55 protein-coding genes (1 of these 55 running past the window's edge) are annotated in these 55,982 nt (G+C 72.0%); 34 read left to right on the top strand and 21 right to left on the bottom strand.

The window, feature by feature from the left end; translation table 11 throughout:
- A protein-coding gene (locus tag FKN01_RS24460; protein ID WP_143624127.1) for a VOC family protein crosses the window boundary here: on the bottom strand, window positions 1-386 show its 5' portion. It extends 22 nt beyond the left edge of the window; only the first 386 of its 408 coding nucleotides appear in the window; the start codon lies at window positions 384-386; its stop codon lies beyond the left edge, outside the window.
- A gap of 270 nt (window positions 387-656) precedes the next feature.
- On the opposite strand from FKN01_RS24460, the gene FKN01_RS24455 reads away from it, so the two are divergent.
- From FKN01_RS24455 to FKN01_RS24445, 3 genes are all read left to right on the top strand, one after another.
- The gene (locus FKN01_RS24455) at window positions 657-2,255 is read left to right on the top strand and encodes an ABC-F family ATP-binding cassette domain-containing protein (protein ID WP_143624125.1); all 1,599 of its coding nucleotides are present in this window, start codon (window positions 657-659) and stop codon (window positions 2,253-2,255) included.
- A 318-nt stretch (window positions 2,256-2,573) separates the two neighbouring features.
- Complete coding sequence (locus FKN01_RS24450) at window positions 2,574-2,795, top strand: helix-turn-helix domain-containing protein (protein WP_018518904.1); 222 nt, start codon at window positions 2,574-2,576, stop codon at window positions 2,793-2,795.
- A 152-nt stretch (window positions 2,796-2,947) separates the two neighbouring features.
- A complete protein-coding gene (locus tag FKN01_RS24445) occupies window positions 2,948-3,739 on the top strand; it encodes an enoyl-CoA hydratase/isomerase family protein (RefSeq protein ID WP_143624122.1) in 792 nt (263 codons plus the stop codon).
- A 32-nt stretch (window positions 3,740-3,771) separates the two neighbouring features.
- Here the strand turns inward: FKN01_RS24445 and FKN01_RS24440 are convergent, their stop codons facing one another.
- Window positions 3,772-4,482: a hypothetical protein gene (locus tag FKN01_RS24440; RefSeq protein WP_143624121.1), complete on the bottom strand. Its 711-nt coding sequence runs from the start codon at window positions 4,480-4,482 to the stop codon at window positions 3,772-3,774.
- A 93-nt stretch (window positions 4,483-4,575) separates the two neighbouring features.
- Here FKN01_RS24440 and FKN01_RS24435 point away from each other — a divergent pair, with 93 nt between their 5' ends.
- From FKN01_RS24435 to amaP, 5 genes are read left to right on the top strand one after another with little or no spacing between them, the layout of a single operon-like run.
- A complete protein-coding gene (locus tag FKN01_RS24435; RefSeq protein ID WP_143624119.1) occupies window positions 4,576-5,055 on the top strand; it encodes an Asp23/Gls24 family envelope stress response protein in 480 nt (159 codons plus the stop codon).
- 33 nt (window positions 5,056-5,088) lie between these two features.
- Entirely contained in the window at window positions 5,089-5,280 is a 192-nt protein-coding gene (locus FKN01_RS24430; protein WP_143624117.1) for a hypothetical protein, read from the top strand.
- Complete coding sequence (locus tag FKN01_RS24425) at window positions 5,277-5,639, top strand: Asp23/Gls24 family envelope stress response protein (RefSeq protein WP_143624115.1); 363 nt, start codon at window positions 5,277-5,279, stop codon at window positions 5,637-5,639. The genes FKN01_RS24430 and FKN01_RS24425 overlap by 4 nt, the downstream gene beginning before the upstream one ends.
- Window positions 5,636-6,322, top strand: a complete 687-nt coding sequence (locus tag FKN01_RS24420) for a DUF6286 domain-containing protein (RefSeq protein WP_143624113.1) — start codon at window positions 5,636-5,638, stop codon at window positions 6,320-6,322. The genes FKN01_RS24425 and FKN01_RS24420 overlap by 4 nt, the downstream gene beginning before the upstream one ends.
- Entirely contained in the window at window positions 6,319-6,906 is a 588-nt protein-coding gene (gene amaP, locus FKN01_RS24415; protein ID WP_143624111.1) for an alkaline shock response membrane anchor protein AmaP, read from the top strand. Before FKN01_RS24420 ends, amaP begins: the two co-directional genes overlap by 4 nt.
- 46 nt (window positions 6,907-6,952) lie before the next feature.
- On the opposite strand, the gene FKN01_RS24410 is transcribed toward amaP, so the two are convergent.
- From FKN01_RS24410 to FKN01_RS24390, 5 genes are all read right to left on the bottom strand, one after another.
- Window positions 6,953-7,708, bottom strand: a complete 756-nt coding sequence (locus FKN01_RS24410) for an SDR family oxidoreductase (RefSeq protein WP_143624109.1) — start codon at window positions 7,706-7,708, stop codon at window positions 6,953-6,955.
- Window positions 7,709-7,712: 4 nt separating this feature from the next.
- The gene (locus tag FKN01_RS24405) at window positions 7,713-9,539 is read right to left on the bottom strand and encodes a glycoside hydrolase family 15 protein (protein ID WP_143624107.1); all 1,827 of its coding nucleotides are present in this window, start codon (window positions 9,537-9,539) and stop codon (window positions 7,713-7,715) included.
- Between the two features lie 61 nt (window positions 9,540-9,600).
- Window positions 9,601-10,413: an SURF1 family protein gene (locus FKN01_RS24400; RefSeq protein WP_143624105.1), complete on the bottom strand. Its 813-nt coding sequence runs from the start codon at window positions 10,411-10,413 to the stop codon at window positions 9,601-9,603.
- A gap of 71 nt (window positions 10,414-10,484) precedes the next feature.
- On the bottom strand, window positions 10,485-10,718 hold the full coding sequence (locus FKN01_RS24395) for a hypothetical protein (RefSeq protein WP_026171732.1): 234 nt from the start codon (window positions 10,716-10,718) through the stop codon (window positions 10,485-10,487).
- A gap of 63 nt (window positions 10,719-10,781) precedes the next feature.
- Window positions 10,782-11,789 (bottom strand): DEDDh family exonuclease, encoded by a 1,008-nt coding sequence (locus FKN01_RS24390; RefSeq protein WP_143624103.1) that lies wholly within the window; start codon window positions 11,787-11,789, stop codon window positions 10,782-10,784.
- A gap of 144 nt (window positions 11,790-11,933) precedes the next feature.
- Here FKN01_RS24390 and FKN01_RS24385 point away from each other — a divergent pair, with 144 nt between their 5' ends.
- From FKN01_RS24385 to FKN01_RS24370, 4 genes are read left to right on the top strand one after another with little or no spacing between them, the layout of a single operon-like run.
- Window positions 11,934-17,138, top strand: coding sequence for a caspase family protein (locus FKN01_RS24385; RefSeq protein ID WP_185992967.1), 5,205 nt, complete (start codon window positions 11,934-11,936; stop codon window positions 17,136-17,138).
- A complete protein-coding gene (locus tag FKN01_RS24380; RefSeq protein ID WP_143624099.1) occupies window positions 17,122-17,448 on the top strand; it encodes a hypothetical protein in 327 nt (108 codons plus the stop codon). Before FKN01_RS24385 ends, FKN01_RS24380 begins: the two co-directional genes overlap by 17 nt.
- Window positions 17,445-18,059: a hypothetical protein gene (locus FKN01_RS24375; RefSeq protein ID WP_143624097.1), complete on the top strand. Its 615-nt coding sequence runs from the start codon at window positions 17,445-17,447 to the stop codon at window positions 18,057-18,059. Before FKN01_RS24380 ends, FKN01_RS24375 begins: the two co-directional genes overlap by 4 nt.
- Before the next feature lie 33 nt (window positions 18,060-18,092).
- Window positions 18,093-18,806 (top strand): VIT family protein, encoded by a 714-nt coding sequence (locus FKN01_RS24370; RefSeq protein ID WP_143624095.1) that lies wholly within the window; start codon window positions 18,093-18,095, stop codon window positions 18,804-18,806.
- 4 nt (window positions 18,807-18,810) lie between these two features.
- Here the strand turns inward: FKN01_RS24370 and FKN01_RS24365 are convergent, their stop codons facing one another.
- A complete protein-coding gene (locus tag FKN01_RS24365; RefSeq protein ID WP_260697002.1) occupies window positions 18,811-21,930 on the bottom strand; it encodes an NACHT domain-containing NTPase in 3,120 nt (1,039 codons plus the stop codon).
- 146 nt (window positions 21,931-22,076) lie between these two features.
- On the opposite strand from FKN01_RS24365, the gene FKN01_RS24360 reads away from it, so the two are divergent.
- Genes FKN01_RS24360 through FKN01_RS24350 form a run of 3 tightly spaced genes read left to right on the top strand, consistent with a single transcriptional unit; the run spans window position 22,077 to window position 24,691 of the window.
- Entirely contained in the window at window positions 22,077-22,970 is an 894-nt protein-coding gene (locus FKN01_RS24360) for a sterol desaturase family protein (protein ID WP_143624093.1), read from the top strand.
- Window positions 22,967-23,626 carry a lysoplasmalogenase gene (locus tag FKN01_RS24355; protein WP_143624091.1) on the top strand — a complete coding sequence of 220 codons (660 nt, stop codon included), beginning with the start codon at window positions 22,967-22,969 and terminating at the stop codon, window positions 23,624-23,626. The genes FKN01_RS24360 and FKN01_RS24355 overlap by 4 nt, the downstream gene beginning before the upstream one ends.
- Before the next feature lie 21 nt (window positions 23,627-23,647).
- A complete protein-coding gene (locus FKN01_RS24350; RefSeq protein WP_143624090.1) occupies window positions 23,648-24,691 on the top strand; it encodes a zinc-dependent alcohol dehydrogenase family protein in 1,044 nt (347 codons plus the stop codon).
- A gap of 45 nt (window positions 24,692-24,736) precedes the next feature.
- Here the strand turns inward: FKN01_RS24350 and FKN01_RS24345 are convergent, their stop codons facing one another.
- The gene (locus tag FKN01_RS24345; protein ID WP_143624088.1) at window positions 24,737-26,275 is read right to left on the bottom strand and encodes a S8 family serine peptidase; all 1,539 of its coding nucleotides are present in this window, start codon (window positions 26,273-26,275) and stop codon (window positions 24,737-24,739) included.
- A 284-nt stretch (window positions 26,276-26,559) separates the two neighbouring features.
- Between FKN01_RS24345 and FKN01_RS24340 the strand changes: the two genes are divergently transcribed.
- From FKN01_RS24340 to moaA, 3 genes are all read left to right on the top strand, one after another.
- Window positions 26,560-26,925: a DUF485 domain-containing protein gene (locus tag FKN01_RS24340; RefSeq protein WP_143624086.1), complete on the top strand. Its 366-nt coding sequence runs from the start codon at window positions 26,560-26,562 to the stop codon at window positions 26,923-26,925.
- The gene (locus tag FKN01_RS24335; protein ID WP_143624084.1) at window positions 26,922-28,553 is read left to right on the top strand and encodes a cation acetate symporter; all 1,632 of its coding nucleotides are present in this window, start codon (window positions 26,922-26,924) and stop codon (window positions 28,551-28,553) included. The genes FKN01_RS24340 and FKN01_RS24335 overlap by 4 nt, the downstream gene beginning before the upstream one ends.
- A gap of 149 nt (window positions 28,554-28,702) precedes the next feature.
- Window positions 28,703-29,692, top strand: coding sequence for a GTP 3',8-cyclase MoaA (moaA, locus tag FKN01_RS24330; RefSeq protein ID WP_143624082.1), 990 nt, complete (start codon window positions 28,703-28,705; stop codon window positions 29,690-29,692).
- A gap of 10 nt (window positions 29,693-29,702) precedes the next feature.
- Here moaA and FKN01_RS24325 read toward each other — a convergent pair whose 3' ends face one another.
- Both FKN01_RS24325 and FKN01_RS24320 read right to left on the bottom strand, forming a co-directional pair.
- Window positions 29,703-29,945: a hypothetical protein gene (locus FKN01_RS24325; RefSeq protein ID WP_143624080.1), complete on the bottom strand. Its 243-nt coding sequence runs from the start codon at window positions 29,943-29,945 to the stop codon at window positions 29,703-29,705.
- Window positions 29,946-30,151: 206 nt separating this feature from the next.
- Entirely contained in the window at window positions 30,152-30,520 is a 369-nt protein-coding gene (locus FKN01_RS24320; protein ID WP_143624078.1) for a DUF3099 domain-containing protein, read from the bottom strand.
- Between the two features lie 199 nt (window positions 30,521-30,719).
- On the opposite strand from FKN01_RS24320, the gene FKN01_RS24315 reads away from it, so the two are divergent.
- Entirely contained in the window at window positions 30,720-30,995 is a 276-nt protein-coding gene (locus FKN01_RS24315; RefSeq protein WP_093709444.1) for a GlsB/YeaQ/YmgE family stress response membrane protein, read from the top strand.
- 75 nt (window positions 30,996-31,070) lie between these two features.
- Here the strand turns inward: FKN01_RS24315 and tyrS are convergent, their stop codons facing one another.
- The 3 genes from tyrS to FKN01_RS24300 are packed head-to-tail and all read right to left on the bottom strand — an operon-like array spanning window position 31,071 to window position 35,304.
- Window positions 31,071-32,339 carry a tyrosine--tRNA ligase gene (gene tyrS, locus FKN01_RS24310; RefSeq protein ID WP_143624076.1) on the bottom strand — a complete coding sequence of 423 codons (1,269 nt, stop codon included), beginning with the start codon at window positions 32,337-32,339 and terminating at the stop codon, window positions 31,071-31,073.
- 50 nt (window positions 32,340-32,389) lie between these two features.
- Window positions 32,390-33,784: a metallopeptidase TldD-related protein gene (locus FKN01_RS24305; protein WP_143624074.1), complete on the bottom strand. Its 1,395-nt coding sequence runs from the start codon at window positions 33,782-33,784 to the stop codon at window positions 32,390-32,392.
- On the bottom strand, window positions 33,781-35,304 hold the full coding sequence (locus tag FKN01_RS24300; protein ID WP_143624072.1) for a TldD/PmbA family protein: 1,524 nt from the start codon (window positions 35,302-35,304) through the stop codon (window positions 33,781-33,783). Before FKN01_RS24300 ends, FKN01_RS24305 begins: the two co-directional genes overlap by 4 nt.
- A gap of 222 nt (window positions 35,305-35,526) precedes the next feature.
- On the opposite strand from FKN01_RS24300, the gene fabG reads away from it, so the two are divergent.
- From fabG to FKN01_RS24285, 3 genes are all read left to right on the top strand, one after another.
- Window positions 35,527-36,246 carry a 3-oxoacyl-[acyl-carrier-protein] reductase gene (gene fabG / locus FKN01_RS24295; protein ID WP_018104724.1) on the top strand — a complete coding sequence of 240 codons (720 nt, stop codon included), beginning with the start codon at window positions 35,527-35,529 and terminating at the stop codon, window positions 36,244-36,246.
- A gap of 5 nt (window positions 36,247-36,251) precedes the next feature.
- Window positions 36,252-37,019 carry an enoyl-ACP reductase FabI gene (gene fabI, locus FKN01_RS24290; RefSeq protein ID WP_143624070.1) on the top strand — a complete coding sequence of 256 codons (768 nt, stop codon included), beginning with the start codon at window positions 36,252-36,254 and terminating at the stop codon, window positions 37,017-37,019.
- Window positions 37,020-37,198: 179 nt separating this feature from the next.
- Window positions 37,199-37,570 (top strand): hypothetical protein, encoded by a 372-nt coding sequence (locus FKN01_RS24285; RefSeq protein ID WP_143624068.1) that lies wholly within the window; start codon window positions 37,199-37,201, stop codon window positions 37,568-37,570.
- Here the strand turns inward: FKN01_RS24285 and FKN01_RS24280 are convergent.
- On the bottom strand, window positions 37,567-38,241 hold the full coding sequence (locus FKN01_RS24280) for a FadR/GntR family transcriptional regulator (RefSeq protein WP_143624066.1): 675 nt from the start codon (window positions 38,239-38,241) through the stop codon (window positions 37,567-37,569). The genes FKN01_RS24285 and FKN01_RS24280 overlap by 4 nt on opposite strands.
- A 100-nt stretch (window positions 38,242-38,341) precedes the next feature.
- Here FKN01_RS24280 and FKN01_RS24275 point away from each other — a divergent pair, with 100 nt between their 5' ends.
- From FKN01_RS24275 to FKN01_RS24265, 4 genes are all read left to right on the top strand, one after another.
- Window positions 38,342-39,631 (top strand): CynX/NimT family MFS transporter, encoded by a 1,290-nt coding sequence (locus FKN01_RS24275; RefSeq protein WP_143624064.1) that lies wholly within the window; start codon window positions 38,342-38,344, stop codon window positions 39,629-39,631.
- Between the two features lie 26 nt (window positions 39,632-39,657).
- A complete protein-coding gene (locus tag FKN01_RS33380; protein ID WP_260697003.1) occupies window positions 39,658-39,768 on the top strand; it encodes an SGM_5486 family transporter-associated protein in 111 nt (36 codons plus the stop codon).
- A gap of 145 nt (window positions 39,769-39,913) precedes the next feature.
- On the top strand, window positions 39,914-40,117 hold the full coding sequence (locus FKN01_RS24270) for a hypothetical protein (RefSeq protein ID WP_143624062.1): 204 nt from the start codon (window positions 39,914-39,916) through the stop codon (window positions 40,115-40,117).
- A 70-nt stretch (window positions 40,118-40,187) separates the two neighbouring features.
- Window positions 40,188-40,706, top strand: coding sequence for a histidine phosphatase family protein (locus tag FKN01_RS24265; protein WP_143624060.1), 519 nt, complete (start codon window positions 40,188-40,190; stop codon window positions 40,704-40,706).
- Between the two features lie 92 nt (window positions 40,707-40,798).
- On the opposite strand, the gene serB is transcribed toward FKN01_RS24265, so the two are convergent.
- Entirely contained in the window at window positions 40,799-42,055 is a 1,257-nt protein-coding gene (gene serB / locus FKN01_RS24260; protein ID WP_143624058.1) for a phosphoserine phosphatase SerB, read from the bottom strand.
- A gap of 229 nt (window positions 42,056-42,284) precedes the next feature.
- Here serB and FKN01_RS24255 point away from each other — a divergent pair, with 229 nt between their 5' ends.
- Window positions 42,285-44,843, top strand: a complete 2,559-nt coding sequence (locus FKN01_RS24255; protein ID WP_143624056.1) for an FHA domain-containing protein — start codon at window positions 42,285-42,287, stop codon at window positions 44,841-44,843.
- 85 nt (window positions 44,844-44,928) lie between these two features.
- Here the strand turns inward: FKN01_RS24255 and FKN01_RS24250 are convergent, their stop codons facing one another.
- The gene (locus FKN01_RS24250) at window positions 44,929-45,672 is read right to left on the bottom strand and encodes a transglycosylase SLT domain-containing protein (RefSeq protein WP_143624054.1); all 744 of its coding nucleotides are present in this window, start codon (window positions 45,670-45,672) and stop codon (window positions 44,929-44,931) included.
- A 439-nt stretch (window positions 45,673-46,111) separates the two neighbouring features.
- Here FKN01_RS24250 and FKN01_RS24245 point away from each other — a divergent pair, with 439 nt between their 5' ends.
- Window positions 46,112-47,257: a GAF domain-containing sensor histidine kinase gene (locus FKN01_RS24245; RefSeq protein WP_143624052.1), complete on the top strand. Its 1,146-nt coding sequence runs from the start codon at window positions 46,112-46,114 to the stop codon at window positions 47,255-47,257.
- The gene (locus tag FKN01_RS24240; RefSeq protein ID WP_143624050.1) at window positions 47,250-47,894 is read left to right on the top strand and encodes a response regulator transcription factor; all 645 of its coding nucleotides are present in this window, start codon (window positions 47,250-47,252) and stop codon (window positions 47,892-47,894) included. Before FKN01_RS24245 ends, FKN01_RS24240 begins: the two co-directional genes overlap by 8 nt.
- A 911-nt stretch (window positions 47,895-48,805) precedes the next feature.
- Here FKN01_RS24240 and FKN01_RS24235 read toward each other — a convergent pair.
- Window positions 48,806-49,585, bottom strand: coding sequence for a hypothetical protein (locus FKN01_RS24235; protein ID WP_143624048.1), 780 nt, complete (start codon window positions 49,583-49,585; stop codon window positions 48,806-48,808).
- Window positions 49,586-49,739: 154 nt separating this feature from the next.
- Here FKN01_RS24235 and FKN01_RS24230 point away from each other — a divergent pair, with 154 nt between their 5' ends.
- The 4 genes from FKN01_RS24230 to FKN01_RS24215 all read left to right on the top strand — a co-directional run bounded on the left by FKN01_RS24230 (window position 49,740) and on the right by FKN01_RS24215 (window position 52,860).
- The gene (locus FKN01_RS24230; protein ID WP_143624046.1) at window positions 49,740-50,537 is read left to right on the top strand and encodes an ABC transporter ATP-binding protein; all 798 of its coding nucleotides are present in this window, start codon (window positions 49,740-49,742) and stop codon (window positions 50,535-50,537) included.
- A gap of 57 nt (window positions 50,538-50,594) precedes the next feature.
- Entirely contained in the window at window positions 50,595-51,026 is a 432-nt protein-coding gene (locus FKN01_RS24225) for an NfeD family protein (RefSeq protein ID WP_143624044.1), read from the top strand.
- A 74-nt stretch (window positions 51,027-51,100) separates the two neighbouring features.
- Entirely contained in the window at window positions 51,101-52,030 is a 930-nt protein-coding gene (locus FKN01_RS24220) for an SPFH domain-containing protein (RefSeq protein WP_143624042.1), read from the top strand.
- A gap of 62 nt (window positions 52,031-52,092) precedes the next feature.
- The gene (locus FKN01_RS24215) at window positions 52,093-52,860 is read left to right on the top strand and encodes a sulfite exporter TauE/SafE family protein (RefSeq protein WP_143624040.1); all 768 of its coding nucleotides are present in this window, start codon (window positions 52,093-52,095) and stop codon (window positions 52,858-52,860) included.
- 62 nt (window positions 52,861-52,922) lie between these two features.
- Here FKN01_RS24215 and FKN01_RS24210 read toward each other — a convergent pair whose 3' ends face one another.
- The 3 genes from FKN01_RS24210 to FKN01_RS24200 form a co-directional block, all read right to left on the bottom strand.
- Window positions 52,923-53,429 carry an HNH endonuclease gene (locus FKN01_RS24210; protein ID WP_143624038.1) on the bottom strand — a complete coding sequence of 169 codons (507 nt, stop codon included), beginning with the start codon at window positions 53,427-53,429 and terminating at the stop codon, window positions 52,923-52,925.
- A 149-nt stretch (window positions 53,430-53,578) separates the two neighbouring features.
- Window positions 53,579-54,118 (bottom strand): YbhB/YbcL family Raf kinase inhibitor-like protein, encoded by a 540-nt coding sequence (locus tag FKN01_RS24205; RefSeq protein WP_143624036.1) that lies wholly within the window; start codon window positions 54,116-54,118, stop codon window positions 53,579-53,581.
- A 43-nt stretch (window positions 54,119-54,161) separates the two neighbouring features.
- On the bottom strand, window positions 54,162-54,944 hold the full coding sequence (locus FKN01_RS24200; protein ID WP_143624034.1) for a sporulation protein: 783 nt from the start codon (window positions 54,942-54,944) through the stop codon (window positions 54,162-54,164).
- Window positions 54,945-55,016: 72 nt separating this feature from the next.
- On the opposite strand from FKN01_RS24200, the gene FKN01_RS24195 reads away from it, so the two are divergent.
- Window positions 55,017-55,658, top strand: coding sequence for a DNA-3-methyladenine glycosylase (locus FKN01_RS24195; protein WP_143624032.1), 642 nt, complete (start codon window positions 55,017-55,019; stop codon window positions 55,656-55,658).
- Window positions 55,659-55,982 lie beyond the last annotated feature (324 nt).

Below are 55,982 nucleotides of genomic sequence, written 5' to 3'. Positions count from 1 at the left end.
TAGGTGCCGAAGCTCCACACGTTGCCCTCCCCGTCCCGCGCCATGTAGTCCCGCGACCCGTAGTCCTGATCCGTGGGCGGCATCAGGATCTCCACCCCGGACTCGACCGCCCGCGCGTAATGCGCGTCCACGTCCCCCACCACCACGTACACCCCGGCGGGCCCCGCCCCCGCCATGGCCCGCGCGAACGCCCCCTCCCGCCCCCGCGACCCCAGCATCACCCTGCCGTTCCCGTACGACAGCTCCGCGTGCACCACCGACCCGTCGTCCCCCTCGTACACCGCCTCCGCGACGAAGCCCAGCCCCTCCGTCAGCGTCCTGATCGCGCCCTTCGCGTCGTCGTAGAGAAGCGTCGGACACACCGTCGCCACGCCTGTCCCGGCCATCGCGCTCAGCCCCTTCCGGTCAGCGGATGTGATCCACGTCTCAGTCTCGCACCGCCCACTGACAACGGCCGCCGACGGCCGGCGGCGTCTCGGCGGAACGTGTCGCACGGCCGTGGGCGCCCCGTCGCGGAGCGGGCGGAGAAGTCGTTGGACAGCGCCAGTAGACTGGTTTCCATGGCAGTTCTCCTTGTGCGTGTGCGTGAGTAGCGGCGCCGATCCGTCACCACCCGTCGTTCCTCCGCCCTTCCTTCCGCCCTGGAGTACCTCCCCGTGATCACCGCCTCCGGCATCGAGCTGCGCGCCGGCGCCCGTCTGCTCATCGAATCCGCCAGCTTCCGCATCGCCAAGGGCGACCGCATTGGCCTCGTCGGCCGCAACGGAGCGGGCAAGACCACGCTCACCAAGTGCCTCGCGGGCGAGGGGACCCCCGCCGCCGGCACCATCACCCGCTCCGGTGAGGTGGGCTACCTCCCGCAGGACCCCCGCACCGGCGACCTCGACGTCCTGGCCAGGGACCGCGTCCTGTCCGCCCGCGGCCTGGACGAGATCCTGCGCAAGATGCGGGAGAACGAGGACCGGATGGCGAACGGCAAGGGCGCCACCCGCGAGAAGGCGATGAAGAAGTACGAGCGCCTGGAGACGGAGTTCCTCACCAAGGGCGGTTACGCCGCCGAGGCCGAGGCCGCCACCATCGCCGCCGCGCTCAGCCTGCCCGACCGGGTCCTCGGCCAGCCGCTGCACACCCTCTCCGGCGGTCAGCGCCGCCGCGTCGAGCTGGCCCGCATCCTCTTCTCGGACGCCGACACACTGCTCCTCGACGAGCCGACCAACCACCTCGACGCGGACTCGATCGTCTGGCTGCGCGACTACCTCAAGACCTATCGCGGCGGCTTCGTCGTGATCTCCCACGACGTCGAGCTGGTCGAGACGGTCGTCAACAAGGTCTTCTACCTCGACGCGAACCGTTCGCAGATCGACGTCTACAACATGGGCTGGAAGCTCTACCAGCAGCAGCGCGAGGCCGACGAGAAGCGCCGCAAGCGCGAGCGCCAGAACGCCGAGAAGAAGGCCGCCGCGCTCAACGCGCAGGCGGACAAGATGCGCGCCAAGGCGACCAAGACCGTCGCCGCGCAGAACATGGCCAAGCGCGCCGACCGGCTGCTGTCCGGCCTCGAAGAGGTCCGGGTCGCCGACAAGGTCGCCAAGCTGCGCTTCCCGGACCCGTCGCCGTGCGGCAAGACGCCCCTGATGGCGGAGGGCCTCTCCAAGTCCTACGGCTCGCTGGAGATCTTCACCGACGTCGACCTGGCCATCGACAAGGGCTCCCGGGTCGTCATCCTCGGCCTCAACGGCGCCGGCAAGACCACGCTGCTGCGGCTGCTCGGGGGCGCCGAGCAGCCCGACACCGGCCGCGTCGTGCAGGGCCACGGCCTCAAGCTGGGCTACTACGCCCAAGAGCACGAGACCCTGGACCCGGACCGCACGGTCCTGGAGAACATGCGCTCCGCCGCCCCCGACCTGGACCTCGTCGCCGTCCGCAAGACGCTCGGCTCGTTCCTGTTCTCCGGGGACGACGTGGACAAGCCGGCCGGGGTGCTCTCCGGCGGCGAGAAGACCCGGCTGGCGCTGGCGACACTGGTCGTCTCCTCCGCCAACGTTCTCCTGCTCGACGAGCCCACCAACAACCTGGACCCGGCCAGCCGCGAGGAGATCCTCGGCGCGCTGCGCACGTACAAGGGCGCGGTCGTCCTCGTCACGCACGACGAGGGGGCGGTCGAGGCCCTTCAGCCGGAGCGGATCATCCTGCTCCCGGACGGGATCGAGGACCTGTGGGGCGCGGACTACCGGGACCTGGTCGCCCTGGCCTGATCCCCGGACCGGATCATTCGGCCTACTCGAGATCCGTCATTTGTGTGAGTACGTCTCATACCTCGGCGCGGCGCCCGGCAGATAGCTGCCGGGCGCACCCATTTACGCCCCCCGGACCTGGGCGGCTCTGACCTGGACGTTCATTCCGGAGTGCTCGTACGGCGCCTCGCGCGACCCGTGGGAATGAGGCATTCCGGTCGCACCGGCGCACTCCCGGGGCGCGAATCCGGTCGCAGAGACCTTGCCGAATGGGTGGCCAGGAAGCGCCCGAGGGGTGATCATGAGAGTCCAGAGCGCACTTCCCATGAGGAGGCACGGGTGGCCGAGACTCTGAAGAAGGGCAGCCGGGTGACCGGCGCCGCGCGCGACAAGCTCGCGGCAGACCTGAAGAAGAAGTACGACTCCGGTGCGAGCATCCGGGCGCTGGCCGAGGAAACGGGCCGCTCCTACGGATTCGTCCACCGGATGCTCAGCGAATCCGGAGTGACGCTCCGCGGACGCGGCGGCGCCACACGAGGCAAGAAGGCCGCGACGGCCTGACGGCCGGCAGCGGCTCGGGGCCGTCCAGGGACGGCCCCGGGAGCTCCCCCCGGTTCCGGGTGCGCCCACCCGGTCGGCCGCAGGGCCGATCCAGTGGTTACTGTTCAGTCACTTAGCTGCATGTGCTGACAGCACCCGAACCGGAGGCCCGTATGACCTCGCTCGACTCCGTGCTCGACCAGGACGGCGTACGACTCACCGTCGACGACGCGGTTGCCACGGTGACCCTCACCAACCCGGCGAAGCGCAACGCCCAGTCTCCCGCTCTGTGGCGGGCGTTGACCGAGGCCGGACGGGCCCTGCCCGGCAGTGTGCGGGTCGTCGTGCTGCGCGCCGAAGGCGTGTCGTTCTCCGCCGGACTCGACCGCCAGGCGTTCACCCCCGAGGGATTCGACGGCGAGCCGTCGTTCCTCGACATGGGGCGCGGCCCGGAGGCCGAGCTCGACGCGCTGATCGCCGAATACCAGGAGGCGTTCACCTGGTGGCGCCGCAACGACATCGTGTCGATAGCGGCAGTGCAGGGTCACGCCATCGGTGCGGGCTTCCAGCTCGCTCTCGCCTGTGACCTGCGCATCGTCGCCGAGGACGTCCAGTTCGCCATGCGTGAGACCAGCCTCGGCCTGGTGCCCGACCTCACCGGCACGCACCCCTTGGTGCACCTCGTCGGGTACGCCCGCGCGCTGGAGATCTGCGCCACCGGCCGCTACGTCCACGCCGAGGAGGCGGAGCGCACCGGCCTGGCCAACCTCGTCGTGCCCGCCGCCGAGCTCGAAGGCGCCGCGCGCGACCTGGCCGGCGCCCTGCTGGCCGCCCCGCGCGACGCCCTCATCGAGACCAAGGCCCTGCTGGCCGGCGCCGTCTCGCGTACGTACGAGGAGCAGCGCGCCGCCGAACGGGCCGCACAGGGCCGCCGCCTGCGCGATCTGGCGGGCGCCCTCGGCTGACGCGCGCACGGGCGGGCCGGCCCCGCACGGGGTCAGCCCGCCGTGCCCTCCTGAGACACCGCCGTGACCAGCACCGCGACCGGAGGGCGGCCCCCGGCCGCCTCCGTCACCGCCGCCCGCACGGCACGGGCCACGTCCAGCGCGCGGTGACCGCTCTCCGTCGCCACCTCCACGCGCACGTGGTCCTCGCCCGTCCGCACCGCCGGGCCCAGCACCCCGGTCAGCGCCGCCACCCCCGCGACCGAGGCGGCGGCCCGCCCCGCGGCGCTCTCCGCGTCCACCGGGCGCACCTCCACCGGCTCCGGCTCCACCCGTTCGGGCGAGCCGTCGAGCAGGCCCGTCACCCGCAGGTCCACCTCGGAGACCACCAGGCCGAGCCGGCGCGCGGCGGCCGACAGAAGGGCCGCGCGCAACGCGTCGGCGGCTGCGGGCAGGGGCCGGTCGGCCGTCGCGGTCATCGTCGCCTCGATTCGTAGGGGGCCCGGCGGCAGCGCGCTCGGGGGCGGGGGCACCTGTGCGGCGGGGGCCGAGTCCGGGTCTGCCACGGCGATCCGCAGCTCGCCGAGGACCGCCCCGGGGTCCGGGCCCGCCACCGCCCGGCGCAGCACCGCGACCGCGGCCCGCTCCGCGATCCAGGCACCGTCCGCCGGGCCGCCCAGAGGGAGCAGCCGGCCCAGCGAGAGCCGTTGCCGTACCGCAGCCGTCCACGCGTGGGCCCTGTGCGGGCCGTCAGCCGTCGTCATGACCACCAGACTGCCGTATCCACGGCGCGAGCCGGGGCAAGCGCCCTTAATGTGGGCAAAGTAGTCAAATCTGCCCCGAAGGGAAGAGTGGCGATGACCGAGACCCCACAGCGGAACCGGCCCGAGAACTCCGACAGCAATGCCTCGGGCGGCAGCAGCCTGACCAAGCGCGGCGGAGGCGACCCCGGCACCCGCGGCCGTACGACGATCGCGGACGGAGTCGTCGAGAAGATCGCCGGCATGGCGGCGCGCGACGTCGTCGGGGTGCACGCGATGGGCAGCGGCCTGTCCCGCACGTTCGGCGCGGTCCGCGACCGGGTCCCCGGCGGCTCGAAGTCCGTCACCCGGGGCGTCAAGGCCGAGGTCGGCGAGACCCAGACCGCGCTGGACCTGGAGATCGTCGTGGATTACGGCGTGTCGATCGCGGACGTCGCCCGTGATGTACGGGAGAACGTCGTAGCGGCCGTCGAGCGCATGACGGGCCTGGAAGTGGTCGAGGTCAACATCGCCGTCAGCGACGTCAAGCTGCCCGACGAGGACGACGATGACGAAGCAGAGTCCCGCGTCCAGTAGTCCCGGCGTCACCGAGCGGTTGAGGAGCACACGATGAGCATGGCTGTGGCCGGTCTGCTGGCCGGCATGGCGCTCGGCTTCGCCGGGTACTTCGGCGGGTTCGGAGCCTTTGTGCTGGTGGCCGCCCTCGGAGCGGTCGGCTTCGTCGCCGGCCGCTTCTTCGACGGCGACCTGGAACCCGGCGACTTCTTCCGCAGTCGCGAGCGCGGCGACCGACGGCGGTGACGGCGGTGTCGGGGGCGAGCGGACCGGTCCCGGCCGGCGGACGGGGAGAGACGCGGATCGCCGACCGGGTGGTCGCGAAGATCGCCGCGCAGGCGGCCAAGGAGGCGGTGGGCGCGACCCCGAAGGAGGCGGAGTCGCCGCGCGCCACGGTCACCGTGCACCGCGAGACCGCACGCGTACGGGTGAGCCTGGAGCTGGGATATCCCGCTGACATCGGCCACCGGTGCGGTGCCGTGCGTCGGCGGGTGGCCGAGCGGGTAAAGGCGTTGGCGGGGATGGAGGTGCCCGAAGTGGCCGTTCAGGTCGAACGCCTGCATCCCACCGGAGCGAGCCTGGCGGCACAGGGGAGGATTCGATGACCGAGCCCCACGACCCGGACGACGGCACGCGGCGGCCGCCCGAGGCCGGGCCGGCGGAACACGGCAGTGTCCTCGCGCTCGACCAGTCGGCCTCCGCCGCCGCCTACGACCCCGCGCCCGGCAAGGAACGGCCCGAAGGCCGCGCGGGACGCTTCTGGTCCGCCCGCCGCATCCCCGCGGGCATCGTCGCCGCAGTGGTCCTCGGCGCGAGCGGCCTGCTCCTCTACGACGTGGCGGCGGTCCGCGCCGGACACTCCGCGATGCAGTGGCGCCGCACCCTGGCGGACGAGCTCGCGACACGGAAACTCGACGACGTCTGGGTGCTCACCGGCGCGTCGATCGCGGCCGCCCTCGGGCTCTGGCTGCTGCTCCTCGCGCTCACCCCCGGACTGCGCGACCTGCTGCCGATGCGCCGCGGACACACCGACGTACGCGCCGCGCTCGACCGGACGGCGGCGGCCATGGTGCTGCGCGACCGGGCCGTCGAAGTGGCCGGCGTCCAGTCGGTCCGGGTCCGCATGGGCCGCAGCAAGGTGAAAGTGCGGGCCCTCTCGCACTTCCGGGAACTCGATGACGTACGGGCCGACCTGGACACCGTGCTCTCCACAGGCATCCGGGAACTGGGACTCGCCAGGCAGCCGAGCCTGTCGGTCCACGTCCGCCGGCCGGCGAAGAAGGGGTGAGCGGCGTGCTCAGGACCGTCAACCGGGTACTGCTGGGCCTGGCCGGACTGGTGCTGCTCTGCGTGGGCGGCGGGGTGCTCGCCGCGGCGACGGGTCTCTCCGTGCCGTCCTGGTGGCCGTGGTACGGCAAGAACGACGTCCTGCTCAGCGAGGCGGACCGGGACCGCTGGCGCTCCGAGGGCTGGTGGTGGCCGACGGTGATCGCGGTCCTCGCCGTCCTCGTGGTCCTCGCCCTGTGGTGGCTGCTGGCCCAGTTCCGCCGCTCCCGCCTGAACGAGGTGCTGGTGGACAGCGGCGACGGCGAGGGCGCCCTGCTGCGCGGCCGGGCCCTGGAGGGGGTGCTCGCCGGGGAGGCCGGCGCCCTGGACGGCGTCGCCCGCGCCCAGGTCACCCTGACCGGCAAGCGCTCCACCCCGGCCGCCCGGGTCCGGCTGCTGATGGAGCCGCACGCCGCGCCGGACGAGGCGCTGGGGCGGCTGAGCGGCGAGGCGCTGGCCCACGCCCGGGACTCCGCCGGGCTGGCCCGGCTGCCCGCCGAGGTCCGGCTCAAGGCCGTCAAGCACCGGGCGGCGCGGGTGAGCTGAAGGGATGCGGGGGCGGCGGCGCCGCCCCCGCATCACCGCGTACGGCTCAGAAACCGTGCCGGTGGCCGCCGTCGACCGGCACCATGATGCCCGTCAGGTACGAGGCGGCGGGCGACAGCAGGAACGCGGCGGTCCGGCCGAACTCCTCCGGGGTGCCGTAGCGGCGCAGCGGGATGTTCGCCTCGTTGGCGGTACGCGCCTTCTCCGCGTCGCCCGACAGCGCGTCCAGCTCCCGCACCCGGTCCGTGTCGATCCGGGCCGGCAGCAGGCCCACGACCCGGATGCCGCGCGGGCCGAGCTCGTCGGCCATCGACTTGGCGACGCCGGCCAGGCCGGGGCGCAGCCCGTTGGAGATGGTGAGCCCGGCGATCGGCTCATGGACGGAGCCGGAGAGCACGAAGCCGATGACCCCGCCCTCGCCGAGCGCCGCGGCGGACGCCCTGGCCAGCCGTACCGCGCCCAGGAACACCGACTCGAAGGCCGTCTGCCACTGCTCGTCCGTGTTGTCCGCGATCCCGCCCGGCGGCGGGCCGCCGACGCTGATGAGGATGCCGTCGAGCCGGCCCAGGCCCTCCCGGGCGGCCTCCACCAGCCGTTCGGCCGCCGCCGGGTCGGCGTTGTCGGCGCCGAGACCGACCGCGTCCGGGCCCAGGTCGGCGGCGGCCTGCTGGGCGCGCTTCTCGTCCCGTCCGGTGACGATCACCTTCGCGCCGTCCGCCACCAGGGCCCGGGCGGTGGCGTAGCCCAGCCCGCGCGTCGCTCCGGTGACGATGTACACACGGTCCTTCAGTCCAAGATCCATGGCCCTATCCTGCCGTGCCGCCCGGGTCCGTGTCCTCGGCGGCCCGCGCCTCCACGGGCTGCGCCCCGGCCAGCGCCACCGCCGTACCGACCAGGCCGATGTGGCTGAACGCCTGCGGGAAGTTCCCGAGCTGGCGCCCCGCCGCCGTGTCGTACTCCTCGGCCAGCAGGCCCACGTCGTTGCGCAGGGCGAGCAGCCGTTCGAAGAGCTCGGTGGCCTCCTCGGTGCGCCCGGTCAGCCGCAACGCGTCCGCCAGCCAGAACGAGCAGGCCAGGAACGCGCCCTCGCCGCCCGGCAGCCCGTCGATCGATCCGCCGTCCGTGCTGTAGCGGCGCACCAGGCCGCCGCTGCCCAGCTCTTCGCGCACCGCGTCCACGGTGCCGATCACCCTCGGGTCGTCCGGCGGCAGGAAGCCGGTCCGGGCGATCAGGAGCGTCGCGGCGTCCAGCTCCCGGGAGCCGTAGGACTGGGTGAAGGTGTTGCGCACCGGGTCGTAGCCCTTCTCGCACACCTCCCGGTGCACGGCGTCCCGCATCGCCCGCCAGCGGTCCGCGTCCCCGGCCAGCGAGGGGTCGTCCTCCAGGCTGCGCACCGCCCGGTCGGCCGCGACCCAGGCCATCACCTTGGAGTGCACGAAGTGGCGCCGCTGTCCGCGGATCTCCCACAGGCCCTCGTCCGGTTCGCGCCAGGTGGACTCCAGGAACCCGAGCAGGCTGAGCTGGAGGCTCCAGGCGTGCGGCTTGTCGTCGAGCCCGGCGTCCCGGGCCAGCCGGAGCGAGTCGATGACCTCCCCGTACACGTCCAGCTGGCGCTGGCGCACCGCCGCGTTGCCGATCCGGACCGGGGCGGAGTTCTCGTAACCGCGCAGCCACGGCAGCTCGGACTCGGGGAGTCTGCGCTCGCCGGCCAGGCCGTACATGATCTGGAGGTCGGCCGGGTCCCCGGCGACCGCGCGCAGCAGCCAGTTCCGCCAGGCGCCGGCCTCCTCCAGATAGCCGGCCGAGATCAGCGCGCCCAGGGTGAGCGTGGAGTCCCGCAGCCAGCAGAAGCGGTAGTCCCAGTTCCGTACGCCGCCGATCTCCTCCGGGAGCGAGGTGGTCGGGGCCGCCACGATGCCGCCGGTCGGGCCGAAGGTGAGCGCCTTGAGGGTGATCAGCGAGCGGATCACGGCGTCCCGGTACGGTCCCCGGTACTTGCAGCGGGCGGACCATTCGGCCCAGTCGGTCAGGGTGTTCTCCAGCGCCGCGTGGGGGTCCACGCGCTCGGGCCGGGGCGAGTGGGAAGGGTGCCAGGTCAGGACGAAGGCCACCTTCTCGCCCTCGGACACGGTGAAGGACGAACAGGTGGAGAACTGCTGGCCCCACGTCTTGACCGGCGGTTCGCTGCGCAGCCAGGCGGAGTCCGGCCCGGCGACGGCGACCCGGTGGCCGTCCGAGCGGCGCATCCAGGGCACGATGGACCCGAAGTCGAAGCGCAGCCGGATCACGGACGACATCTCGACGGTGCCGCTGACCCCCTCGACGATCCGCATCACGTCCGGCTCCTTGTCGCGCTGCGGCATGAAGTCGATCACCTTGACGGTGCCGGTGCGCGTCTCCCAGTACGTCTCCAGGACGAGCGAGTCGCCCGCGTAGCCGCGCCGGGTGCAGGTGTCCGCGCCCTTGGGCGCCATCCGCCAGTGGCCGTTGTCCTCGTCGCCGAGCAGGGCTGCGAAGCAGGCGCCCGAGTCGAAGCGGGGCAGGCACAACCAGTCGATGGAACCGTTTCTGCCGACCAGGGCCGCGGTCTGGAGATCGCCGATGAGGGCGTAGTCCTCGATGCGTGGGGTCACGTTCAGGCGTCTTCCCGAACCCGGCCTCCGTTAAGCGGACCGTGTGCCGGGAGAGGCGGAGTCACCCCTGGGCGGGCTCGGGCTCCGGTTCCGGCGTCGCGTCCTCGTCGGCGGCGGCGGCCTTGGCGGCGGCGACCCGGTCGCGCTTCTCGCGCCGGGCCAGGACCACGAAGCCCACCGGGACCCCGGCGGCGAACAGCCACCACTGCACGGCGTACGCCATGTGCGGGCCGATGGAGCTGTCGTCGGGGGCCTCGATCGGCTCGGGCGAGCCGTTCCGCGGCGCCGGGGAGGTCAGCTCGATGTAGCCGCCGAGCACCGGCCGGTCGAGCAGCCGGGCCTGCTGGGCGCTGTTGATCAGCATCACCTGACGGTCCGGAAGGTCCGAGATGTCCTTGATGCCGCTCGCGCCGGTCGTCTCGTCGGCCTTGAGCCGCCCGGTGACGGTCACCTCGCCCTTGGGGGCGGCCGGTACGTCGGGGAAGGCGTGCTGGTCGTCGGCGGAGGGCACCCAGCCCCGGTTGACCAGCACCGTGCCGCCGCCCTTGAGGTCGAACGGGACCAGCACATGGACGCCGATGGAGCCGTCGGTGGCGGTCCTGCGGCGGACGACGACCTGGTGCTTCTCGTCGAAGGTCCCGGTGGCCGTCACGGTGCGCCAGTAGTCCGAGCGCGGAACGGTGTGGCCGGGGGAGGTGAGCGCGGACACGGCGACCGGGTCCGCCTTCAGGTTGCGCGAGATCAGGGCGTTCTGCGCGACCTTGTGCTCGTGCCGGTGCAGCTGCCAGAAACCCAGCTCGATCATCGTGGGGATGAGGACGAGCGAGAGGAGGGCGAGGATCAGCCACTGCCGGGTCATCAGGAAGCGGTACACCCCACGACGGTACAACCGGCCGCGGGGTGTCTCGCGCACGGGGTGGCCGAAGGGGCGGCCGTCCGGTGTCCTCAGACGCGGTCCACGATGCCCACCTTCCCCTCCGCGCGGGCGCAGTGCCCGCCGCAGAACCAGTGCCCGTCGACCTCGACGCCCTGGCCGATGACCTGGACCCGGCAGTGCTCGCAGATGGGCGCCATGCGGTGGATGGCGCAGGCGAAGCAGTCGAAGACGTGCACCGCGCCCTGCGCGTGCACCTCGAAGGACATCCCGTAGTCGTTTCCGCAGACCTCACAACGTGCCATGCGCCACAGGGTGGGGCGCGGGGGCGGCGGCGGACGGGCGGCGGGCGGCGAGTCGCCCCCGGTTCACTCCGATGACGGCGTGGGCGCCGGCACCTTCGCGACGGCCGGGGCGACGTCGCGCAGGAGGTGGGTGAAGGCGCTCTCGTCCAGGATCGGGGTGCCGTACGCCTTCGCCTTCACCGTCTTCGACGTCGCCGAGTCGGGGTCGTTGGTGACGAGCAGGCTGGTCAGCCGGGAGACGCTGGTCGCCACGTGCAGCCCCGCCTCCACCGCCCGGTCCTCCAGCAGTTCGCGGTCGACCGAGGTGTCCCCGGAGAACGCCACCCGCATGCCCTGCATGAGCGGTTTGTCCTTCTCGTACCGTCCCGGATTCGGATACGGGCACGCCGGACGCTTCCGCGAGGGGCGCCAGCTGGTGTGTCCCCCGTACGAGGAGGAGGACCCGGACCGCGGGGTCACCGGCGAGTGGGACCACTCGGTCAGCGGGCGGCACTCCAGCAGCGGCAGCCGCACCCCGCCCCGCGCCGCCGCGTGCAGGCTCGGGCGGAACGCCTCCGCCAGCACCCGCGCGTCGTCCAGCGCGTGGTGGGCGTGCTGCTGAACCACGCCGAAGTGCTCCGCGAGGGACGCCAGCTTGTGATTGGGCAGCGGCAGCCGGAGCTCCTTGGCGAGCGCGATGGTGCACAGCCGCTGCCGGACCGGGGCGGTGACCGAGGCGCGTGCGTACTCCCGCGCCAGCATCGACCAGTCGAACGCGGCGTTGTGCGCGACGAGCACCCGGTCCGCGAGCCGTTCGGACAGCTCGGCGGCGATCTCCGGGAAGAGCGGCGCGCCTTCCAGCACGTCGCTCGTCAGCCCGTGGATCCAGACGGGTCCCGGGTCGCGCTCCGGGTTGACCAGCGTGTACCAGTGGTCCTCGACGTCGCCCCGTGCGTCCAGGCGGTAGACGGCAGCGGACACTATCCGGTCGTCCCGGGCGAGCCCGGTGGTCTCCACGTCGACGACCGCGTACCCCTGCGGGTAGGCGGTCGGCCATGGTGCTGCGGTCTGCGGGTCGTCGAGCATGGTCACAGAGAATACGGGCCGTGTCGGACAGTCCCCCATTCGGTGTGCGCGCGTGCCCGGCGGCCGGAGCTCACCGAACCCGTCCGTAGCCCGGCCCGCTGTGGCAAGGTGATCTGCTACCGAAGGGCCGAGGGGGAGGCGACGCAGGCCGTGGGGGACAGCAGGCAGGCACTGATCATCGCGGTGCCGCAGTACGAACTGAGCGACCATTTCCCGGACCTGACCCAAGCGGTGGTCAAGGACGCGGAGTTGCTCGGCTCGGCACTGCGGTCCTCCGGCTACACCGTCGAGACGCTGGGGCTCACGGCCGACCGCCCGGCGCTGCGGTCCCGGATCATCAGTGCCATCAGCCGCGTCTGCTGCATGGCTCCCGAAGGCGGCACCGTGCTGATCCACTTCACCGGACACGGGCTCTCCGTGGACGGCTCCGACTACCTCGTCCCCTCCGAGGCCCAGCTCAACTGGTCGACCGATCCACCCCACGTCGACACCGCCGGCTTGATCGGCCTCGACCTGACGACCCTGCTCAGAGGCTGCCGGGCCGGCACCGTGCTGCTCACCGTCGACGCCTGCCGCGACGTCCAGCCCGACGCGGAGGTCTCCTTCGGCGGCCCTGCCACCAACTTTCCCTCCTGGCGCGACCGGGTGGCCGTCCTCTTCGGCTGCGCGGCGGGCCAGACCTGCGGCTCCGACGACCACGAGGGCAGCCACTTCACCCGGGCGCTCGCGGAGGCACTCGCCTCCGACAGCTCCCCGCGCACCGTGGGCGAGGTGATCACCCACACCGTCCGCAGGACCACGGAGTTCGCCCGCGCCGCCCAGCACGAACAGCAGCCCGCCCCGCAGTACGCGCCGAGCGGCCCCGGCGCCATCAACGACGTCGAACTCTGCTCCGGGCGGACCCTCCAGGAGGAGTGGTCCGTGGCCGTCGGCGACCCCGAGCTCTGGGCCGCAGTCCAGTGCGACGAGGACCGCAGGCGCGAGCTCCAGGGCGCCCTGCAACGGCTGGTCCTGGAGTGCGCCAAGTGGCGGGCCGCCGCCCTGGCCGCGGTCACCGACCCCTGGGCCGACGACAACTACCCCGTGCGCGTGCTCACGGCCGGGCTGCGGGCGCTCCTCGCCCCGTCCGTCACCCAGGGCGGCCCGCTCCTGGACCCCTGCGAGTTCGCCGTCCTCATGGCCGCCCCCTTCGTCCGCGAGGCCGTCTACGCCATGGGCGTCAAGGAGGCCGCCGCAGCCCAACCCCTCCGGCTCGACCCCGCCACCGGGGCGCTCGGCGCCGACCCGGCCCGCATCGACCTGGAGCACACGTACGCCGCCCACCCGCTGATCTGGCGCAAGGGGCGCGAACTCGCCGGGCGGGGCGCCGCCGAGGAGGCCGGCGCCGTCGCCGCGTGGCTGATACACCGCCATGTCCTGGGCCGCGAGGACCTGTGGGACCTCTACGCGCCGGGCCTGCTGCGCCCCCTGGCCGCCGCGATGCTCGGCAGCGAGGAATCCGCCCGGCTGGCGGAGACCCTGGACGGCCTGGTCCGGGTCTGCCGCCAGACCGCCGTTCCGCCCACCCAGCCGTACGCGGGTGAGCGCGATGCCGCCGACGAAGCACAGCGCCCCTCGGACATCACCCCGCGCACCGGACCCGTCGAGCGGTGGCGGGCGAGGGAGCTGTCCTGGCTCATCGGGCTCGCGGGGCTGCTCGGCGGCGACCTGCGGGACATGCCGGGAGTCCTGGTCGACAACATCGGCGTCACGGACGGCCTCGTTCCCGCCCAGGCCGTCACCGGCGTCCAGGAGCTGCGCTGGACCCGCGGCCCGCTCGGCACCGGCATCGACCTCGACCTGCCCTGCCCGCACCCGGCGGTCCACGCCGCGCTGGAGACGCTGACCGAGTGGGCGGACGACGCCGTCCAGCACATCAAGCAGCACCTCGGCTCCACCGGGTCCGCCGGACCCCTCGCCCACCTCCCGGAACGCGTCACCTGCCGCAGGCTGCGCCCCCGGTACAACGCGGGCGGGCACGGCGAGGCGTACGGGCTTCCGCTCATGCGGTTCAGTCTCGCCGAGGACGAGATGCGCGAACTCCTCATGGGATCCCAGCTCTACGGGGACCGCACGCTGGCCCTGCGCGAGCTGTACCAGAACGCCCTGGACGCCTGCCGCTACCGAGGCGCCCGGGTCCGCTACGGCGAGCTGAAGGAGGGCATACGCCAGCAGTGGGAGGGCGAGATCGTCTTCCGCCAGGGCGCCGACGAGGACGGCCGCGCCTACGTGGAGTGCGAGGACAACGGCGTCGGCATGAGCCAGAACGCCCTGCGCAGCACGTTCTCGCGGGCGGGCCGCCGGTTCGAGCAGTCCCGGGAGTACCGCAGAGAGCAGGCGCGCTGGCGGGCCGTCGACAAGGACCTCCGGATCTTCGCGAACAGCCGTTTCGGCATCGGGGTGTTCAGCTACTTCATGCTGGCCGACGAGATCAGCATCTGGACCAGGGTCACGGACGAGTTCGGCCGCCCCGAGTCCGGGCGCGGGCTGCGGGTGGACATCGCGTCGAGCGGAAGCCTGTTCCGCATCAAGGAGAGCGACGCCTGCCAGCCGGGCGGCGGTACGCGCGTGCGGCTCTACCTCAACGACGACTCGATCGAGGCCGCCGAGGCGCTGGCGAAGTACGTGTGGCGGTGCGACTTCGCGATGCGTGTGGAGCGGGACGGTGAGGTGGTCAGGGAATGGGAGGCGGACGTCCTCTACTACGACGGCGACCGCACGAGCCCGGTACGGGCGGATGAGAACGTGTGGTGGGTGCCGGGGGCGGGCTGCCGGCTCGTGGACGGGATCTGGACCCCGGAGGAGGGGCCGGAGCCGAGGCCCGGGGAGTCGTTCCTCGCGTTCTCACGGCGGCTGGAGGACGTGTCCTTCGGCTGTGTCGTCGACCTCAGGGAGACCCACTCGCCCGACCTGAACACCAGCAGGACGACCATCCTCGCGTACGACAAGGGATGGGTGGCTGAACACGTCCGCACCCTCGCCGAACAGATGGAGCTCCCGGCCTGGTTCACGGTGGAGTGGCTCTGGGGCTTCGCGCACGACCACGGCTCGGTCGCGCAGCCGCTGGTCGCCAGGCTCCTCGACGCCGACGCCACTCTGCCCAGCGCGACGGGCTGGGCGGGTGGCGAGGGTATTCGGCTGCGCCTGCTCGGCTGTCTCCCCGCCGACATCGTGTTGCACGCGGGACCCACCCCGACGTCCGCCCGGTACGGCAGGCTCGCCGGGGCCGCTTCCGGAGTGCTGGCCTGGCGGGTGGCCGTCCTGCGCGCCGTGCGCATCCCCGTGGGCAAGTCCTGGACGGAGACCCCGGTACCGGAGTCCCTGGCGGGATATCCGGGGCCGGTGCCCTGGGAGACACGCGCGGTCGCGGGGGAGTACGGGGGCAGTGTCCGACTTGAGCGAGCCGTGGTGCCCGAGGCCTGGGAGCCGCCCGTCACGCTGGGTGAATTGCTTCGGCGGCTGCGTCGGTACGCCATCGTCGGGATCGGCGTCCCGGCCGTCGCCGACCTCGACGCCGCGCACGCGGTACAGCTCGACCCGGTGGACCGGCAGCTGCTCGGAAAGAGCGAAGGCGCCCTCAGCACGGCGCTGATCAAGATGTGGGGAACGGAAGGGGAGGAGGCCGAGCACCAGCGGCAGTCGCCGCTCTTCCTGCTCCGCCATTTCTCCGTACGGGCCGGCCTGCCCTGGCGGGAGGCGCTGGGACGGGCTCAGCGTTTCGCCCGGCTCGGCTTCCCGCTGGCGCGGTTCGACCTGGACCTCGACACGGTCCCGGTCGGCGCCGACACGGTGGCCACCGACCAGGATCTGCAACTGCTGAGTCTGCACCCCGTGTTCACCAGAGGCGGGCGCGGACCGGTGATGGACAGACCACCCTCCCGGCAGGAGTACGAGCGGGTGGTCCGCCGTTACGCCTGGCTCGGCCTCTCGGCGGACGACGACATGGTCGAGCCCAGGCGGAGGAGCGAGGTCAACCAGGAATTCGACGAGGCGGACCGGGCGTTCGGGCGTCGCCTCTGGGCGCGACGCCGTCCCTCCCGGCGGCACTGGGCCGTGGCTGCCGCCCGCATGGACATGACGGTGGGGGAGGTGCATGCGCGGTTCGCCACCTTCTTCTCCCTCTTCGACGCCATGGGTACGGCCACGTCCCAGGCAGACGGACTGGGGAGTGCCCGCTTCACCAAACTGCAGGGCGTCCTGCTGGCTGACCCGGCCAGGCCGGGGGAGAGCTACGAGATATATGCCGACCGCGACGACGATGACGTCGCCGGTGGCTATCTGGCGCCGCTCGCCGAGATCGCCGTGACCGCGCGCTCCTCCCAGGCCGATCCGGCCGACATCGTCGAGGCGCTGAGCGGCCTGGCGGACGCCGGGCTGGTGGATGAGCGGGCCCCCGGGCTCGCGGAGCGCTGGCTCGCCGCCCCTCAGGAGGACATGACCCTGCTCATGCCCTGGTCCTGGGAGCTGGAGTGGCTCAGCAGGCCCAGCGGGCCCACCCGCCTGGACTCCGCCTACGCCCTGCTGGCCGCCGCCGGAAGCCGGCGCACCCTCGGCGCGGTCCATACCGCGCTCGCCCAACTCGCCCCGCTGCTGGGCATGGAACCCGACTTCGCGCCGCTCTCCGGCGAGCTCGCCGGGCTCTCCGTGACGTCGGCCGTGGCCGAGGCGTCGTGTGAGTGGGCGGCGGACGGCGCACGATGGCTGCCCCGGCCCGGCGCCGCTCAACTCGTGCGGCACGCCCGCAGTATGGGCAACACCCTCGGCGACAGCGTCAGGGAGCTCAGCCGCTTCGCCCCCCTCGGCAGCCCCTGGCAGCCCCGCGAAGACGCGGCCGACGCGGAATGGGCCCGGTGGCGCCCCACCCCGCACGACACCGCGATGTTCGAGGACGACCTCGCCGGAGACCGGCCCGTCGGGCCGCTCGACCTGCTGCGGGTCGCCGCCCGCTTCGGCTGGCCGATGGACCAGGCCTGGGACCGGCTCGCCCTCTACCGTCCCTTCGGCGTCGAACTCCGCGTCGAGCGGCCCGGGTTCTCCAACATCCCGCTGTGGCAGGACCTGATCCTGCTCACCGAGGAGTACACCGGCCGGGCCCCCGCACTCGCCGGCCCGGTGCCCGGGGAGCGGATCGCCGTCAGCGCGCGGGAGCTGGAGTGGACCACGGACCGGGTCGTGGAGCGGCTGCGGCTGTACGCGGACGTGTTCGGCCTCGACGTACCGAAGACGTATCCCGACGCCCCCGCCCCGACGCCGCCCGCGCGCTCGTACCACGACGACGCACCGCAGGAGAGGAAGGCCGATGCCGCCCGCGCATGATCTGACCCCGTTCCGCGAGCAGCAGCTCGCTTCCGTCGGCACCCCGACTGCCACGCGATCGGCCGACGGCCGCTGGTACGTCGTGACGAGCGACTGCCCGAACTGCCACGCGAGCAGCGTCTTCCGGGTGTCGTACGGGGTGCTCGGCCCGTACAAGGGCAAGGGCAGGCTGCTCGGCCGCCGCAGGACCCCGGAGAAGCTGTCGGGGAGCATTCCGGTCTACTGCCAGTGCGGCTATCCGCACCCCGACCGGCCCGCCGAGTCCCCGGACTCCGGCTGCGGCGCCTTCTGGGACGTGCCGGTGCCGTGACGGACCTGACCAGGAAGCGGTTCGCCCAGCTCGGCCAGCAGCTGCAACTCGAACAGCTCACCGCCGCACGCCGGCAGGCCGAGGGCTGGCGCAACGGCCTCACGGCGCTGACCGGGCTCGTCGGAGTCGTCTTCGTCCTCAAGGGACCGGAGAGCGTCGCGGGCCTCACCCCGGCCTGGCGCCTGCTCACCGCCGGTCTGCTCGTCCTGGCCTTCCTGCTGCTCCTGCGGGGCGCCCTGCTCGCGGTGCGTGCGGCGCACGGGCGCCTCGGGGAGGGCACCTGGCTGACCGGGGACGCGCTGCTGTCCGCCGTCCTCGACGAGGTCGAGAACATCCAGGACGTGCTGGCCTCGGCGCGCCGCTGCTCGGTCGCCGGGCTGACCGCGGTCGTCGCGGCCATCGCGGTGACCTGGATCGTCCCGGCCGAGAAGGCGGCGGAGCCGAAGCCGGCGGGCCCGCTCGTCGTCGTCTCCACGGCCACCGGCGCCACCTGCGGCGAACTCGTCCTCAGCGACCGGGAGGCGGTCACGCTCAAGGTGCCCGGCCACAAGGCCCTGCGCCGCGTCCCGGCCCGCGACGTCCGCGCGCTGGCCCCGGCGGCGCGGTGCTGAGCGCGGCGCCCCCGAAGGTGAGACCATCCCGGGATGACGCGAGCGCCGGAGCACGACGAACCTCACGGTGCCGGGCTGGGCACCCGGCTCAACTGGCTGCGGGCCGCCGTGCTCGGGGCGAACGACGGTGTGGTGTCCACCGCCGGCCTCGTCGTCGGTGTCGCCGGCGCCACCGGCGACCGGGGCGCCCTGCTGACGGCCGGGCTGGCCGGGCTGCTCGCCGGGTCGCTGTCGATGGCGGCCGGTGAATACGTCTCGGTGTCCACCCAGCGCGACTCGGAGAAGGCCGCGCTGGCCACGGAGAAGCGGGAGCTCCAGGAGACCCCGGAGGCGGAACTCGCCGAGCTGACGGGCCTCTTGGAGGGCAAGGGCCTGAGCCGCGAGGTCGCCCGCGAGGCCGCCGTCCAGCTCACCGAGCGCGATGCGCTGCGCGCCCACGCGGAGGTGGAACTCGGCATCGACCCGGACGACCTCACCAACCCGTGGCACGCGGCGGGCGCCAGCTTCCTCGCGTTCACGGTCGGCGCGCTGCTGCCGCTGCTGGCCATCGTGCTGCCCCCGGCCACCGCCCGGGTCCCGGTGACCGTGCTCTCCGTCCTCGCGGTGCTGGCCGTGACGGGCTGGTGGAGCGCCCGCCTGGGCGAGGCGGCGGCGGGCCCGGCGGTGCTGCGGAACATGGGCGGGGGAGCGGTGGCCATGGCGGTGACGTACGGGGCGGGGCATTTGCTGGGGGCGGCGGGGGTCTAGGGGCTCAGCGCAGGCGTTTGATCCGGTCGGGCGGGAAGTGCTCTTCGCCGGTGGTGGGTGTGTCGGCGCCGAGGGAGATGGTGAGCCCGTCGAGGGCGGCCAGGGGCGTCAGGTCGTACGCGTGGGACACACCGAGGTGCTTCGGCCAGGAGTAGAGCGACAGCGCCTTCAGCCCGGGCAACTCGGCCAGCGGTTCCAGACCACGCAGCAGCCGACAGCGGTAGAGGTCGAGAGTGACGAGGGAGGACGCGCCGCCCAGCACGGCCAAGTCAAGGTCGTCCAGATTTTCGAGGGTGATCCTGCGAAGCCTGCGGAAGACCGCGCATTCGTGCAGGTCTCGGAGTCGGGGCCGGCAGTCGATGCGGATGTGCTCCAGCGTGGTCCACTGCTCGATCCCTTCCAGACTCATCTCTCTGGCCCCTGCGACCACGGTCAGAGAGGTGAGATGGCGGCTCAGCGGCAGTTCGCCGAGGCTGTCGACGGGGAAGCGGTGCCCCAGAATCACGGTGGACAGCCCAGTGAAAGGTTCCAGCTGACCGACCGGCAGATCCGGATGCAGGTCAACCAGTGACAGCCAAGTCAGCGGCAGAGCATGCAAGGGGCTGAGGTCCCGCACTCCGGGACACTTGCTGAGCCCCACCTCCGTGAGCGAGTCCACCGATGCCAGCGGGGTGAGGTCGGTCAGCCCCTTGTTGTCGTAGACGAAGAGCTTCGTCATGTGGGGGCGGGAGGCCAGCGAGGAGAGGTCCGGGTGCTCCCCCTGCAACCGGATGGCGCGCGCGTCGGGAACATGACCGAGAGCCGGCAGATGCTCCGGGGTGAACGCGGAGAGGTAGGGGCCCTCCCCGTCCCACGCCCGCGCGGCAAGAATGTCCCGCGCGTACGCGACGGTGTCGAAGGAGGCCCACGCCTCGCACAGTTGGGCACCCACCGAGTGTCGCTCGTCACCTCGATAGCGCCTGATGACCTCGAAGGCCGCGTCCCCGCCCACCAGCCCGGCGGTCCTCACCACGTACCCCGCCGCGTACTCGCCCTCCACCTCATCCGGCCCCGGCAGCAGTTCCAGCACCAGCTCCCCGACCGCCGCCAGCTCCTCCGCCTCCTCGCGGCTGCGCGGCGGCAGCAGCGCCTCGGTCCGGTCGCGGATGTCGGCCCGCAACGCGGGCCCCAGCTCCGGCGCGTGCTCCGCGCTCGCCGCCGCCAGCAGCACCAGGCGGTGACGGTGGCGGGGTGCCCGGTCGGCGCGCCTCAGCAACTGCCGCAGCAGCCGCTCGCGTTCGTCCGGCCGGGCGTGGCCCACCGCCATCTGGATCACGTCGTGCCACTGGTCGTCGTGCGCGTTCTTCGCGAGCACCCCCAGATCGCGGGCCTCCACCGCGGCCTTGGCGCCCAGATAGTCCTGGAAGGTGCGGTGCACGAACCCGACGGCGCCGGGCGCGGGTTCGCGGAGCAGGCCGCTCCTGATGAGGAGGTGGGAGAAGACGTCCTCGGGGGTCGCCCGGATCTGGGACATCGCCGTCAGCCACTCGGTCACCAGATCGAGCGCCTCGCCCCGGTCCGCCTCCGCCAGGCCGTTGCGGATCAGCCAGTACGCCAGCCGTTGCAGCAGCGCGGTCTGCTCCTCCCGGGTCAGGTCCACCCCCTCCACGCCCGTGATCTCGCGCTCCGTGTCGCGGCGGACGAGGAGCATGTCCAGCGCGGCGTCGTAGAGCTCCTTCCGGGCCCGGGGGAGCTGCATGCGCCGGTCCCGGTTGAGCGCGCACAGCAGGGCGCACATCAGCGGATTGGTGGCGAGCCGGCCCAGATCGCGCCGGGTGACCACCGCGTGCCGCAGCGCCTCCTCGTACGTGTCGAGCCGGTCGCGCTCCTCGTCGGACGCGCACTCCAGGCGGGCGGCCCTGTGCCAGTGCTCGATGAAGGCGCGGATGTCCGTCCCGCGCATCGGCAGCAGCGAGTGCGCCTCGAATCCGGCGCCGGACAGCCAGCTCTCCGGGACCGCGGACGGCCGCGTCGTCACCACGTACCGGGAGCGGGGGTACGCGGTGATCAGGTCCTTCAGCCACCGCTCGGTGCGTAGCCGCAGCCGGGCCGGGACCTCGTCCACCCCGTCCACCAGGACCAGCCCGCGCCCCTCCCACAGCAGCCGGTCCGCCCAGCCGGCGGGTGCCGAGCCGTGCAGCGGGACGCCCGCCGCGCGCAGGAAGTCCTCCGGGCCCGGCAGCCGGTCGTCCGAGGTGAACGCGCGCAGGCGCAGGACGAACGGCACGCAGCGGTTCCAGTCCGCCAGCTCGCCGCCGAACGACTGCCGGGCCGCGTTCACCGCGAGCCACTGCACCAGGGTGCTCTTGCCGGACCCGGCCGGCCCCCGCAGCAGCAGCCGCTCGCTGCCCGCGAGGCACTGCTCCACCTTGACCGTCACCCGCTCCGGTCCACCGGCCTCCCACCACTGCGGCCCGCTGTCCTGGGAGCTCACCGCCAGGCTGATGTAGGCAGTCTCCAGCGGCCAGTCACCGGCCGAGCGGCCCAGCGTCAGCCCGAACAGCTCCATCCGGCTGTGCGCCCGGGCCACGAACCGGGCGTACCGCTCCTCGAAGTCCAGGGCCGCGGCCTCCGGGGCCGGGCCGAGCCGTCGGCGTACGTCCTCCACCAGATCCCGGGTGCGCTCCGCGGCGCGGGTCTGCTCCACCGCCGCGCGCGCCATGAACGACGGTTCGGCGGTCAGCCGCTCCACCACGTGCGCGCAGCACCGGCCCAGCAGCTCCCCGTACAGGCCCCTCGCCCGCTCGGAGAGTCCCGGGTCCGGTGCCGGGAGCGAGGCCGCGAGCCGGTCCGGATCGAGGCCCGCGGCGAACAGCCGGTCCGCCGTCACCTCGCCCCCGGCCGCGAAGGCGTCCCGTACCGCGTCCACGGCGGCCAGGCGCTCGTGCCCGGGCACATCCGCGTACGACTCCGCGAGCCGTGCGCCCAGCACCTCCGCCAGCCGGTCCGGCTTCGCGGGGCGGGGGAGCGGGCGCACCGGGTCGGTGACGAGACCGGCGCCGGGCCTCGGTGCCAGCACAGACCTGGCCACCGCGCCGATCACCGTCGTCGCCAGTCTCAGCAACGCGACTTCCAGTCCCTGCACGGCAGTCCTCCCCCAAGCCACACCGGTGCGGCGATCGTACGACGCCCGCCCCGCCGGAAGGTGCCGAAGAGCGCTGTCAGCCGGTCTTACATACTTGTTGGTAACAACATCTGGTCACCGCCCCGCCCCGGCCCTACCGTGCAGGCATGCCGACGAACCTGCCCGACGCAGTGCTCTGGTCCATACCGGCTTTCGTCCTGCTCACCGTCCTGGAGATGGCACTGCACCACTTCCATCCCGACGAGGACGCCGCCGGCTACGAGGCGAAGGACGCCGCCACCAGCATCACCATGGGGCTGGGCAGCCTGGTCTTCGACCTGCTGTGGAAAGTGCCCATCGTCGCGATCTACACCGCGGTGTACGAGCTGACGCCGCTGCGCGTCCCGGTCCTGTGGTGGACGGTCCTGCTGATGCTGCTCGCGCAGGACTTCTTCTACTACTGGTCCCACCGGGGCCACCACGTGATCCGCATCCTGTGGGCCTGTCACGTGGTGCACCACTCCAGCGAGAAGTTCAACCTCTCCACCGCGCTGCGCCAGCCCTGGACCTCGGTGACCTCCTGGCCGTTCTATCTGCCGCTCATCGCGTGCGGGGTGCACCCGGCGGCGCTCGCGTTCTGCTCGTCGGCCAACCTCGTCTACCAGTTCTGGGTGCACACCGAGCGGATCGACAAGCTGCCCCGCCCCTTCGAGTACGTGCTCAACACGCCCTCCCACCACCGGGTGCACCACGCCTCGCAGGGCGGCTACCTCGACCGCAACTTCGGCGGCATCCTCATCGTGTGGGACCGCTGGTTCGGCTCGTTCGCCCGGGAGACGGTGCGGCCGGTCTACGGACTCACCAAGAACATCCACACGTACAACCCGCTGCGCGTCGCCACCCACGAGTACGCCGCCATCGCCCGCGACGTGCGCGCGGCGGGCAGCTGGGGCGAGCGGGCCGGGCGGATCTTCCGCGGCCCGGGCTGGCGTCCCGCCGGAGCCGCGCCCCGCTCCGCGTCCGCCCCCGCCGCCGCGCCCGCCCCGGAGGGCACCGCGTGAGCGGGCGGTACGCGCGGCCCCTGCTCATCGCCTTCCTCGTCGCGTGCGCCGCCGACCTCGTCGGCCAACTCACCGGCCCCGGCTGGCTCCACCTCGGCGCAAAGCCGCTGCTCATGCCGCTGCTCGCCGGATACGCGCTGGCCCGGCGCGGCCCGGGGCTCCTGATCGCGGCCCTGCTGTGCGGCTGGGCGGGCGACGTGCTCCTGCTGGCCGACTCCGATCTCGCGTTCCTCGTCGGGATGGCCTGGTTCGCCGCCGGGCACGTCTGCTATCTGGTGCTGTTCGGCCGGGCGCGCGGGGCGCTGCTCCCGGCGCTCGCGTACGCCGTCGTGCTCACCGTGTTCGTCGCCCTGCTCTGGGACGGGCTGCCGGGCGGGCTGCGCGTCCCGATGGCCGGCTACAGCCTGCTGCTGACCGCCATGGCGTACCGCTCCGGCGTCCTCGGCCGGTACGCGGCGACCGGCGGGGCCCTCTTCCTGCTCTCCGACGCGCTCATCGCCACCGGTGTCGCGCACTGGCCGCAGCTCCCGGCCGCCGGCTTCTGGGTCATGCTCACGTACGTGGCGGCGCAGCTCCTGCTCACCCTGGGCGCGCTGAGCCCTGTCGCGGAAGAAGCCGGCCCGGGGGCGTACCGTGAAAGGAGTATCAGCATCTGAGATCAGCGAGGACCCCCACCCATGCGCGCCACCGTCATCCACGCCCCCCACGACATCCGTGTGGAGGAGGTGCCCGACCCGGTGATCCAGCAGCCCACCGACGTGGTGCTGAGGGTCCTGCGGGCCTGCATCTGCGGCAGCGACCTGTGGGCCTACCGGGGTGAGTCCGCGCGGCAGCCGGGTCAGCGCATCGGCCACGAGTTCCTGGGGATCGTCGAGGAGGCCGGGGCCGAGGTGCGCGGTTTCTCCGCCGGGGACCTGGTCGTCGCTCCCTTCGTCTGGTCCGACGGCAGCTGCGCGTACTGCGCCGAGGGGCTGACCACCTCCTGCCCGCAGGGCGGCTTCTGGGGCTCGGTGGGCTCCGACGGCGGGCAGGGCGAGGCCGTCCGCGTCCCGTTCGCCGACGGCACCCTGGTCGCCCTGCCCGCCGCCGCGGCCTCCGACGACCGGCTGCTCACCGCGCTGCTGGCCCTCTCCGACGTGCTCGGCACCGGCCACCACGCGGCGGTCGGCGCGGGCGTACGGGCCGGATCGACCGTCGCCGTCGTCGGCGACGGGGCCGTCGGGCTGTGCGGGGTGATGGCCGCCAAGCGGCTCGGCGCGGAGCGGATCATCGCGCTCGGCCGGCACGCCGCGCGCACGGACATCGCCCGGGACTTCGGCGCCACCGACGTCGTCGCCGAGCGCGGCGACGCGGCCGTCGCGGCGGTACGGGAACTGCTCGGCGGCGAGGGCGCGCACTGCGTGATCGAGGCCGTCGGCACCGAGCAGTCGATGCGCACCGCCGTCGGCATCACCCGGGACGGCGGTGCGATCGGCTACGTCGGCGTCCCGCACGGCAGCGGCACGGGCCTCGACCTCGGCGACATGTTCAGCCGGAACATCGCCCTGCGCGGCGGCGTCGCCCCCGTGCGCACGTACATCCCGGAGCTGCTGCCGGACGTGCTGGACGGCACCATCGACCCCTCGCCCGTCTTCGACCTGTCCGTCGGGCTCGACGAGGTGCCGGCCGGCTACAAGGCGATGGACGGGCGCTCGGCGCTCAAGGTCCTCATCAAGCCGTGATCCGGCGGTCCGGGGGCCGCCGCGCGCGGCCCCCGGACCCCGGGCTCACCAGCGCACGGCGTCCAGCGCGTCCACCACACCGGCCCCGTAGAAGCCGTTGCGGTTCTTGCCGCCCTCGCAGACCGCGTCGGCCGTGCCGTCACCGTCGATGTCGTACGGCGCGTCGCACGCCTTCGCGTCCGCCTCCAGCGTCAGCAGCGCCTTGACCGCGGCGGGCTGGGCGTACGGGTGCTTCGACTTGATCAGGGCCACGACGCCGGCGACGTGCGGGGACGCCATCGACGTACCGGCCTTGTAGCCGTACCTGCCGCCCGGCAGCGTCGAGAGGATCAGCCCGCTCGTCGCCGGCGGCTCGGGCGTCTGGTAGATGGTCGAGTCCCCGCCGGGCGCGGCCACGTCGACGACCCCGTTCCCGTAGTTCGAGTACGACGCCTTCAGGCCCTTCGCACCCGTCGCCGAGACCGTGACGACGCCCGGGAGCATCGACGGGACGTCCAGGCACTGGCGCGGGTCCACGGTCCGGCCGCCCGGGGTGGTGTCGTTCGGGCTGGTGGTGTCCTCGATGGAGTCCGCCGCCAGGTCCTCGGCGGAGTTCCCGGCCGCCGCGACGTTGACCGCGCCCTTCCGCTCGGCGTACCGGGCGGCCCGGGACACGGCCTCGACCAGGGCGCCCTGGTCCGGGTCGTTCTTGCAGTTGTACAGCCACGGGTCGGTGTAATAGCTGTTGTTGGTGACGTCCACGCCGTGCTCGGCCGCCCAGACGAAACCGCAGACCACGGCCTCCGTGTAGAAGAAGCCGTCCGGGTTGGCGACCTTGATGCCGGACACCTTCACGCCCGGCGCCACGCCCGTCACGCCGACGCCGTTCTTGGCCGCCGCGATGGTGCCGGCGACATGGGTGCCGTGGTCGCTCTCGCCGGGCTTCGGCCGCCAGGCGCCCTCCGTGGTGTCCGGGGCGCCCGACACGCAGTTCGCGGAGGCCGCGCGGTCGAAGTTGGGCGCCAGGTCCGGGTGGGTGTCGTCCACCCCGGTGTCGATGACCGCGACCGTCACCCGGGAGCTGCCCAGCGACTTCTTGTGCGCCTGGTCCGCCTTGATGGCCGGCAGGTCCCACTGCAACGGCTCCATCGGGTCCTGGTCCGCCGTCGCCTTCGCCGCCGCGGCCCTCTCCTGCGCGGCCGTCAGGGGCTGCTCGACCCCGATGTCCTTGGTGGCCTGCGGCGCGATCGGGTTGGTGCGCGTGGCGCCCGCCGACTGGACGCCCCTGACCTCGCGGACCGTCTTCGCGAAGTCCGGGTTCTTCGAGTGGACGACGATGACGCCGATCCGGTCGTAGGCGATCACCACTGTGCCGCCGGCCCGCTCCACCGCCTTGCGCACCTGCTTGACGGTGCCCGGACCGCCCTGGGTGTTGACCACGTACGACAGTTCCGGTCCGTCCGCCGGCACCGCCGCCGCGGGGGCACCGTGCCCCGCCGGGGCGGCGGAGGCGATCCCAGCCGGCAGGAAGCCGAGCGAGGCGGTGAGGGCCAATCCGACGGGCAGTGTCAGTGCGCGCGTCCGTCCGGATCTCAGATGAGCCATGGGGTCTCCACTTCATCCGTGTCAGCCGACCGGACACGAGGTGCGCCCGGTCGCGTACATGACCAGTGAAGCTAGCGCCGGTCATCCCGGCACATCAATCGATTCGTACGAACACGTGCACATCCGACCCCCCGAAGGGGTGATGGCGAGAAGGGGTGAACCCAAGTGAACCGCTTCGCCACGCGTTGCGTGCCGTTGTCAGGGGAAGCGCACCACCACCCCGAACGAGGTCACCCGTGCAACCGATCGTCCCCACCACCGCACCCGCGTCGCGAGGAGAATCCGTGGCTACCGATGCACCGCCGCCCGAGGGCAGTACGGAGAAGAGCCCTGCCCAGCCCACGACCGAGGCGTTCCTCGCGGAGCAAGGCAGCGCGGAGTTCGGCGAACTGCGCCGCTCCTACCGCTCGTTCGCCTTCCCGCTGACCGTCGCCTTCGTCCTCTGGTACCTGCTGTACGTGCTGCTCTCCAACTACGCGGGCGGCTTCATGGGCACCAAGGTGTTCAGCAACATCAACGTGGCCTTCGTCTTCGGCCTCGCCCAGTTCCTCACCACCTTCCTCATCGCCTGGTTCTACTCGCGCCACGCCAACGCGAAGCTGGACCCCAGGGCCGAGGCCATCAAGGACCGCATGGAGGCCGACGCATGAGCGCCGCGTACCACTCCCACACCGCCGTGACCCTCGCCGCCTCGTCCACCAGCGAGCACCGGCCGCTCATCATCACTCTGTTCGCGGTCTTCGTCGCCGCCACCCTCGGCATCACCGTCTGGGCCGGCCGCCAGACCCGCAGCGCCTCCGACTTCTACGCGGGCGGGCGGCAGTTCACCGCCTTCCAGAACGGACTCGCGGTCTCCGGCGACTACATGTCCGCCGCGTCCTTCCTCGGTATCGCCGGCGCCATCGCCCTCTTCGGCTACGACGGGTTCCTCTACTCCATCGGCTTCCTCGTCGCCTGGCTGGTGGCGCTCCTGCTCGTCGCCGAACCGCTGCGCAACTCCGGCCGATACACCATGGGCGACGTCCTCGCCTACCGGATGCGCCAGCGCCCGGTGCGCACCGCGGCGGGCGTCTCCACCATCATCGTGTCGATCTTCTACCTGCTGGCACAGATGGCGGGCGCCGGAGCACTGGTCACCCTGCTCCTCGGCATCAGCAGCGACGGCGGAAAGATCCTCATCGTTGCGCTGGTCGGCGTACTGATGATCGTCTACGTCACCATCGGCGGCATGAAGGGCACCACCTGGGTCCAGATGGTCAAGGCCGTCCTGCTCATCGCCGGCGCCCTCCTGATGACCCTCATGGTGCTGTGGAAGTTCGACTTCAACGTCTCCGACCTGCTGGGCACCGCCGCAGAGAAGAGCGGCCACGGCTCCGCGTTCCTGGAGCCCGGACTGAAGTACGGAGCCACCGGCACCTCGAAGCTGGACTTCCTCTCCCTCGGCCTGGCCCTGGTCCTCGGCACCGCGGGACTGCCGCACATCCTGATCCGCTTCTACACGGTGCCCACCGCCAAGGCCGCCCGTAAGTCCGTCAACTGGGCCATCGGCATCATCGGCGCCTTCTACCTGATGACCATCGCCCTGGGCTTCGGCGCCGCCGCGCTGATCGGCCCGAAGAACATCGAGGCGCCCGGCAACACCGCCGCCCCGCAACTCGCCGAATACCTCGGCGGGACCGGCACCACCGGCGGCGCGGTCATGCTCGCCGTCATCTCCGCCGTCGCCTTCGCCACCATCCTCGCCGTCGTCGCCGGACTGACCCTCGCCTCCTCGTCCTCCTTCGCCCACGACATCTACGCCAACGTCATCCGCAAGGGGCAGGCCACCGAGCAGGAGGAGATGAAGGCCGCCCGCTGGTCCACCGTCTTCATCGGCGCCGCCGCGATCGTCCTCGGCGTCTTCGCCCGCGACATGAACGTCGCCGGGCTCGTCGCCCTCGCCTTCGCCGTCGCCGCCTCGGCCAACCTGCCGACGATCCTCTACAGCCTCTTCTGGAAGCGCTTCACCACCCGGGGCGCGCTGTGGTCGATCTACGGCGGTCTCGCCTCCTCGGTGATCCTGGTGCTGTTCTCACCGGTCGTCTCCGGCAACGAGAAGTCCTCGATGTTCAAGGGCGTCGACTTCGCCTGGTTCCCGCTGGAGAACCCCGGCCTGATCTCCATCCCGCTCGGCTTCCTGCTCGGCTGGATCGGCTCGCTCCTGTCCAAGGAGGAGCCGGACAAGGGCAAGTACGCCGAACTGGAGGTCAAGTCCCTCACCGGCATCGGAGCCCACTGACCCGGCCCGGCCGAGGCCGCGTCGTAGGACCCTACGACGCGGCCTCGCCGCGCCTCGTGCCAAACGGGCCCCTCCGCCGTCGGCGGTCTCGCGTAGGCTCGAAAGAGTCAGACACCACGACCGGGAAGTCACCGGGGGAGGGGGCCCACATGCTCATCGACACCTACGGCCGGGTCGCCACCGACCTGCGCGTCTCGCTCACCGACCGGTGCAACCTGCGCTGCACGTACTGCATGCCCGAGGAGGGCCTGCAGTGGCTGGCCAAGCCCGACCTGCTCACCGACGACGAGATCGTCCGGCTCGTCCGCATCGCCGTCACCACGCTCGGCGTCACCGAGGTCCGCTTCACCGGCGGCGAACCGCTGCTGCGCCCCGGCCTCGTCTCCATCGTCCAGCGGTGCGCGGCCCTGGACCCCCGCCCCAGGATGTCCCTCACCACCAACGGCATCGGGCTGAAGCGGACCGCCGCCGCCCTCGCGGACGCCGGCCTCGACCGGGTCAACGTCTCGCTCGACACCCTGCGCCCCGAGGTGTTCAAGACCCTCACCCGCCGCGACCGCCACCACGACGTGCTGGCCGGCCTGGAAGCCGCCCGGGACGCCGGGCTCACCCCCGTCAAGGTCAACACCGTCCTGATGCCGGGGCTCAACGACGACGAGGCCCCCGACCTGCTCGCCTGGGCCGTCGAACACGACTACGAGCTCCGCTTCATCGAGCAGATGCCGCTGGACGCCCAGCACGGCTGGAAGCGCGACGGCATGATCACCGCGGGCGACATCCTCGACTCGCTGCGCACCCGCTTCACCCTCACCCCCGAGGACGACGGCGAGCGCGGCTCCGCCCCCGCCGAGCGCTGGACCGTCGACGGCGGACCGCACCGGGTCGGCGTCATCGCCTCCGTCACCCGCCCCTTCTGCCGGGCCTGCGACCGCACCCGGCTCACCGCCGACGGACAGGTCCGCACCTGCCTGTTCGCCCGCGAGGAGACCGACCTGCGCGGGGCGCTGCGCTCGGCGGCGCCCGACGAGGAGATCGCCCGCATCTGGAAGCAGGCGATGTGGGGCAAGAAGGCCGGTTCCGGCCTTGACGACCCGAGCTTCCTGCAGCCCGACCGCCCGATGTCCGCGATCGGCGGCTGACCCGGACCCGTCAGGGGGACGCCGGGCGCGACTCCCACTCCGCCAGCGTCACCACGTCCTTGAGGAAGCCCCGCACTCCGAGGAACGAGGACAGGTGCTCCCGGTGCTCCTCGCAGGCCAGCCACGTCTTGCGGCGCTCCGGCGTGTGCAGCTTCGGGTTGTTCCAGGCCAGCACCCAGACGGCGTCGGCCCGGCAGCCCTTGGCCGAACAGACGGGGGCGGAGGGATTCTCGGCGGATTCCGGGGAGTTCACGCACTCAACCCTAGAGGGTGCCGGACGCGCCCCCGGACGCGGGAATGGCGACGCCGGGCAGCCACGGGGGGAGCTGCCCGGCGTCGGTCCGTCGCTCCGACGGGGGATGCGGAGCGCCTACAAAGTATGTCACGCACACCCTGCCGCGGTGCACCGGAACTTCATGATTGATCTGAGCTTTTCTTGAGCTTGGGGCCCCCGTGGGCTCAGTCGTGCTCAGGCCCATCCGAAGACCGGAAACCGCGTCCGGACTGCGGTGAGGGCGTCGCCGCGCCTGCTTCGAGCGCCGGATACGACTGGGGCGGCAGGACGAACGTGGACGGCAGCGCGGGGCTGGTCTCGCGGCCCGCGTTGGCGATGACGACGGCCACGTACGGCAGCAGCACCCCGAGACCGAGCGCCACGAACGCGATGTGCCGCTCCACGTTCCACAGGAGCGCGGCGGCCACCACCGACACCGTGCGCACGCTCATCGAGATCACATAGCGGCGCTGTCTGCCGCGGACGTCCTCGGCCAGCCCCTGCCGGGCCCCCGTGATCCGGAAGACCTCCGCACCACCCTGTTTGCGCACCACGTCCCCACCAACCTTCCCCGGACCCGGACCGGCACGCTCCTACGCTACGCCCGGCCTCCACCGCGAACGAGACCGGGGCACGCCATATGTGTACGTACCGCATGCCGTCCGCACGGACCCGCCCGACGTGCGGCGGACCGCCGCAGCGCCGAAACTGGGCGGGACATGCGCGACACGGCGTCGCACAAGGAGGCAGCACATGGGCTGGTTGTGGGCAATCATCGTGGGCCTGGTCCTCGGACTGATCGCCAAGGCGATCCTGCCGGGCAAGCAGCAGATTCCGCTGTGGCTGACGGTCATCTTCGGCATGATCGGCAGCGTCCTCGGAAACGCTGTCGCCACCTGGATCGGTGTCAACGACACCAAGGGCATCGACTGGACACGCCATGTGCTCCAGCTCATCGGCGCGGTGGTGGTGGTCGGTGTCGGCGACATGCTGTACGCCTCGCTCCGGGGCAACAGACAGCGCACCTGAATCCGCCGGGACGCACGGCAGCGGCCGGGCACGCACCACGCGCGCCCGGCCGCTGCCGTGCGGTACGGGGACGGCTCAGCCGGCCGTGACCTCGATCGCCGCCAGGTTCTTCTTGCCCCGGCGCAGCACCAGCCAGCGCCCGTGCAGCAACTCCTCGCGGGCCGGGGCCGCCTCGCCGTCGACGGCCTTGACGTTGTTCACGTACGCGCCGCCCTCCTTGACCGTGCGCCGCGCCCCCGACTTGCTCGGCGCCAGACCGGCCTCCACCAGCAGGTCCACCAGCGGGCCCAGCTCGGTGACCCGGGCGTGCGGCACCTCGGACAGGGCGGCGGTCAGCGTCGCCTCGTCCAGCTCACCCAGCTCACCCTGGCCGAACAGGGCCTTCGACGCGGCGACGACCGCGGCGCACTGGTCCGCCCCGTGCACCAGCGTCGTCAGCTCCTCGGCCAGCGCGCGCTGCGCCGTCCGCGCCTGCGGGCGCTCCTCCGTGACCTTCTCCAGCTCCTCCAGCTCGGCCCGGGTCCGGAAGCTGAGGAAGCGCATGTAGCGCGAGATGTCCCGGTCGTCCGCGTTCAGCCAGAACTGGTAGAACGCGTACGGCGTCGTCATCTCCGCGTCGAGCCAGACGGCCCCGCCCTCCGACTTGCCGAACTTCGTGCCGTCCGCCTTCGTCACCAGCGGCGTCGCCAGCGCGTGCACCTCGGCGCCCGGCTCCAGGCGGTGGATCAGGTCCAGGCCGGCCGTGAGGTTGCCCCACTGGTCGCTGCCGCCCTGCTGGAGGACGCAGCCGTAGCGGCGGTACAGCTCCAGGAAGTCCATGCTCTGGAGCAGCTGGTAGCTGAACTCGGTGTAGCTGATGCCCTCGTCGGACTCCAGCCGGCGGGCGACGGACTCCTTGGTCAGCATCTTGTTGACCCGGAAGTGCTTGCCGATGTCCCGCAGGAACTCGATCGCGGACATGCCCGCGGTCCAGTCCAGGTTGTTCACCATGACCGCGGCGTTCTCGCCCTCGAAGGACAGGAACGGCTCGATCTGCGCCCGCAGCCGGGCCACCCACTGGGCGATGGTCTCCGGGTCGTTCAGCGTGCGCTCGGCGGTCGGCCGGGGGTCGCCGATCTGACCGGTGGCCCCGCCCACCAGGGCGAGCGGTCGCAGCCCGGCCTGCTGGAGCCGGCGCATGGTGAGCACCTGCACCAGATGGCCGACGTGCAGGCTGGCCGCGGTGGGGTCGTAGCCGCAATAGAACGTGACGGGACCGTCCGCGAGAGCCTTGCGCAAGGCGTCCTCGTCGGTGGACTGGGCGATCAGCCCGCGCCACTTCAGCTCGTCGACGATGTCCGTCACGGTTCCTGTGCTCCTTACGGCAGTGTTTTGTACGCCTCAGTCTAGGCGGGTCAGACGCCCCGGCTGACCGAGCTCATGTTGAAGTCCGGGATGCGCAGCGCGGGCATCGCGGCCCGGGTGAACCAGTCGCCCCACTCGCGCGGCAGCGTCTTCTCGGTGCGGCCCGCCTCGGTGGCCCGGGAGAGCAGGTCGACGGGGGACTCGTTGAACCGGAAGTTGTTCACCTCGCCCACCACCTCGCCGTCCTCCACCAGGTAGACCCCGTCCCGGGTCAGCCCGGTCAGCAGCAGCGTGGCCGGGTCCACCTCGCGGATGTACCAGAGGCAGGTCAGCAGCAGCGCCCGGCCGGTCGTCGCGGCGACCATCTCCTCCAGCGACCGTTCGCCCCCGCCCTCCAGGAGGAGGTTGTCGACCGCCGGCGCGAGCGGTTGCCCGGTCAGGGCCGCGGTGTGCCGGGTCGTCGTCAGCCGCTCCAGACGGCCGCCGGCGATCCAGTCGGTCCGGGCCAGCGGCAGCCCGTTGTCGAAGACCGAGCCGCCGTCCCCGGAGGAGTGCGCGACGACGAACGGCGCCGACTCCAGGCCCGGCGCGTGCGGGTCGCTGCGCAGGGTCAGCGGCAGCGGGGACAGCGTCTCGCCGAGCCGGGTGCCGCCGCCCGGCTTGGAGAACACCGTCCGGCCCTCCGCCGCGTCCCGCGCCGTGGACGACCAGAGCTGGTAGATCAGCAGGTCCGCCACCGCGGTCGGCGGCAGCAGCGTCTCGTACCGCCCGGCGGGCAGCTCGATCCGGCGCGCCGCCCAGCCGAGCCGCCGCGCCAGTTCCGCGTCCATCTCGGCCGGGTCGACGTCCTTGAAGTCCCGCGTGGAGCGGCCCGCCCAGGCGGAACGGGTGCGGTCGGGCGACTTGGCGTTCAGCTCCAGCGTGCCGGTCGGCTGGTCGTGGCGCAGCCGCAGCCCCGTGGAGGTCCCGAGGTACGTGGAGGTCATCTGGTGGTGGGCGAAGCCGTACAGCTCGCGCCCCCCGGCCCGGGCCCGGGCGAAGGCGTCCCCGAGGGCCGGCGCGAACGCGGCGAACACATCGGAGTCCGTCTCGGCCGGCGCGTCCGTGAAGTCGGGCGACGCGGGCACCCCGGTGACCAGCGGCTGGGCGTCCTCGGCCGGTCCCGCGGCGCGCGCGGCGGCCTCGGCGGCCCGGACCAGCGGCTCCAGGTCGTCGGCGGTGACGGCGGCCCGGGACACCACCCCGGAGGCGGTGCCCTCGGCGCCGTCGACCGTGGCGACGACGGTGAGGGTCCGGCCCCGGGTGACCCCGTTGGTGGTGAGCGCGTTGCCGGCCCAGCGCAGATTGGCCGACGACTCCTCGTCCGCGATGACCACACAGCCGTCGGCGGTGGACAGTTCGAGCGCCCGCTCGACGATCTCGTAGGGCTTGCTGGCGCGGCTCATCGTCCCGCCTCCTGCGTCGTGTTGAGGATGTTCACGCCCCGGAAGAGGGCGGACGGGCAGCCGTGGGAGACCGCCGCGACCTGGCCCGGCTGGGCCTTGCCGCAGTTGAAGGCGCCGCCCAGCACATACGTCTGCGGGCCGCCGACCTTCTCCATCGAGCCCCAGAAGTCCGTCGTCGTCGCCTGGTACGCGACATCGCGCAGCTGCCCGGCCAGCCTGCCGTTCTCGATGCGGAAGAACCGCTGCCCGGTGAACTGGAAGTTGTACCGCTGCATGTCGATGGACCACGACCGGTCCCCGACCACGTAGATCCCGCGCTCCACCCCGCCGATCAGATCCTCCGTGGAGAGCCCGCCCGGGTCCGGCAGCAACGACACATTCGCCATGCGCTGTACGGGGACATGGCCGGGGGAGTCCGCGTAGGCGCACCCGTTGGACCGGCCCAGGCCCGTGAGCTTCGCGATCCGGCGGTCCGTCTGGTAGCCCACCAGCGTCCCGTCCTTCACCAGGTCCCAGGACTGCGCCTCGACGCCCTCGTCGTCGTAGCCGATCGTCGCGAGCCCGTGCTCGGCGGTGCGGTCGCCCGTCACGTTCATCACGGGCGAGCCGTACGCCAGCTTCCCCAGCTGGTCGAACGTGGCGAACGACGTTCCCGCGTAAGCGGCCTCGTAACCCAGCGCCCGGTCCAGCTCCGTGGCGTGCCCGATCGACTCGTGGATCGTCAGCCACAGGTTGGACGGGTCCACGACCAGGTCGTACGTCCCCGCCTCCACGCTCGGCGCCCGCATCTTCTCGGCCAGCAGCCCGGGGATGCGCTCCAGCTCGTCGGCCCAGTCCCAGCCGGTCCCGGTCAGGTACTCCCAGCCCCGTCCCACCGGCGGCGCGATGGTGCGCATCGAGTCGAACTCGCCGGTCGCGGAGTCCACCGCCACGGCCGTGAACTCCGGGTGCAGCCGGACCCGCTGCTGCGTGGTGACCGTGCCCGCCGTGTCCGCGTAGAACTTGTTCTCGTGGACGGCCATCAGCGAGGCGTCCACATGCGCCACGCCCTCGGCCGCCAGCAGCCGCGCGCTCCACTCGGCGAGCAGTCCGGCCTTCTCCCCGGCCGGTACGTCGAAGGGGTCGACCTCGTACGCCGAGACCCAGGTGCGCTCCCCGTGCGAGGGCTCGTCCGCCAGCTCCACCCGCTCGTCCGAGCCCGCCGCCGCGATCACCTTCGCCGACAGCTTGGCCATCGCCACGGCCTGCGAGGCCACCCGCGCCGCCGCGTCCATCGTCAGGTCGACGCCCGAGGCGAACCCCCAGGCGCCGCCGTGCACGACGCGGACCGCGTAACCGAGGTCGGTGGTGTCGGAGCCCCCGGCGGGCCGGGCGTCCCGCAGCCGCCAGGTGGCACTGCGCACCCGCTCGAACCGGAAGTCCGCGTGCGCCGCCCCGAGCGCCCGCGCCCGGGCGAGCGCCGCGTCGGCGAGGGCCCGTAGCGGAAGCGCCAGGAACGATTGATCTACCTCGTGGGGCACGGGCGGCCTCTCCTTCGCGGTCACATACCCTCGGAATGTTTACGAGGCAGTGAAGCACGGCCCGCGCTCCGTCGCGGAGGAATTCTCCGGGCCGGCCCGGGCCTCGGACTGTAGGAACCCGACAGCACCCGGCCAGCGGCGCTGTCAGGGGCCGATTCCCCGCCGCGCGGACGGTACCGATAGGTTTCCGAGGTACCTGACCGCTAACGAAAGGGTGATCCGTTGAGCCGCTCGGTTCTCGTCACCGGAGGAAACCGGGGCATCGGCCTCGCCATCGCCCGCGCTTTCGCCGACAACGGCGACAAGGTCGCGATCACCTATCGTTCCGGCGAACCGCCCGCCGAGCTCACCGAAGCCGGTGTCCTCGCGGTCCGTTGCGACATCACGGACCCCGAGCAGGTGGAGCAGGGCTACAAGGAGATCGAGGAGAAGCACGGCAACGTGGAGGTGCTGGTCGCCAACGCCGGCATCACCAAGGACCAGTTGCTGATGCGGATGTCCGAGGAGGACTTCACGTCCGTCCTCGACACCAACCTGACCGGCACCTTCCGGGTCGTCAAGCGCGCCAACCGCGGCATGCTGCGCGCCAAGAAGGGCCGCGTCGTCCTGATCTCCTCGGTCGTCGGCCTCCTCGGCTCGGCCGGCCAGGCCAACTACGCGGCGTCCAAGGCCGGTCTGGTCGGATTCGCCCGGTCCCTGGCGCGCGAGCTGGGCTCGCGGAACATCACTTTCAACGTCGTCGCGCCCGGCTTCGTCGACACCGACATGACGCAGGTGCTCACCGAGGAGCAGCGCAAGGGCATCGTGGCCCAGGTGCCGCTCGCGCGTTACGCGCAGCCCGAGGAGATCGCCGCCGCGGTGCGCTTCCTCGCCTCCGACGACGCGTCGTACATCACTGGAGCCGTCATCCCCGTTGACGGCGGATTGGGCATGGGTCACTGATCACCATGAGCGGAATTCTCGACGGCAAGCGCATCCTCGTCACGGGTGTGCTGATGGAGTCGTCCATCGCGTTCCACACCGCCAAGGTTGCGCAGGAGCAGGGCGCGGAGGTCATCCTGACCGCGTTCCCGCGGCCCACCCTGACCGAGCGCATCGCCAAGAAGCTCCCCAAGCCCGCCAAGGTCATCGAGCTGGACGTGACCAACCAGGAGCACCTGGACCGCCTCGCCGGCCTGGTCCGCGACGAGCTGGGCTCGCTGGACGGCGTGGTGCACTCCATCGGGTTCGCGCCGCAGGACGCGCTCGGCGGCAACTTCCTGAACACCCCGTTCGAGTCGGTCTCCACGGCGATGCACGTCTCGGCGTTCTCGCTGAAGTCGCTCGCCATGGCGTGCAAGCCGCTGATGGGCGAGGGCGGCTCGATCGTCGGCCTCACCTTCGACGCGCAGTTCGCCTGGCCGCAGTACGACTGGATGGGCCCGGCCAAGGCCGCTCTGGAGGCCACCTCCCGCTACCTGGCCCGCGACCTGGGCCCGGACGGCATCCGCTGCAACCTGATCTCGGCCGGGCCGCTCGGCTCCATGGCCGCCAAGTCCATCCCGGGCTTCGACGGGCTCGCCGACGTGTGGAACACCCGCGCGCCGCTGGCCTGGGACATGAAGGACCCGGAGCCGGCCGGCCGCGGTGTCGTCGCGCTGCTCTCGGACTTCTTCCCGAGGACCACCGGCGAGATCATCCACGTCGACAGCGGCGTGCACATGATGGGCGCCTGACCCTCAGGTCCGTACGGAAACGGCCGCGCACCGCCTCCCGAAGCCCCGGGAGGCGGTGCGCGGCCGTTTCCGTCGTCCCCCGGCCCGCGCCCTCCCGGCGCTCAGGTCGAAAAGCCGGACGATCCACCGCAGAATGTGGGGGAACCGGACGTCCGGTCAGCCGTGGGGAGGAGATCGCCGTGCGTCGCACACCTCACCGCCCCCGGTACCTGCTGGCCTCCGGCGCGGTCCTCGCCGCACTGCTCGTCCCGGCCGGCCTGTACACCGCCGGGCACGTCGGCGCTGCCGCACCCCCCGCGCCCAGCCCCGAACCCGCCGGCTCCGAGTGCCGTACGTCGATCGAGGGCTCCCGGGTCGTCGCCTACTGCCACAACCCGTACCCCTCGGCCGACCGCGTCCAGCTGCACACCGAGTGCGCCCGCTGGTGGGACGTGGACGCGGACTCCCGGCCGGTCCCGGTCCCGCCGGGGCGCACGGTGCGCCTGGCCGACCGCTGCTGGAAGGAAGTCGCCTCCGCCTGGGTCACCCACAGCGTCGCGCCCCGGGCCTAGACCCGGTCCGCCAGGCAGTTCAGCGCGTGGCTCGCGGCCTCCGTCGCCGCCGTCTCCGCGTCGCCCGCCCGGATCGCCTCGACCAGGCGGCCGTGGTCCATGTGGTTCTCCGGCCGCAGCTCCTGGCCGACGTCGCCGCGCAGGTAGTCCCGCAGCAGATCGCCCAGGTCCGCGTAGAGCCCCGTCAGCACGTCGTTGTGGGAAGCGGCCACCACGGCCAGGTGCAGCGTCGCGTCGGCGGCCACGAACGCCTCGGCGTCACCGGCCGCCCAGGTCTCCTCGCGCCGCCGCATCAGCGCGTCCAGCTGCTTCAGGTCCCGGTCGGTGCGCCGGACCGCCGCGAGGCGCGCCGCCGAGGACTCCAGGGTCGACCGGAGCTCCGCGATGTGGCGCGGGTCCGCCGAGGCGAACCGGCGGTGCATCACCCCGGCCAGCTCGCTGGTGGCGACCACGTAGGTGCCCGAGCCCTGCCGGATGTCCAGCAGCCCGTTGTGCGCGAGCGCCCGGACCGCCTCGCGGACCGTGTTGCGGGCCACCCCCAGCTGCTCGACCAGCTCGGGTTCGGTGGGGATGCGGGCACCGACCGGCCACTCGCCCGTGGTGATCTGGTTCCTCAGCTGGGCAATCACCTGGTCGGCGAGTGCCGAACGCCTCGGGGACGTCAGCGCCATGGTGCTCCTCGGTCGCAACGGCTCATGGGCCCGATCCTCTCAGGGCCCGGTGGGCGGACGGAATGGACAACCAATCATCCCATGATTCTATGATGGCCTCATGCGTGACGAAGAGACGACTGACCAGACCGCGACCGGGACCCTGAGCCCCGGCGCCCCCGCAGCCACCCGCGCCGTCACCCCCGCACCGCGGTCCGGCCCCACGCCGTGGACGCTGCGCCTGGTCGCCATCGGGCTCGTCCTCACCGCGCTCAACCTCCGCCCGGCCATCACCAGCCTCGGCGCCCTCCTCGAAGAGGTCCGGGACGGGCTCCACATGAGCGGCAGCGTCGCCGGGGTCCTCACCTCGGTGCCGCCGCTCTGCTTCGCCGTCTTCGGCGTCATGGCACCGCGCCTCGCCCGCCGCTTCGGGCCCGGCGCGGTGGTCTGCGCGGGCATGGCCGCCATCACGGCGGGCCTGGTGATCCGGCCCCTGGTCGGCGGCACGGCCGGCTTCCTGGCCGCCAGCGCCTTGGCCCTCATGGGCATCGCCGTCAGCAACGTCCTGATGCCGGTGATCGTCAAGCGCTGGTTCCCCGACCGCGTCGGCTCCATGACCGGCCTCTACTCCATGGCCCTGGCCCTCGGCACCTCGCTCGCCGCCGCCGTCACCGTCCCCCTGACCGACGCCATGGGCGGCAGCTGGAAGGCCGGGCTCGGCATCTGGGCCGTGCTGGCCGCCGCCGCGATCCTGCCCTGGCTCCCGCTCGTACGGAACCGGACCGCCGCGCACGAACCGGCTTCCACCGCCGTCCGGCCGCAGGCCCAGGAGCTGCGGATCACCCGCAGCCGGACCGCCTGGGCCCTCGCCTGCTTCTTCGGGCTCCAGGCCACCGCCGCGTACATCACCATGGGCTGGATGCCGCAGATCTTCCGGGACGCCGGGGTCTCCGCCGGCACCGCGGGCGTCCTGCTCGCGGTCACCATGGCCATGGGGGTCCCGCTCGCCTTCGTCATCCCGCGCGTCGCCGCCCGGATGCGCACCCAGGGCCCGATCGTCGTCTTCCTCGGCGCCTGCGGCCTCACCGGCTACGCGGGCCTCTACCTGGCCCCCTCCGGTGGCGCCTGGGCCTGGGCCCTGCTGCTCGGCATCTCGAACTGCGCCTTCCCGCTCGCCCTCACGATGATCGGCATGCGGGCCCGCAGCGGCGCCGGAGTGGTCCGGCTGTCCGCTTTCGCCCAGTCCACCGGCTACCTGATCTCGATCCCCGGGCCACTCCTGGTCGGCGTGCTCTACCAGCACAGCGGCGGCTGGGGCGTCCCGATCGCGCTGATGGCCGCCCTGATGGTGCCGCAGATGGTCATGGGCGTCCTGGCCGGCCGGGACCGGACGATCGAGGACGAATCCTGAGATGCGAGACTGGGGCCATGTCACCTGTGCTCGATCCGAATCCCCAGAACGGTCAGAAGAAGCTGCTCCTCGTCTTCGGGGCGATGCTGCTGATCACGGTCGTCGTCGGCGTCATCGCCGCCATCGCGTCCCCGTGACGCCCCCGCCCGGCGATGGTGGGGGTAGCACCACCATCCCCTAGGGGGCCAGGGTCAGGGCGAAGTGGGTGGGTTACCGGATGGGAGCGACGCCCCCGCCCCCGTAGGTTCCCAGTGACGGAATCCACGGACCACGGAGGCGGACATGCCGGCCCTCACGCACACGCGGCCCACCCACGAGCCGAGCCGCGCCGACGTCCGCCTGCCCTGGTGGGCCGTAGCGCTGCCCGCCGTCGCCTTCGCCGCGCTCCTGCTGCTCATCGCCGGACCGGGTCAGGCGCACGCGGCCACCGACGCGTCGTCGACCGGCCAGGTGCTCCGGCACCTCGCGGAGCTGCTGACCCGCTGACCCGGCGCCCGGGGTGCGAAGCCTCCAACACCCTGCGCCAGCTGGCCCGTTTCATGCGAAGCTGAGATGTATGAGCGCCGATACATCTCGCAGGATCGTCCTTCTCAGGCATGCCAAGGCGGAATGGTCGCAGGAGTCCGACCACGAGCGGCCGCTGGCCGAGCGCGGCCGCATGGAGGCCCCCATGGCGGGCCGCAAGCTCGCCGATTCCGGGATCGCCTTCGACCTGGCCCTCTGCTCGACCGCCGTCCGCACGCGTGAGACGTGGAAACTGGCCGTGCACGAGATGCCCGAGCGCCCGAAGACCGTGTACGAGGAGCGGCTCTACGAGGCATCGCTCGGCGAGCTGATCGCCCTGGTCAACGAGACCCCGGACGACATCGCCGACCTGCTGGTCATCGGCCACAACCCCGGCATGCACGCGCTCGCCGACGCCCTTTCCGGCAGCGGCGAGGGCGACGCGCTCTCCCGGATGGCGCGCGGCGGCTTCCCGACCGCCGCCTTCGCCGTCGTCGAGTTCGCCGGCCCGTGGAAGAGCGTGGAGCACGGCGTCGGCCGGCTCGCCGAGTACTGGACCCCCAACGACTGACCCGCCCGCCCGCCCGTACGGGAAGGGCCCCGGCACACACCGCGAGGTGCGCGCCGGGGCCCTTCCCGCAGGCCTCCGCGACCGGCGACGGACTACTCCACGAGGCCGTCGGCCGCCTCGACCTCCTCGCGGGTGATGCCGAGCAGATAGAGCACGGTGTCCAGGAACGGCACGTTCACCGCCGTGTGCGCGGCCTCGCGGACCACCGGCTTCGCGTTGAACGCGACCCCCAGCCCCGCCGTGTTCAGCATGTCCAGGTCATTGGCCCCGTCACCGATCGCCACCGTCTGCGCCAGTGGCACCCCCGCCTCGGCGGCGAAGCTCCGCAGCAGCCGGGCCTTGCCCGCCCGGTCCACGATGTCCCCGGTCACCCGGCCCGTGAGCTTCCCGTCCACGACCTCCAGCGTGTTGGCGGAGGCGAAGTCGAGCCCCAGGCGCTCCCGCAGATCGTCGGTCACCTGCGTGAAACCGCCGGAGACCACGCCCACTTGGTAGCCGAGCCGCTTCAGCGTGCGGATCAGCGTCCGGGCCCCCGGCGTCAGCCGCACCTCGGAGCGGACCTTGTCCACCACGGACACGTCCAGCCCCGCGAGCAGCGCCACCCGGGCGTGCAGCGACTGCTCGAAGTCCAGCTCGCCCCGCATCGCCCGCTCGGTCACCTCGGCGACCTCGGCCTCGCAGCCCGCGTGCGCCGCGAACAGCTCGATGACCTCGTCCTGGATCAGCGTCGAGTCGACGTCCATCACGACGAGCCGCTGCGCCCGGCGGCTCAGCCCGGCCGAGACGACCGCCACGTCGACGCCGATGCCCGCGGCCTCCGGCGCCAGCGCGGTGCGCAGCTCCGCGGTCCCCGTACCGGAGACCGCGAACTCGACGGCCGTGACGGGGTACTTCGCCAGCCGGAAGATGCGGTCGATGTTCCCGCCGGTCGAGGTGATCCGGGCCGCTATGGCCGCCGTGGACTCCGCGGTCAGCGGGTGCCCCAGCACCGTGACGTGGGATCGGCCGACGCCGCGCGGCCGGTTGTCGCCGGTGCCGGAGATGATCTCGGCCTGGAGCTTCAGCGACTCCGCCCAGCTGTGCACGGTCGCCCGCAGCTCGCCCTCGGTCGTCCCGTCCGCGGTGGGGGCGGTGACCAGCGCGCACAGGACGATACGGCCCCGGGTCACGACCTGCTCGATGTCGACCACGTCGACCGAGTAGGCGGCGAGGGTGTCGAAGAGACCCGCGGTGATCCCGGGGCGGTCCTTCCCGAAGATCTTCACGAGAAGGGTCGGTACGTCCGGACCCTGCCGGGACGCGGCGGGCTCGGGAGACTGTGCGGGCTCAGGAGGCCGGGATACGCTCATGGTGCTCCCACCGTATCGGTCCCCGGGCTCTCACCAGCAGCCCGTCCCGAGTGCCGGACATCCCGGCCGCACCCACCCGGTCCGTCCCCTTTTCGCCTGGCCGCGCAGGTCTCGGTGAGGTCACCCCGGGCCGCCCGGCTTTCGTATCGGGGACCGGTCCTGGAATAGTTCCCCACGATGTTCAGCATCCCTAGACTCCCTGCGACGGGGGTAACACGGGGGACAACTAGTGGGGCGCGGAGTGCCGGAACTCGTACTGGAATTGAATGGCAGGACCTGGACGCTCGATCCGTCCAGGGCGTACACCCTGGGGCGTGATCCGCAGGGGGACATGACGATCGACGACGCCAGGGTGTCGTGGCGGCACGCCACGATCGCCTGGAACGGGCGCAGTTGGTTCATCGAGGACCACGGCAGCACCAACGGCACCTACGTGCACGGCCAGCGGATCCACCAGATGGAGATCGCGGCCGGCTCCACCGTGAACCTGGGCAACGCCACCGACGGGCCCCGCCTGACCCTGAGCGCCGCGGACGTCTACAGCGGCCGGGCCGCCGGCCCCGTGCAGCCGCAGCAGACCCCGCCGCACCAGCCCCAGCAGGGCGGCCCCGGCTGGCAGCAGCCGGCGCCCCAGCAGTCGGCACCCCAGCAGCCCGTCCCGCAGCAGCAGGGCTGGCCGCAGCCCGCGCCGCAGCAGCCGCACATGCCGCGGCAGGGCGGGGCCCCGGCACCGCCCGGCCCCGGCGCCGGCCCGGCGGGAGCCGCGCCGGTCTACGGGGACCGCAGCCCGACCACCTTCCACCAGCTGGCGCTCGGCCGGGTGATGCGGATCGGCCGTGCCCTGGAGAACGACCTCGTCGTCTCCGACCTCCAGGTCTCCCGGCACCACGCCGAGTTCCACGCGACGCCCGACGGACGCTTCGAGATCCGCGACCTCGGCTCGCACAACGGCACGTACGTCAACGGCCAGCCGCTCTCCAAGTCCGGCTCGGCGCTCATCGGCCCGAACGACATCGTCGGCGTCGGTCACTCGACGTTCCGGCTCGTCGGCGACCGGCTGGAAGAGTTCGTCGACACCGGTGACGTCTCCTTCGCGGCCCGCCACCTCACGGTCACGGTCGACGGCGGCAAGCAGATCCTCAAGGACGTCTCGTTCGGCGTCCCCGAGAAGTCGCTCATCGGCGTCATCGGCCCGTCCGGTTCCGGCAAGTCCACCCTGCTCAAGGCGCTCACCGGCTACCGGCCCGCCAACCAGGGCGACGTCCTCTACGACAACCGGAACCTCTACAAGCAGTTCGCCGAGCTCCGCCAGCGCATCGGCCTGGTCCCGCAGGACGACATCCTGCACAAGGAACTGACCGTCACCCGCGCCCTGAAGTACGCGGCCAAGCTCCGGTTCCCCGCGGACACCACCGAGGCCGAGCGCCAGGCCCGGATACACGAGGTGCTGACCGAGCTCAAGCTCGACGTCCACAAGGACAAGAAGGTCACCTCACTCTCCGGCGGCCAGCGCAAGCGCGTCTCCGTGGCGCTGGAGCTGCTCACCAAGCCGTCGCTGATCTTCCTGGACGAGCCGACCTCCGGCCTCGACCCGGGCATGGACCGCGACGTGATGCAGCTGCTGCGCGGACTGGCCGACGACGGCCGTACCGTCCTGGTCGTCACGCACTCGGTGGCCGAGCTGGCCATCTGCGACAAGCTCCTGGTGATGGCACCGGGCGGCGCCGTGGCCTACTTCGGCCCGCCGGACGAGGCGCTGAACTTCTTCGGCTACACCACCTGGGCCGATGTCTTCTCCGCGTTCGAGAACTACCGGGACTACGACTGGGCGGGCCGCTGGCGCGGTTCGCAGCACTACCAGATGTACGCCGCCGACATCGACGCCGCCGCCGTGCAGTCCGTACACATGCCGCCGCCGCAGCAGATGCGCCCGCCGAAGCCGCAGGGCTGGGGCACGCAGCTGTGGACGCTGATGCGCCGGTACCTCTCGGTGATCGGCTCCGACAAGGGCTTCATGGGCCTGATGGTGATCCTGCCCGCGGTGCTCGGCATCGTCAGCGTGGTCATTCCGTCCGACTACGGTCTCGCCCCGCCGAAGCCGCCGCACAAGTTCAACGGTGATGCCGGAACGATCATGCTGATCCTCACGATCGGGATGTGCTTCTCCGGCGCGGCCAACTCCGTACGCGAACTGATCAAGGAACGCGTCATCTACGAACGGGAACGGGCCACCGGCCTGTCCCGCTCCGCGTACCTGATGTCCAAGGTGATCGTCCTCGGCCTGATCACGGCCCTCCAGGGCGTCATCATCTGCGGCATCGGCTTCGCCACCCGCGATCTGCCCGAAGAGGGCCTGCTCATGCCGCCGGCCGTCGAACTGTGCCTGACGGTCATCGCGCTCGGCTTCACCTCGATGATGTTCGGCCTGGTCATCTCCTCGCTGGTGAAGACCGCCGAGAAGACGATGCCGCTGCTGGTGATGTTCGCGATCGTCCAGGTCGTCTTCACCGGCATCCTCTTCCAGGTGTACGGATCGCCCGGCCTGGAGCAGTTCGCCTGGCTGATGCCGTCCCGCTGGGCCATCGCGGGCGCCGGCGCGACGCTGGACCTGGCCCACCTCATGCCGCCGTGGGACGCGAGCAACCCCACCGACCTGGACCCGCTGTGGGAGCACTCGGTGAGCCAGTGGGGGATCGACATCTCGGTCCTGCTGTTCATCGGCGTCGTGTGCGGCTTCGCGGTCGCGCGGCTGCTGCGCCGCCACGAGCCCGAGGTCATGCGCAAGTGACCGGCCCGGACACGCGCCGAAGGGCGGCACCCACGCGGGGTGCCGCCCTTCGGCGTCTGCCGTCGGCGCTACGGATCGCGGCGGATCAGTACGCGCTGTTGACGTTGTCGATCGAGCCGTACTTGTCGGCGGCGTAGTTGGCCGACGCGGTGATGTTGGCGACCGGGTCGTACTGCGTGTGCGGGGTGCCGGGCACGTGGTAGTAGTCGAAGGTCGGCTTGATGATCTGGAGCAGACCGATCGACGGCACGCCGTTCTTGGCGTTGATGTCCCAGTCGTTGATGGCGTTCGGGTTGCCGCTGGACTCGCGGATGATGTTGCGGTGCAGGCCCTCGTAGGTGCCCGGGATGCCCCGCTTGTGCATGATGTCGAGGGACTCCCGGATCCAGCCGTCCAGGTTGTTGGCGTACGTGTGCGTACGCGCGGCGGAGCGGTTGGCGTGCGACTCGGACTTGCGGGCCTTGGCCTCGGAGTGCGCCTTGGCCTTGGCCTTCTTCTTCAGCTCGGCCTTCTTCGCCTTGGCCTCGGTCTTCTCCTTCACCGCGGCGGCCTTCTCGGCCTTGGCGGCGTCAGCGGCCTTGACCAGCTTCTCGGCGGTCGTGTGCTGCTGGATCAGGCTGTCCTGGAGGGCCCGCGCCTGCTTGGAGTTCGCGGAGTCGAAGATGACCGGGGAGGCGGAGACCGCCTGCGGTTCGGTCTCGGCCTCGGCGTGACCGGGCACCAGGGACAAGGAGAGTGCAGCGGCGGCGACGGCGGAGACGCCGGCGGCGGAGAGCTTCTGGGTCTTGTTCAGGTTGCGGAGACGGCCGGTGAAGCGGGACGCGGACATACAGGCTTACCTCTTCGAATTCGGGGGGTCCTCACGGAGGACGAAGACGGGAGCGACTGCGCATCTCCGTCGGGGACGAGCTCAATTCTTAGCGGCGGCAAAATGCCGTGGCAAAGGTGTGACGTACGAAGCCGGGTAGTGGAATGAAGGGCGGTTTGCCCGGTTCGCACCCAGGTCAACGCACCCCAAATCGCCCTTTTCGGCCCACTAGGCGTCTTCGTAAGTGACGTGGACCCTATGCGGGGCCTCACATCGGGCGGGCGTCATCCTTACCTTGAGTTGCTGAAGCAATTCGGAATGCGACGTTCCGGGGTGGGGTCGTGGGTGCGTCCCGGCCCGTGCGCAGGGGCGCCCGCCGCAGGTCCTAGTCCCTCCGCCCCGGTCCTCGGCCGCCTCCGGTCCGATACCGGGCGCGAAACCCGCCGGTACGGTGAGGCGCATGAGCCACCGACCGCCCTCCGGCCTCGCCGCCGTCAGCGCCGCGCTGCTCGCCATGAGCCGCCACCTGGAGGTACGGGACGTCCTGAAGACGATCGTCGCCTCGGCCCGCGAACTCCTGGACGCCGAGTACGCCGCCCTCGGGGTCCCCGACGACCACGGCGGCTTCGCCCAGTTCGTCGTGGACGGCGTCAGCGACGAACAGTGGAAGGCCATCGGCCCGCTGCCCCGGCAGCACGGCATCCTCGCCGCGATGCTCCACGGCGCGAGGACCGAGCGCCTCGCCGACGTCCGCAAGGACCCCCGCTTCGAGGGCTGGCCCAGCGCCCACCCCGACATGTCCGACTTCCTCGGCCTGCCCATCCGGGACGGCGACGAGACCATCGGCGCGCTCTTCCTCGCCAACAAGAGGTGCCCCAAGCCCGAGGGTGTCTGCGGCTTCACCGCCGAGGACGAGGAACTGCTCTCGATCCTCGCCCAGCACGCGGCCATCGCCCTCACCAACGCCCGCCTCTACGAACGCAGCCGCGAGCTCACCATCGCCGAGGAACGCTCCCGCCTCGCCCACGAGCTGCACGACGCGGTCAGCCAGAAGCTCTTCTCGCTCCGGCTCACCGCCCAGGCCGCCACCGCCCTGGTCGACCGCGACCCGGCCCGCGCCAAGGGCGAGCTCCAGCAGGTCGCCTCCCTCGCCGCCGAGGCCGTGGAGGAACTGCGCGCCGCCGTCGTGGAGCTGCGCCCGGCCGCCCTGGACGAGGACGGCCTCGTCGCCACCCTCCGCACCCAGGTCCAGGTGCTCGACCGGGCCCACACCGCCCGGGTCACCTTCGCCGGCGCCGGCGTCCGGGCCCTGCCCGCGGCCCAGGAGGAAGCGCTGCTCCGGGTCGCCCAGGAGGCCCTGCACAACGCCCTCCGCCACGCCGACGCCGCCCACGTCGACGTCACCCTCGCCCGCCGCGACGGTGCCACGGTGCTGCGGATCACCGACGACGGCCGGGGCTTCGAACCCGCCGCCACCCGCCGGGCCGGACGCCATCTGGGCCTCGTCTCGATGCGGGACCGGGCGAACGGCGTCGGTGGCCGCCTCACCGTTCAGTCCGAGCCCGGCAAGGGCACCACGATCGAGATGGAGATCCCCGGTGGCTGACAGGATCATCAGGGTGCTGCTCGTCGACGACCACCAGGTCGTCCGCCGCGGCCTGCGCACGTTCCTGGAGATCCAGGACGACATCGAGGTCGTCGGCGAGGCGGCCGACGGCGCCGAGGGCGTGGCCAGGACGGAGGAGCTGCGGCCCGACGTCGTACTGATGGACATCAAGATGCCCGGCACCGACGGCATCGAGGCGCTGCGCCGCCTCCGCGAGCTGGAGAACCCGGCCAAGGTGCTGATCGTCACCAGCTTCACCGAGCAGCGCACGGTCGTCCCCGCCCTGCGCGCGGGCGCCTCCGGTTACGTGTACAAGGACGTCGACCCGGACGCCCTGGCCGGCGCCATCCGCTCCGTGCACGCCGGGCACGTCCTGCTCCAGCCCGAGGTGGCCGGGGCGCTGCTGGCCCAGGACGAGCCGGGCGCGGGCACCGGCCGGGGGAGCACCCTCACCGAACGCGAACGGGAGGTGCTCGGCCTGATCGCCGACGGCCGGTCCAACCGCGAGATCGCGCGGACCCTGGTCCTGTCCGAGAAGACGGTCAAGACCCACGTCTCCAACATCCTCATGAAGCTCGACCTGGCCGACCGCACCCAGGCGGCGCTCTGGGCGGTCCGCCACGGGGCGGCGGACTGACCCGAGCGACCGAAAACCCCGCCCCCCCCGCCCTGGGATCGCTCCCCTCCGCGACGCACTCAGCCCCGCCCTCACGCCGCTGCACCGCCCAGCCCCGCGCCAACGTGCCCCCGCCGCAACCGTGCGGGAACCCGCGCCAGCGCCGCTGCCCCGCTGAGGCCCGAGCCCGGCTGCTGCGGGGCGCCCGCGCCGCTGCGGCGCTGGGGTTCGGCCTCGGGCGCTGCGGGGTGCTCGCGCCGGTGCGGTGCGGAGGTCCGGGGTCGCGGGTCCGGGGTGCTGGCGCCGGTGCGGCGCTGGGGTTCGGGCTCGGGTGTTGCGGGGTGCTCGCGCCGGTGCGGTGCTGGGGTTTGGGCTCGGCTGCTGCGGGGTGCTCGCGCCGGTGCGGTGCGGAGGTCCGGGGTTGCGGGTCCGGGGTGCTGGCGCCGTTGCGGCGCTCAGGCCCGCGCTCGCGCGGCTGCGGCGCTGGGGTCTGGGCTCGGGTGCGCCGGGGCGCTCGTGCCCTTGCCGTGCGGAGGCCCGGCTTCGCGTCATCGCGGTGTGCGTGCCCCTTTGCGGCGTAGGGGTCCGGGCTCGGGTGCTCTGGGGCGCTCGTGCCCTTGCTGTGCGGAGGTCCGGGGTGCTCGTGGCGATGCGCGTTCAGGCCCGCGCTCGCGCCCCCGCCGCGCTGGGGTCCGGGCTCGGGTGCTCTGGGGCGCTCGTGCCCTTGCCGTGCGGAGGTCCGGGGTGCTCGCGGCGCTTCGCGCTCAGGCCCGCGCTCGCGCCGCTGCGGCGCTGGGGTCCGGGCTCGGTGCTTGCGCCGGGGTGCTCGCCCCCCTGCCGTGCGGAGGCCCCGGCTTCGCGTGCTCGCGGGGCGCCCGCGCCCCTTCCGTGCGGAGGCCCCGGCTTCGCGTAATCGCGGGGCGCCCGCGCCCCTACCGGGCCCGCTCCTCCACATACGCGTTGTACGCCGCCACCTGCGCCCGCCGCGCCACCCGCTCCACCGGCCGCAGCGCCTCGCCCCGCACCGCCATCTCCGACGCGCTCACCGCGCCGCCGTGCCCGTTCTCGTACGCCACCGAGATCAGCAGCCCGACCCGCTGGGCCAGCTCGAGGACCCGCACCGCCCTCGGCGGGTAGCCCGGGGCCAGCACCTCGCGGCCCCGTTCCGCCCGCGCCCGGTACGCGTCCACCGCCGCCTCGGCCACCGGCCCCGAACCGGCCACGTCGAGCCGGGTCAGCAGCGCCGTCGCGTCCCGCAGCGCCTCCGCCAGCTCCCGTTCCGCCTCGCCCAGCGAGGGCACGTCGGCCGGCGGAGCCTCCCGTACGGCCAGGCAGCGCCACACCACGTCCACGTGCACATCGCCGGCCGGGCCCGCCTCGCGCACCTCGGGCACCAGCCCGTACGGCGCCCCGAAGGTGACGACCGCCTCCTCCGCCTCAAGCGCCCGGGCGTTGAAATCGGCCGGACCGCTCAGCCCCAGCGGGTGCCCCGGCACCGGCAGCGCGACCCGGAAGCCGCTCACCCCCAGCGCCCGCAGCCGCCCCAGGGCGAACGTCAGCCCGACCGGCCCCGCCTCACCCGGCAGCCCCTCGACGCGGTGCACCGCGTCCTCCCCGACGATGGCGAGCGCCGCGTCGTCCGGCGACACGAGCCCCGCCAGCAACGCGTTCCCCCAAGCGGCCAGCAGCCCTGAACGTGGTTCCGAAAGCATGCGGACAGCCTAGGGGGTGTCCCACCGGTCACGTCCGGGTCCGTGACGGCGGGCCCAGCGCCGCCGGTACTCGCGCGGTGGCGTAGGTTTTCCCTGGGAGCCGTGCCCACCGGCACGCGACGATCTCGACACTGCATGGGGAGACAACGCGCTCATGAGCGATGTACTGGAGCTGGTGGACGTATCCGTGGTCCGCGACGGACGCGCTCTGGTGGAAGACGTCTCCTGGTCGGTCAAGGAGGGGGAGCGCTGGGTCATCCTCGGCCCCAACGGCGCCGGCAAGACCACCCTGCTCAACATCGCGTCCAGCTACCTCTTCCCCACCAAGGGCACCGCCAGCGTCCTCGGCGAGCGCCTCGGCGGCGTCGGCACCGACGTCTTCGACCTGCGCCCCCGCATCGGCATCGCGGGCGTCGCCCTGGCCGAGAAGCTGCCCCGCCGCCAGACGGTCCTCCAGACGGTGCTCACCGCCGCCTACGGGATGACCGCCACCTGGAACGAGAACTACGACCAGGTGGACGAGGACCGCGCCCGCGCCTTCCTCGACCGGCTCGGCATGACCGAGTACCTCGACCGCAAGTTCGGCACCCTCTCCGAGGGCGAGCGCAAGCGCACCCTGATCGCCCGCGCCATGATGACCGACCCCGAGCTCCTCCTCCTGGACGAGCCCGCCGCCGGCCTCGACCTCGGTGGCCGCGAGGACCTGGTCCGCCGCCTCGGCCGGCTGGCCCGCGACCGGTACGCACCCTCCATGATCATGGTGACCCACCACGTCGAGGAGATCGCCCCCGGTTTCACCCACGTCCTGATGATCCGCCAGGGCAAGGTGCTCGCCGCCGGCCCCATGGAGACCGAACTCACCTCTCGCAACCTCTCCCTCTGCTTCGGCCTGCCCCTCGTGGTCGAGCACCAGGGCGACCGCTACACCGCCCGCGGACTCCCGCTCGGCTAGGCGGGGTTGACCGTCGCGCCCTGTCCGCAAGGGGGCATACGGTCCTACGATGGCCACGTGGACATCGACGCGTGGGTGTGGTGGCTGATCGGCGCGGTGGGACTGGGCATTCCGCTCGTCCTCACCGCGATGCCCGAGTTCGGCATGTTCGCCGTGGGGGCCGTCGCCGCCGCGGCCGTCGCGGCCCTCGGCGGCGGAATCGTCGCCCAGGTCCTGGTCTTCGTCATCGTCTCGGTGGCGCTGACGGCCGTGGTGCGCGTGATCGCGGGGCGGCAGCGCGCGGACCGGGCCCCCGCGCACGCCACCGGCATCGACGCCCTGAAGGGCCGTCAGGCCGTCGTCCTGGAACGGGTGACCGGCGACGGTGGCCGCATCAAGCTGGCCGGTGAGGTCTGGTCGGCGCGCGCCTTCGACCCCGGATTCAGTTACGAGCCCGGCCAGCAGGTCGACGTCGTGGACATCGACGGGGCGACGGCCGTCGTCATGTGACCGAACTGCCCGCGCACCCAAGCGCGTTCTGTCAGACTCGATGACGATCATCAACCGAAGGGCACGAGGAAACGATGCAACCGATCATCATCGTCCTGATCATTCTGGTGGTGCTCGTCTTCATCGCCCTGATCAAGACGATCCAGGTCATCCCGCAGGCCAGCGCCGCCATCGTGGAACGCTTCGGCCGGTACACCCGCACCCTCAACGCCGGCCTGAACATCGTCGTCCCGTTCATCGACTCGATCCGCAACCGGATCGACCTGCGCGAGCAGGTCGTGCCCTTCCCGCCGCAGCCCGTCATCACCCAGGACAACCTGGTCGTCAACATCGACACCGTCATCTACTACCAGGTGACCGACGCCCGGGCCGCGACGTACGAGGTCGCCAGCTACATCCAGGCCATCGAGCAGCTCACCGTCACCACGCTCCGCAACATCATCGGCGGCATGGACCTGGAGCGGACCCTCACCTCCCGCGAGGAGATCAACGCGGCCCTGCGCGGCGTCCTCGACGAGGCCACCGGCAAGTGGGGCATCCGCGTCAACCGCGTCGAACTCAAGGCGATCGAGCCGCCCACCTCCATCCAGGACTCGATGGAGAAGCAGATGCGCGCCGACCGCGACAAGCGGGCCGCCATCCTCCAGGCCGAGGGCACCCGTCAGTCCGCGATCCTCACCGCCGAGGGCGAGAAGCAGTCCGCGATCCTGCGCGCCGAGGGTGAGGCCAAGGCCGCCGCCCTGCGCGCGGAGGGCGAGGCCCAGGCCATCCGCACGGTCTTCGAGTCCATCCACGCCGGCGACCCGGACCAGAAGCTGCTCTCGTACCAGTACCTCCAGATGCTGCCGAAGATCGCCGAGGGCGACGCGAACAAGCTCTGGATCGTGCCCAGCGAGATCGGCGACGCCCTCAAGGGCCTCAGCGGCGCCTTCGGCAATCTCGGCGGCGGCGCCCCCGGCTTCAACACCGGCCAGGAACGACGCGAGGAACCCCCGGTCGACTGACGTGTACACCCCCCGTGCATGATGCGGTGCAGCAAGCACCGATCACGCACGGGGGTAACGCCATGTCCATCTGGGAGATGCTCGCCGTCTTCGCCGCGGGGATCAGCGCCGGCACGATCAACACGATCGTCGGCTCCGGCACGCTCATCACCTTCCCCGTCCTGCTCGCCACCGGCCTGCCCCCGGTCACCGCCACCGTCTCCAACGCCCTCGGCCTGATCCCCGGCTCCATCAGCGGCGCGATCGGCTACCGCAAGGAACTCGACGGCCAGCGCTCCCGCGTCCTCAGACTCAGCGTGGGCACGCTCATCGGCGGCCTTGCCGGCGCCACCCTGCTCCTGACCCTGCCCTCCACGGCCTTCGAGACCATCGTCCCGGTCCTGGTCGCCCTGGCCCTCGTCCTGGTCATCCTGCAACCGCGCATCAGCAAGGCCGTCCAGGACCGGCGTGCCCGCACCGGGGCACCCGCCCACCGCGACGGCGGCCCGCTGCTCTACATCGGCCTGACCCTCGCCAGCGTCTACGGCGGCTACTTCACGGCCGCCCAGGGGATCATCTACCTCTCCCTCATGGGCATGCTGCTGGACGACACCATGCAGCGTCTCAACGCCGTCAAGAACGTCCTCGCGGCCGTCGTCAACACCATCGCCGCCCTGTTCTTCCTCTTCGTCGCCGACTTCGACTGGACAGCCGTCGTCCTGATCGCGGTCGGCTCCGCCATCGGCGGCCAGATCGGCGCCAAGGTCGGCCGCCGCCTCAGCCCCGCCCTGCTGCGCGCCCTCATCGTCGCCGTCGGCACGGTCGCCATCGTCCAGCTGCTGCTGCGCTGAACGAGCGGGGCCCGTCTCCCCCCGGAAGACGGGCCCCGCTCACACCGTCGGGCGTACGGCGCCTACGCCGCGCTGTGCGACAGCCACTCCGGCAGCGCCGACCGCTCACCGGCCCCCATCGCCAGCAGCATCGCCTCTGCGGGGGACGGCACGAAGGGCTTGCGCAGCAGCGGCATGTCCGCCTGCTCCGGCGTGCGGTCCGCCTTGCGGTGGTTGTCCTCGGCGCACGAGGCCACCGTGTTGAGCCAGGTGTCCTGCCCGCCCTGTGCCCTCGGCACCACATGGTCGACGGTGCTCGCCCGCTTCCCGCAGTACGCGCACCGGTGCTGGTCCCGGACCAGGACGCCCCTCCTGGACCACGGGGCCTGTCTTCGGAACGGGACCCGTACGTACCTGCAGAGCCGGATCACCCGGGGCACCGGGATGTCCACATCGGCGCCGCGCATCCGGAGGCCGGGGTGGGACTGCTCGACAACGGCCTTGTCCTGAAGGATCAGCACCACCGCACGGTTCAACGTCACCGTCGACAGCGGCTCGAAGCTAGCGTTCAGTACCAGTGTGTCCCGCATCCCGCCCACCTCCCGTGTGCCGGCCGCCCCCTGGCAGGCCCGGATCAACTCTGGCCCCGGCACGCCGTGATGGACAACGCATTAAAAAATGCCTTGCCCTGGTCTCTCCAAGACCAGGGCAAGGCAAACGGATGCGGACGATCTGGTGCTCAGGCGTTCTCGGCGGGCTCCGCGTACTCGGCGATCAGCTGGGCCCGGGCCAGGGTGTGGAACCGCAGGTTGAACCCGACGGCCGCGGGCGGCGTGTCGCTGTCCGGGCCGAGCTTGTCGGTGTCCACCGCGTACACGGTGAACACATAGCGGTGGTTCTCCCCGGCCGGCGGAGCGGCGCCGCCGAAGTCCTTGGTGCCGTAGTCGTTGCGCGCGTGCACGGCACCGGCGGGCAGCCCCTCGAACTTCCCGCCGCCCGCGCCGGCCGGCAGCTCCGTGACCGACGCCGGGATGTCGAAGAGCACCCAGTGCCAGAACCCGCTGCCGGTCGGGGCATCGGGGTCGAAGCAGGTCACGGCGAAGCTCTTCGTCTCCGCCGGGAAGCCCTCCCACCGCAGCTGCGGCGAGGTGTTCCCCGCCGCGTACACCTGGGCGTCGGCGAGCACGGCCCCCGGGGCGATGTCCTCGCTCACCACGGTGAACGAGGGAACCTCCGGATGGAAGTCGTGCGGCAGCGGCGCCCTCTTCGGCTCGGTCACGTCAGCACCTCTCTGTCGGCTCCGTCGGATGACACTTCCGACCCTAGAGCCAGTTGCGCTGACCGCCGACCTCCGCCAGCCACTGGTTCAGATAAGCCGCCCAGTCGGTCTCGTGGAAGTCGTGCAGACCGACCTTGAAGGCGCGGTACGAGTCGCTGCCCTCGCTGAAGAGACCCGCCTTCTTGTCCATCTCCAGGATGACGTCCATCTCGCGGTCGTCCGCGACGAACGACAGCTCCACCTGATTCAGCCCCCGGTACTGCTGCGGCGGGTGGAACTCGATCTCCTGGTAGAACGGCAGCCGCTGCCGCGTGCCGCGGATGTGGCCTCGCTCCATGTCGGCGCTGCGGAAGCTGAAGCCCAGCCGGCCGAAGGCGTCGAGGATGGCCTCCTGGGCCGGCAGCGGGTGCACGTTGATCGGGTCGAGGTCGCCGGAGTCCAGGGCCCGTGCGATCTCCAGCTCGGTGGTCACCCCGATGTTCATGCCGTGCAGGTGCTGGCCGGCGAACATGGTGATGGGCGTCTCCCAGGGGATCTCCAGGCCGAACGGCACCACATGCACCGCCCCCGCCTGCACCTGGAAGGCGCCGCCGACGCGCAGCTTGGTGAACTCGATGTCCTGCTTGGTCTCCTGGTCCTGGCCCTCGACCTCGACCCGGGCCTGCAGCCCCACGGAGAGCCCCTCGATCTGCTGGTCGACGGAACCGCCCTGGATCCGCACCTCGCCCTGGACGACCCCGCCCGGGACGACGTTGGCCTCGGCCAATTCCGTCTCCACCGAGGCGCCGCCCGCACCCATGCTCGCGAGAAGCCGCTTGAAGCCCATACTTTTCCTCCTAGGTCCTGATCCCTACATACGCGCGACGACCGTGGTCGGTTCCCAGTAACCTCGAACCCCATGATCGATGGCCCGGACCGTACGCCGCTGACGCGGGACTTCTTCGACCGCCCCGTACTGGAGGTGGCGCCCGACCTCCTGGGCCGCACCCTGGTCCGCAGCACCCCGGAGGGCCCGATCGCCCTGCGCCTCACGGAGGTGGAGGCGTACGCGGGCGAGATCGACCCGGGTTCCCACGCCTTCCGGGGCCGGACACGGCGGAACGAGGCGATGTACGGCCCGCCGGGCCACGCGTACGTCTACTTCACGTACGGCATGTGGCACTGCATGAATCTGGTGTGCGGCCCCGAGGGAAGGGCGAGTGGGGTGCTGCTCCGGGCCGGCGAGATTTTCGAGGGCGCCGAGCTGACGCGCAAACGTCGAGTTTCGGCCCGAAGTGACCGAGAACTGGCCAAAGGGCCGGCCCGCCTCGCGACCGCCCTGGACATCGGCCGCGCGCTGGACGGCACCGACGCCATCGCCCACGAGGGCGCCGAGCTCTCCGTGCTCCACGGCACCCCGCCCCCTCGTGACCAGGTACGGAACGGCCCACGGACCGGTGTGGGCGGAGACGGGGCGGTGCACCCCTGGCGGTTCTGGATCGACGGCGACCCTACGGTGAGCCCGTACCGGGCCCATGCGCCGCGCCGCCGGTCAACTTGACTCGCTCGGACGGGGCACCTAATGTTGTGCGAGTCGCTTGACACGGGTACAGCTGTTGGTTCGGTCCGTCGGATCGTGAGCCGCGCAGACCTGAAGCGGCCAACCACTACCTACGACTCACCCTCAGAGGGTGCGAGTTTCGGCATGCCGGAATTCGGTCCCGCTGACTCGATTATGAGTAACCGGGAGAATCCGCTAAAGTAGTGGACACGCCGAAAGGGAAACGCGAAAGCGAAGAACTGGAAAGCGGAAACTGCTTGACCCGCTTCGACCGGGAATCGGACACGAAAGAGTCTGATAGAGTCGGAAACGCAAGACCGAAGG

The sequence above is a fragment of the Streptomyces sp. 130 genome (assembly GCF_007096885.1).
In the GTDB taxonomy this organism is placed as follows: domain Bacteria; phylum Actinomycetota; class Actinomycetes; order Streptomycetales; family Streptomycetaceae; genus Streptomyces.
Note: the sequence above shows the minus strand (reverse complement) of the source record. Positions and strands in the feature narration are given on the sequence as shown.

What these genes read in the sequence shown, in the direction of transcription:
- FKN01_RS24445 (WP_143624122.1), top strand. Translation starts at nt 2,948, where the DNA reads ATGACCTCGCTCGACTCCGTGCTCGACCAGGACGGCGTACGACTCACC.
- FKN01_RS24440 (WP_143624121.1), bottom strand. Translation starts at nt 4,482, where the DNA reads ATGACGACGGCTGACGGCCCGCACAGGGCCCACGCGTGGACGGCTGCG.
- FKN01_RS24435 (WP_143624119.1), top strand. Translation starts at nt 4,576, where the DNA reads ATGACCGAGACCCCACAGCGGAACCGGCCCGAGAACTCCGACAGCAAT.
- FKN01_RS24430 (WP_143624117.1), top strand. Translation starts at nt 5,089, where the DNA reads ATGAGCATGGCTGTGGCCGGTCTGCTGGCCGGCATGGCGCTCGGCTTC.
- FKN01_RS24420 (WP_143624113.1), top strand. Translation starts at nt 5,636, where the DNA reads ATGACCGAGCCCCACGACCCGGACGACGGCACGCGGCGGCCGCCCGAG.
- FKN01_RS24410 (WP_143624109.1), bottom strand. Translation starts at nt 7,708, where the DNA reads ATGGATCTTGGACTGAAGGACCGTGTGTACATCGTCACCGGAGCGACG.
- FKN01_RS24395 (WP_026171732.1), bottom strand. Translation starts at nt 10,718, where the DNA reads ATGGCACGTTGTGAGGTCTGCGGAAACGACTACGGGATGTCCTTCGAG.
- FKN01_RS24380 (WP_143624099.1), top strand. Translation starts at nt 17,122, where the DNA reads ATGCCGCCCGCGCATGATCTGACCCCGTTCCGCGAGCAGCAGCTCGCT.
- FKN01_RS24370 (WP_143624095.1), top strand. Translation starts at nt 18,093, where the DNA reads ATGACGCGAGCGCCGGAGCACGACGAACCTCACGGTGCCGGGCTGGGC.
- FKN01_RS24360 (WP_143624093.1), top strand. Translation starts at nt 22,077, where the DNA reads ATGCCGACGAACCTGCCCGACGCAGTGCTCTGGTCCATACCGGCTTTC.
- FKN01_RS24350 (WP_143624090.1), top strand. Translation starts at nt 23,648, where the DNA reads ATGCGCGCCACCGTCATCCACGCCCCCCACGACATCCGTGTGGAGGAG.
- FKN01_RS24345 (WP_143624088.1), bottom strand. Translation starts at nt 26,275, where the DNA reads ATGGCTCATCTGAGATCCGGACGGACGCGCGCACTGACACTGCCCGTC.
- FKN01_RS24335 (WP_143624084.1), top strand. Translation starts at nt 26,922, where the DNA reads ATGAGCGCCGCGTACCACTCCCACACCGCCGTGACCCTCGCCGCCTCG.
- moaA (WP_143624082.1), top strand. Translation starts at nt 28,703, where the DNA reads ATGCTCATCGACACCTACGGCCGGGTCGCCACCGACCTGCGCGTCTCG.
- FKN01_RS24315 (WP_093709444.1), top strand. Translation starts at nt 30,720, where the DNA reads ATGGGCTGGTTGTGGGCAATCATCGTGGGCCTGGTCCTCGGACTGATC.
- FKN01_RS24305 (WP_143624074.1), bottom strand. Translation starts at nt 33,784, where the DNA reads ATGAGCCGCGCCAGCAAGCCCTACGAGATCGTCGAGCGGGCGCTCGAA.
- fabI (WP_143624070.1), top strand. Translation starts at nt 36,252, where the DNA reads ATGAGCGGAATTCTCGACGGCAAGCGCATCCTCGTCACGGGTGTGCTG.
- FKN01_RS24280 (WP_143624066.1), bottom strand. Translation starts at nt 38,241, where the DNA reads ATGGCGCTGACGTCCCCGAGGCGTTCGGCACTCGCCGACCAGGTGATT.
- FKN01_RS24275 (WP_143624064.1), top strand. Translation starts at nt 38,342, where the DNA reads ATGCGTGACGAAGAGACGACTGACCAGACCGCGACCGGGACCCTGAGC.
- FKN01_RS24270 (WP_143624062.1), top strand. Translation starts at nt 39,914, where the DNA reads ATGCCGGCCCTCACGCACACGCGGCCCACCCACGAGCCGAGCCGCGCC.
- FKN01_RS24265 (WP_143624060.1), top strand. Translation starts at nt 40,188, where the DNA reads ATGAGCGCCGATACATCTCGCAGGATCGTCCTTCTCAGGCATGCCAAG.
- serB (WP_143624058.1), bottom strand. Translation starts at nt 42,055, where the DNA reads ATGAGCGTATCCCGGCCTCCTGAGCCCGCACAGTCTCCCGAGCCCGCC.
- FKN01_RS24250 (WP_143624054.1), bottom strand. Translation starts at nt 45,672, where the DNA reads ATGTCCGCGTCCCGCTTCACCGGCCGTCTCCGCAACCTGAACAAGACC.
- FKN01_RS24245 (WP_143624052.1), top strand. Translation starts at nt 46,112, where the DNA reads ATGAGCCACCGACCGCCCTCCGGCCTCGCCGCCGTCAGCGCCGCGCTG.
- FKN01_RS24235 (WP_143624048.1), bottom strand. Translation starts at nt 49,585, where the DNA reads ATGCTTTCGGAACCACGTTCAGGGCTGCTGGCCGCTTGGGGGAACGCG.
- FKN01_RS24230 (WP_143624046.1), top strand. Translation starts at nt 49,740, where the DNA reads ATGAGCGATGTACTGGAGCTGGTGGACGTATCCGTGGTCCGCGACGGA.
- FKN01_RS24220 (WP_143624042.1), top strand. Translation starts at nt 51,101, where the DNA reads ATGCAACCGATCATCATCGTCCTGATCATTCTGGTGGTGCTCGTCTTC.
- FKN01_RS24215 (WP_143624040.1), top strand. Translation starts at nt 52,093, where the DNA reads ATGTCCATCTGGGAGATGCTCGCCGTCTTCGCCGCGGGGATCAGCGCC.
- FKN01_RS24210 (WP_143624038.1), bottom strand. Translation starts at nt 53,429, where the DNA reads ATGCGGGACACACTGGTACTGAACGCTAGCTTCGAGCCGCTGTCGACG.
- FKN01_RS24200 (WP_143624034.1), bottom strand. Translation starts at nt 54,944, where the DNA reads ATGGGCTTCAAGCGGCTTCTCGCGAGCATGGGTGCGGGCGGCGCCTCG.
- FKN01_RS24195 (WP_143624032.1), top strand. Translation starts at nt 55,017, where the DNA reads ATGATCGATGGCCCGGACCGTACGCCGCTGACGCGGGACTTCTTCGAC.